The organism is Ketobacter sp. MCCC 1A13808 (assembly GCF_009746715.1).
Classification (GTDB): domain Bacteria; phylum Pseudomonadota; class Gammaproteobacteria; order Pseudomonadales; family Ketobacteraceae; genus Ketobacter.
In genome coordinates this window covers 115343-173013 of sequence record NZ_VRKW01000009.1, presented here as the reverse complement: position 1 = coordinate 173013, position 57671 = coordinate 115343, and the positions used below count along the sequence as shown (strand labels likewise).

Sequence of the window (57671 nt, the reverse complement as noted above, 5' to 3'; positions counted from 1 at the left end):
AACCATAAAACACGTCGCGGCATCATGAAGCTCAACATCTGGCAGAGACTCCAAATAACCCTCATGAAACCTACAGCGAGAAATATAGCCTTCTTTCTCTGCTCTTTGGCGGCATACATCAAGCATTGCAGTTGATGGCTCAACAGCAGTAAATCGCCATTTTGGAAATCTGCTCGCTAAATAGGAAAGCTCCGAACCAGTACCTAAACCAACACAAAGTATTTGGGCAGTCTGTGGCAACTCCGAAAAAATCCACTCTAGTTGAAAGTAAAGGCCATCATGAATAGGCGCTAATTTCATTTGCTGCTTTTCATAGCCAGAGGCTTGTTGATCAAAAACAGCTTTGAGCTCATCTTGATTTATGTAGCGCAATCTCCTGGGCCGCATAACAATTCAACATACTAAGTAAACAGTATATCCAGTTCCTACCCACACAGAAGCCCCAACATTACACAACTGATCAAATCATGAGTGCTGCATTTCCCAGATGTATAGCCAATATGCCAGCCTGACTATTCAAGCACAACTATGCTAACGTTCCAAAAAACCGTTCCTCTATTTACAGGGCCTCTCACCATGAATCAGCCACGAATTGAAATTCAATACTGCACCCAATGCGGTTGGCTTTTGCGTTCTGCCTGGATTGCACAAGAATTGCTGACGACCTTTGTCGAAGATCTGGGGGAGGTGGCGCTGATTCCCGGCACCGGCGGAGTGTTTGAAATACGCTGTGATGGTAAAACCCTATTTTCCCGCAAAGAGGAAGGGCGCTTTCCTGAAGCCAAAGAAGTAAAGCAGTTGGTACGTGATGAGATTGATCCGGCACGGGATCTTGGACACAGTGATCGTAAGTAGCCGATCTGAGCCGGCCCGTCATACCCTGAAATCCTTTCGGAAAAGCAGGGTGTGACGGTTAGCTATTTATAGGTGCTAAAGGTTCACTAAGCAGCAACGGCACTTTTTAAGGTTAACGCTTCCCGCACAGGTGCCGTAAAACTTGCCCGACGGCTGCGTTTTCGGTGCTCTTGTGGGGTCATATCCGTCCAGCGTTTGAACGCTTCGCGAAAGCTGGCGGCGTCTTTAAACCCACACTTATGCGCAACCGCAGTGGACTTCAGTTTAGGGTCAGCCAAATAGTGTAATGCCAGCTGCAGTTGATGCTCGTGGCAGATACGGCGATAGCTGGTGCCGGCTTCCTGTAACTTTCTGCGTAAGGTGCGTGGTGTAACGTGCAGACGGTCAGCAATCTCATCCAGGCTTGGCAAAGCCCCTTCTTTCTTGCTGATTTCGGAACGTAACATCCAGGTCAAATCCCCTTTCTGCACCTGAGCGACTCGCTCGGCTTCCATTTTACAAACCGAAATTGCCTGTTGTTCCGTGATCGGGTTGCCGGTTGGCAGCGGGCGGGTCATCAAGTGGTTCGGGATGATGATCATGCTCTTTTCGCGATTGAACGAATAAGGGCAATCGAAGTAACGCTGGTAATCTTCGTAGTGCGGTGGTGGTGCATAATTCAGATGCACTTCGGCAAAGACGTTGCGATCTTTAACCAGCGAGCGAACCATAGTTTGCATGGCGCAAATCAGCAGTTCATGGGAAAACGATGAGGTTAACGGAAAACTCATGCCATCTTCCCGCTCAATCACGATCTCTGTGTGATCTTTTTTGAACGTTGGTACCAGACTGAAGCGGCTGCGGACTATACTGCGAAAACGGTTTCCGGTTTCCAGAGCTGAGCCAAGGGTCTGGCTGCAGATCATGGCGATGGAAAGCACGCCCCAGCGGGAAAGGTTCAGGCTGCTGCCTAAAGCCAATGCAACGTCAGGCCGGTTAGTGATACGGAAGATATTATGGTAGATGATGTCAAATTGTCGTAAGGATACAAGTGTCTCAGGGTCCATAATGTGCTCTTCTCTGAGCCCGGTTCCCAGCAGCCATTGCTTTGGATGGAAACCTTCCCTTTTCATGAATTGTTTAATTAAAAACAATTCGGCACTTGGGTAAATTGCTTGATCTTCAAATGCGGTCATGTCGAACCCCCTAGTTTGTTGTTTTAGGCTAGTTAGGAGAGTGCAGTCTTAGTTGCTGCGAAATACATCTAGATTAATGTGGTTTATTGGCCACTGGATCTAATGTATTGGCCTATGATAAGAGCTAATTTTAGGATTTACGAGACATTTTTTGAGAATGACTCATCAAAGTTGCAAAATAAAAAATTATCTCAATCCCATCAAGAGGTTAGAAAGCCATGAATTTCAGAAAAAATTTGAAAAAAGACGATTTTAGTGCTCTCGAGTGGGAACAGAGGGTGAATTTGGCCGCTTGTTATCGCCTTGTGTCCCAATATGGTTGGGATGACCTGATTTTTACTCATATTTCCGCCCGGGTGCCCGGCCCGGAACATCACTTCCTTATAAATCCTTACGGGATGTTGTTCGAAGAAATTACAGCTTCAAGTCTGGTAAAAGTGGACTTGGAGGGCAAAAAAGTTGAACAAAATGAATACGATATAAACCCGGCGGGATTCACCATTCATAGCGCCATTCATGCAGGGCGTGAGGATGCCCAGTGCGTATTGCACGTGCACAGCGTGAACGGTGTTGCGGTGTCTGCGCAGCAAAAAGGGGTGCTGCCGTTGTCTCAGCAATCCATCTTTGTGTTGTCTTCTTTGGGTTACCATGATTACGAAGGCGTCGCTTTGCGGGACGAAGAAAAGCCGCGCCTGGTTGCCGATCTGGCGGATAATAATTTCCTGATGTTGCGTAATCACGGTTTGCTGACCGTAGCCGACAGCATCCCGGATGCCTTTTTATTTATGTATTTGTTCGAGGCCACCTGCATGATTCAGGTGCGGGCTCAGGCTGGGGGTGGTCCGTTGATTCCTATTGATGAGCGCATAATTGCCACTGCTCAAGCGCAAGCCGCGGCGGTTACGAAGCAGGCGGGAGGAAATCTGGCCTGGCCAGCCTTGCTACGCAAGCTGGATCGGAACAATCCGGGGTATGATCAGTGATCCAAGCGGTTTTTATTCTATTGCTGTAATAATCTGGCCTGCGGATCATCAAAGCCGGTAAGAGTCTGAATCCGGTCCGGGAGACCCGTCGTATGAATCGCTTAAAATCACTTTTTATATCAGCTTATCTCACCTTGATTACATTGGGTTCGGCGCGCGCTATCTGGATGAGCATAAGTGAACCGGGCTGGAGCTGGGTGGTGTTGGCTTTGTTACCGGCTGTTTTGTTTTTTGTGTGGGTGTTTTTGGGCAATGTGGCACGTACCGGTAAAAAATCCGCGGTGATGTGGATCGCACCGGTCATTTCAATGGTGGCAATGGCGGGGGGCGTCGGTATGGAGCGTACCGCAGACATTGAGCAATGGTTTTGGGCGGTGTGCGTTGGCCTGGGTGGTGGTCTGACATATATTCTGTGGTATTCACGCTTTGCCGAACGTAAGGTCTCTCATCTGGAAGTGGGCGCTACGTTACCGGTTCTGGAATTTGAGGCAGCGGACGGTAGCAGCGTATCCATCGCGGATTTGTCGGGCCCGTTGTTGTTGATGTTTTATCGCGGTAACTGGTGCCCTTTGTGTATGGCTCAAATAAAGGAAATCGCTGCAAGCTATCAAACCTTGGCGGAAAAGGGCGTTCAATTAATGATGATCAGTCCGCAGTCCCACAAAAATACAGCCGCGTTGGCGAAACGCTTCGACGTGCCGATGCATTTTCTGATAGATAACAATTTACGGGTAGCGAAGCAACTCAACATCGAAGCCCTATCGGGGTTGCCAGCGGGTTTAGAGTGGTTGGGCTACGATAGCGATACGGTTTTGCCGACGGTGATTATCACCGATGCAAATCGAAAAATTCTTTACGCAGACCAAACAGCAAATTACCGCATCCGCCCGGAGCCGGATGATTTTTTGAAGGTGCTGGCAGGAGCGCGTTAGCGCTCCCTGTTTTCACTTTACATGGGCGCGACGAATTCCAGCCGCCAAATGGAATTACTGGGGTTGTTGCCTGCCACATCAATATCCACTTCGCTATAGCTGTAGGAGCCTCGAACGGCAAAGTTACGGCTGATATCCCAGCGTAGTCCTACTCCGGCTTTATAGTTAAATCCGCCTTCTTCTTTGCTAGGCGTGTGGTAGTCGCAGTAGTAGCCCCACCAATCCCACCAGCACACCGGGTATCCAGGCCCGGTTGGAATATTGGAGTCTATTTCAGTCCAGCCGATGGACGCAGTAACGTACGGCGTGATGTGGTTATCCAGAAAATAATAAATAGCGTCGAAATTTATGCTGTATGAATCAAGTTGATTAAAATAAACAAAAGAAGGATCGCTGTCGGGTATGGCGGTCGCACGATAATCCGAGCTGCTGCCATCGAAACTGCCACCGAAAGCCCAATGCGCGTCCACGTTATACATAGCGCCGAAACCAAACCCCATTTCATCCTGAACTTCGATTTTGGTGCCCTCCGGTCCGGAGTAGGATTCTTCTTCAAGATAATTCAGACGCAGGGCGATGTCGGTGGAGCCAGCGCGGTCGCGGTGGTCGTAACTGGCGGCCTGAGCCGTGCTGATACAGGTGACTAACAGAAAGGAACAACTTAAAAAAGAACAGCTTGGAAGGGCTATACGGGTATCCATCATAGTGTTTTTTCCCTGTCAGATATTTAAGTGTGTAACGCAGTCGGGTCCAACAACAATATAGAGCGCGTTTATAATATAGCAATCTTGCGCATAGCAATCAGGCAAAATTCAAGCGCGGGTGTCGACCGGTGGAATCAAACCACTTGCTTTGAGAATCGTGTCGGGCTGTTCCACGCTGATGAAATGGTTGGTGCCTTCCGTATGTATGATTTTCACTTTTTCCCCTTTGGATGCACTGCGCAGCATGGCGGAGCGATTCAATACGGAGTCCCGCTCAGCAATGACGACGCGGATTTCCGTAAAATGATCGTACACATCGTAATCCGTATTGAGTTGCCACTCGCGGATATTGACCATATTTTTAATCGCGGTGCTGCCATGCTTAGGTAGTTTAAATGACGCCGATATGATTTCCCTTTTGCGGGGCGTCAGCGGGTAATTGGTTATTTCCGATAGCCAATATTTAGCGGGAATAACCCGCAGAAATTCCATGTAAATAGGGAAGAAATAGAGCCCGCCGATTTGTGCAAAGCGTTCCAAAATTGGGGATGCAGTCGCTTTTGGCAGAACCGGCGCCTCCAGTAGGGCGGTAGCCCCGGCGGTCAATTCGGGTTTTTGGTGACCGGCTTCCAGAATCACCGCCCCGCCACGAGAGTGCCCGTGCAGCAAAATCTTCTGATTGCCCGCGATATTTTCAATCACTTCACACAGCAGATAGGCATCGTGTTCGATGGTCCCGACCGGGTAGGGATTTTGCTTTCCCCATTCAGGAATAATGGGGTTATGACTGTAATATCCGGAATGGTAGTCTGCGTTATTAAGCGCGATAAAGGTGATATCCAGGCCTTGGTAAAGTTGCGTAAAATATTGCTGGTTCTCCAGGAATCCCGGGAAGCAAATGACCGTTACTGCGTTTGCATCATGGGCTTCATGAACAATAATGTCAGTTTCGCCAACCTGATAAAAAGTGCCGTCGAAAAGGTGTTTTTCTTTGAAACTGATGTCTCGTGAAATCAGATATTTACGAAATTGGTGAATACCGGTAGCAGCCAATACCAGAAAAACGAAGTTAAATAATAGCCATAAAACCATGCGGCGACGTCCCTGTATGTCTTTCAGCGGCCAGTATGATTGTGATAGAGATGAGAGGCAAGTTCAGAGCAGCGGGGTGGAATTTGCAAATTAAAAGCGGGGACCGAATTGACGGTCCCCGCTGGTGCAGGTATCGAAACATTACCTGTGTGTTGATTAAGAAAATGGACTATTGATTCATGGCTCTTAGCATCCAGGCCGTCTTCTCATGAATTCTCATGCGGTCTGATGCCAAAGAAGCAGACGATTCATCGTCGGAATCCTGTGCAATTTTCAGTACCTTTCGGCAGGTTTTTACAACCTGTTCGTGGCCCTTATTCAGGATGTCCACCATCTCGCTGCCCGAGGGGATGTCGTCGGTTTCCTGGATACTGGAGAGTTGTGCGAACTCTTTGTAGGTGCCGGGTGCGCTCACCCCCAATGTGCGGATGCGCTCGGCGATATCATCCACCGCCACAGCCAGCTCCTGGTAGTGTTCCTCGAACATCAAATGCAGCTCGCGGAATTGAGGGCCGGTAACGTTCCAGTGAAAATTGTGTGTTTGTAAGTAAAGCGTATAGCTGTCTGCCAATAGCTCCTTCAGTGCGTCTGCTGTGGCGACCCGATCGGACTCCTTGATGCCTATGTCGATAGAACTCATGAGATTACTCCTCCTTTTGTGGGTTTCGGTTTTTGCAGTGTTTTACACATGATGGTCAGTATACGAATTCATTTATTTATTCATAATCGTATAAATTAATGGCTTAAATAGCTCAAAACTTTCAACGTTGACCGGACTGTTATCTGTTTGCGACTATTTTGGTCACTGTTTTTTGTTTGTCTTCCTGGTAATTTTGCACGTTCATAACTAATCCAATCATAGGAATGTGACATGAACTGCGCGCTTAAGTTCGATGAACTGTTGAAACAGGAGCGTTTGACCACCGATCAGGCCATGGCTTTTTTCGATGAGCTGGAGCCGGTAAGCGTAGCGTTTGCGTATGACTGAATATCGGGGTGCAGTTAGTGCCACCATGGTGTATGACCAGCTCCCCATTAACGATGTCTTCCGCAAGATCAGCAATGACAAGGTATTGGGAGTGATGGACCTGAAGGACGCCACCAAACCGTTCTTTTTTGTGTTGACACGGGATTGATGGAAGCCCGTGGCCCAGGGGGGGAGTGCGGGATGACTGATCTGAGCACCGCAATAGCAACACCGTGCTCAGACCAAGTCAGCGGTTACCAGTTTTTAGATTTGGAATCGTATCCCTGACCGCAATATTTGCAATTTGCAGCCAGAAACTCGCTTCGAAGGCCGGTCTCACCCAGCAACTGCCAGCGTAACCAGGAGGTCATCATGTCAGTTGCCTGGAACGGAACATTGGTGTGACCTGCGCCATTGAGAACGGTCATAAACGCCGGCCCGCTGGCCAACTGGTAATCACCATGCATGGCGCTGGTAGCAAAATCGGCGGTGCCACCGATCAACAGGGTGGGCTTGGATAATCCTCTGCGTCCGCCGGGAAAGAAGGAGCCACCGGCTGCCAGAATCGCCGTTTTTACCCGTGGGTCGGCTGAGGCTGAAAAACTGGACATACCACCAAGGGAATGACCGCCAACGCCCACTTTACTGGTGTCGATTTTTTGGTACACGGGGCTTGATGGGTTTTTGTTCTGCTCAAACAACCAATCCAATGCGGCTTTCATTTCAGAGCCATTGCCGGATGACGTTTGTGAAAAGACAATCATGCCATTGGCTGCGAATTGACGAGTAATACTGCTGTAAAGCGAGGGGGTGGTGCCGATGCCGGGGCCCCAAATCATAACCGGATACTTTTTGTTAGCGGTTGCAATATCGCCAGGTAAGGTCAGTACACCGTTACCGTTGGGGCCTGTATTATTCAGGCTATCCGAACCCGAGCCGCCACCGCCGGTTCCCATATTAAAACTGTATGCGTTGGATAGAAATCCTAATGCCAGTAAAGCAATGCTGATTAAGCGAAGCGCTTTTTTCCCGATCTGTTTCCTTGTGTTAGAAAAAACGTATTCCATGGTAATTCCTGTTAACTACGTTGTGCCTATGGACACCATCGGAAGAGCTCCGATGGCACAAATGGTTTAGCACCAGGATTGGAACCAATTTTTCGGAATTTAAATATCGAATGCGTCTAATTTTTTCATCTGCTTTTTGAATTGTATTGTTATTGAAATCCGACGCTATGCAATGGCAATGTTAATAGGCCAAATAGGGCGGTGAAAAAACCAGTCGTGCCATCAGCTTGGCTGAACCATGGAATCTTCAATATTTTTTTTGGTTTCTGTTCTGGAAAATCGGGATTTCAATTTTAGAAATTTCGTTTCATAAAAGTGAAAACTGATGGCAGCAGCGAGGATGGTCAGTGATACGGAAACAGGATATCGAGCCCACTCGTTGTCGATATTGGCAAAATGCAGTAAGCGATAGGTAACGTTATAGGCAAGCATGTGCATCAGATACATGCCGTAGCTGATGGTGCCGACATAGGCCAGCGGGCGCCAGCGTAAGATCCCGCCCATGCTGTTATTTTCGTTAATAACGATGGACCCCACCATGAATAGCATAATGATCCAGACGCCTAGCCTTGGCATTGCGAATTCGAGTGCTGCTAAAAATAAAGTAAAATAAATCAACGACGCCCACTTTAGGCCTAGTATCGGGCGCAGCAATTCAAAGCTCGCTTTATTATGCAGCAAGTGGGCCAGGGCAACGCCGCCCAGAATGGGCGGGGGGATACAAATCAGTATTTTTATCCATAGAAGCTCGCTCAGTTCGGGGTCCTGGGCGATGAAAAGATAGGTAACGCCTTGTAAACCCAGTATCAATAACACGATATAAACAGGACGGAACCCCGATAAGAAACGTTCAACACTGGGCCAGATCATGTAAAACTGCTCTTCGGCTGCTAGGCTCCATGCAAAATAAAAAATAACAGCACCGGAATTTTCAACAAACAGGTTCGATGTGTAGGTCAGAAAGTAAGGTAGATTGGAAAAGAATTGATTTCCTTTGTCGGTGTTATTTTCAAGCAGCAACACCATCAGGGTGTAAATCGCGATTACGGTGTAATAAATGGGGAAAATACGAAGGGCGCGGCGTAGGTAAAACCCTTTCATGGAGATGAAACCGTATTTGTTTTTTTCGCGAATAAGCAGGGTGGTTATCAGAAAACCACTAATGGCAAAGAAGAGGTCAACGCCGATCTGCCCGCGTGTCAGGATATGCCATCCTGTCTCGTTGACTCCGGTATGAACCCAGATGACTGCGAGAATGGAAAACGCGCGCAGGCCATCAAGGCAGGAGAAAAACTGGGTATTTGAATAGTGTTCATGCGTTAATGGACTTTGATTCATCTGCTTAACCTATATCGAACGGCCACGCCCGGTAGGGGATTCTTTCAAATATGCACATTGTCTTCATGTGCCTGTTTTTTGAGGTGCGCGGCTGCCGGATTATACGGGTTAAGTAGTTTGAGGATGTGAAAAAGCCCGCATAACCAATGCGCTGATATGGTAATACAGCCGTCTAAATTGTGTACTTGTTTCTTGTGAGCAAACCCTCATAATTATGGCCGTTTCACCCTTGGTACGGGGCTAACACATCGAAATTATTATAAAAATAGTGATTGTATTATTTTCGTAAACGACAGAGGAATTTTCATGGGACCCTTAAGCGGATTCAGGATTATAGAGTTAGCAGGCATAGGCCCCGGGCCTTTTTGTGGAATGATGTTGGCGGATATGGGGGCCGAGGTCATCCGTGTCGACCGACTGGGAGGAAATCCTTCTTCGTCGGTTGGGCACGACATTTTGTTCCGCAACCGTAAAAGTATTGCGGTGAATTTAAAACATCCCGACGGCGTTGAAACCGTACTTAAGCTGTGCGAAAACGCGGACGCGATTTTCGAGGGCTATCGCCCCGGCGTAGCGGAACGGTTGGGGGTTGGCCCGGAACACTGCCAGCAACGCAACCCGAAACTGGTTTACGGCCGTATGACCGGCTGGGGACAGGACGGACCGTTAGCGTCCAGTGCCGGGCACGATATTAACTATATTTCCATTTCCGGCGCGTTGCACGCGGTCGGGCGGCGTGGCGAAAAACCACTGCCTCCATTGAATCTGTTCGGCGATTTCGGCGGTGGCGGTATGATGATGGCTTTTGGCTTAGTTTGCGCTCTGCTGGAAGCACAAAAATCCGGTCAGGGGCAAGTGATCGATAGCGCGATGCATGAAGGGTCAGCGGCTCTGATGGCGATGTTTTACGGTTTGAAGGGTCAGGGTATGTTTACCAGCGAGCGTGGTACCCATATGTTGGATAGTGGCGCCCATTTCTATGATGTGTATCAAACCCAAGACGGAAAATACATTTCTATCGGTTCCATTGAGCCGCAATTTTACGCGTTGCTGAAAGAAAAAGCCGGGCTGCCGGAAGAGGACTTTGGGATGCAAATGAATCCGGCGCAATGGCCGGAGCAAAAGCAGAAAATAGAAGCCATTTTTAAAGGTCGTACCCGGGATGAGTGGTGTGAAATCATGGAAGGCAGCGATGTTTGCTTTGCGCCGGTTTTGGATCTGGAGGAAGCACCGCATCATCCCCACAACCAGGCCCGCAATAGTTTTGTGACGGTGAACCAGGTAACGCAGCCTGCGCCGACCCCGCGATTCTCTCGCACCCCCAGTGAAACGCCCCGTCCGGCTCAAGCCCCGGGCACGGATACCCGTTCAACATTGCAGGCTGCCGGTTTCACGGTGGCTGAGATTGATGAGCTGTTGAAGGTGGGGGCGGTCGCCCAATTGTAATATAGCTGGATTCGCGCAGGTGCGAGCTATTTCGCCGCGCCTGCGTTACCCCTTAATTTGAATAGACTTTCGGCGCAACTGCCTTGTCTTGGGTATTTCACACACTATAGTTATTAGTACCATCCGCAAACTTCTGCAAAGTTTACGTCTATCCAGCCGTGATCGGCTTGGAACAATTTAACGCAGATACTGAGCCAGGTATTTCATATCCATGGAAGTCCAACGTCAATCCGCTGAACGTAAAGCGCTAGCCAGCTATAAAACACCTTGGTTTGGTGCGCTGGTTACGTTGTTCGTGGTGTTGATTCCCTCCCTGATGTTGGCTCAATACTTGATCGAAGAACGTGAAAAGGAAATTTTCCAGGAAACTCAATATCTTGCGAATGCCTTTGTGACCAAGTTAGAGGGCCGTCTGGAGGCGAATGTGGCTGTGGGCCGGGGTTTCAAAGTGCATATAGAAGCCCTGGGAGACCTCAACCAGGAAGAACTGGATGCGTTAGCCGCCCGGTTGATTGACGGCGACCTCAATATCCGTCACGTAGCTCTGGCACCGGATCTTGTCGTGAGGTCGGTTCATCCGTTACGCGGAAATGAAGCCGTTATCGGGTTCAATTATATGACCCACCCGGTTCAACGAGTAACCGCCCTGAGGGCGCTGCAAACGAAGACTATCACCTTGGCGGGGCCGGTGCCGCTGGTCCAGAATAATAAGGAGCAGCTGATAGCCCGTTTTCCCGTTTATCGCGAAAGGGGAGAGCCCTGGGGCTTGATCGGGCTGGTGATCAAGTACGATGAGCTGTTAAAGGATGCAGGATTGAATAATTTGAAGCGGTCACATCTGGTTGCAATCCGGGGTAAGGGCGGTACGGGGTCGAACGGGGCGACGTTTCTGGGGGACGAAGCGCTTTTTAAGGAACAGGTTCAGTTGCATAAAATTGATGTACCCGGCGGCACCTGGCAGCTTTCGATCAAGCCTCGGGGCGGGTGGAGCCTGCCGGTAATGAAAAAAATGCTGTTGCTGATCGCAGCAATCCTGATCAGTGTGTCTTTCGCTTATCTGGTTTATGTCTTGCGGCAAAATTTTCTGCAGCGTAAAGCCTACTTAAAGCACCTGAAATCCCTGTCTGCCATTGATCCGTTGACACAACTCCCCAGCCGTTACCAGTTCAATATCAGCTTGAACCAATTAGTGAGTGAAGCGCAACGCAACGGTGTCGGTTTTACCGTTTTGTTAGTTAACCTGGACCATTTTAAAGAAGTCAATGTCAGTCTTAGCCAGGCGGTCGGAGATCGCTTATTAATAGACGTTTCCGATCGCTTAAGGTTATCAGTGCGTGATTACGATTTATTGAGTCGCTTGGGGAGTGACGAATTTGTGGCTGTTTTTCGAGGCATTTACAATACCTCCGAGATAGAAGAGCGTGCGCGGGATATTTCAACCAGTTTAAGTGCCCCTTTCTCCATTATGGACCAGGAAGTATCCATCACTTGCAGCTTGGGTGTAGCGGTGTATCCGCAAGACGGTAGTGATGGTGAAACCCTGATTAAGCATGCCGACCGCGCCATGCATGAAAGTAAAAAATCCGGCCGGAATACCATGTACTTTTTTAATAGCTCCATGCGAAATGAAGCGGATAAGTATATGGAACTGACCAGTGCTATGCGCACGGGGTTGGCGGAAGGGCATTTTCAAGTGTATTACCAGCCTATCCTGGATGTTGCGTTGCAGCGCTTTACTCGTTGTGAGGCGTTGTGTCGCTGGATATCCCCAGACAGAGGGTTTATTTCGCCGGGTGAGTTTATTCCTGTTGCAGAGCAATCCGGTTTGATTCTTGAGTTAGGCAGTTGGCTATCAAAACAGGTGTTCGCCTGTTACCACACATTAAATTCCAATGGCTATGATATTAATTTTTCGCTGAACCGTTCACCTCTGGAATTTAATTCAATCCCCCACACTGAACAATTCATTCAATCCCGAATTCAATCGGGGATCCCCGCTGAAAAGATCACGTTGGAAATTACCGAATCGTTGTTAATGTCCGATAACAATATCAAATCCAGAAACTTCAACGCTTTGAAACAGGAGCAATTGAATTTCTCGATCGATGATTTTGGTACTGGCTATTCAGCCATTAATTATTTGCGCAAGTACCCGGTTGAAAGTTTAAAGATCGACAAAAGCTTTATTTCCGAAATGGGTGTATCCGGTCAAGCCGATACCTTGGTAAAAGTTATAATCCAGATGGCGAAAACGCTGGAAATATCCGTAGTAGCTGAGGGTGTTGAAACGCGGGAGCAATACGAAGCACTGAAGAAAATGGATTGCGATTATATTCAGGGCTTTTACTTTGCCAAGCCAATGCCAAAAGAGGATTTTTTGCAGTTTATTGCAGAGCATGAAAAAGAATTGCAAATCTGAAACCGGTTAGGACCGGTTGCTATTAGGCCTGACTTGTTCTCATTCTTTCCAACCTGACTATTGGGCTCTAACCGCTATTGCCCATGGTGCCCGCTACAACTTATCATTGTATATCGACACGCACCTCTTTATCCTTCCCTCTATTGTCACTACATCCGATACCACGTATTCCCGCAGCAATAATACCAAGAGGGCTACTCTTTTGAGCCAGGGCGCTTTTTCGTCATTAAAATTAAAACCCGAATTGTTAGAGAACCTGACTTCACTCGGGTATACCGCCATGACTGCGATTCAGGCGCAAAGCCTGCCGCCGATTTTGAACAACCAGGATGTGATTGCCCAGGGCAAGACCGGCTCGGGCAAAACCGCAGCGTTCAGCCTGGGGCTGTTGGAACGGCTGAACGTAAAACGCTTCCGGGTGCAGGCCTTGGTGCTGTGCCCGACGCGAGAGCTTGCAGATCAGGTGGCGAATGAAATTCGTAAGCTGGCGCGCACCATTCATAACATTAAAGTTTTGACCCTTTGCGGCGGTATGCCGATAGGTCCTCAGATCGGCTCTCTGGAGCATGGAGCGCATATCGTGGTCGGTACTCCCGGTCGCATCGAAGAGCATTTGCGCAAAGCCACGTTGAACCTGGAGGATGTGAATACCTTTGTGCTGGATGAAGCTGACCGCATGCTGGATATGGGGTTTCAACCGGCAGTGGATGCCATTGTGGACTATATGGAAGGTGAGCGGCAGACATTGCTATTCAGTGCTACCTTTCCCAAGCAGATTGAATCTATGGCGAAGCGGATCCTGGTGAATCCGGTGCGGATAAAAGTGGAGTCCACTCACGACGATGCCAGTATTCGGCAGATTTTTTATCGCCTGGAAAGCGATGAGCAACGCATGACGGCGTTGCGTCTGATATTGCAGCAGCATGAGCCGGAGTCCGCGGTGGTGTTCTGTAACACCAAAGCGGATACGCAGTCGGTAGCCGACGAACTTAATGCCTACGGCTATAGTGTTGCGGCTTTGCATGGTGACCTGGAACAAAAACACCGTGATCAAACTCTGGTTCGATTTGCCAATAAAAGTGCTGTGGTGTTAGTGGCAACGGATGTGGCGGCACGGGGCCTGGATATTGACGATGTGTCCATGGTTCTCAATTACGATATTGCCCGTGAAACAGAAGTGCATGTGCATCGTATCGGTCGCACCGGGCGGGCCGGAAGCACCGGATTGGCGTGTACTCTGTTCAGTGAAAAAGAAGCGCATCGGGTGGAACGCTTAGCGCATTTTCTGGATCAGGAGCTGATTATTAAAGCGCTGCCGTCGCTGAGCTTGCTGGATCAGCCCATAAAAACGTCCGTAATGGCAACGTTGCAGATCGACGGTGGAAAAAAGCAAAAAATCCGCCCCGGCGATATTCTGGGTGCGCTGACCGGAGAGCAGGGGATAGATGGCAAGCAAGTGGGGAAAATACAGATCTTCGATCAGCGTGCTTATGTCGCCGTGCATCGCAGCGTGGTGAAAGCGGCCCTGAAAAAAATCAGCGAAGGAAAATTAAAGGGCCGTTCGTTTAAAGTGCGCCAACTGCGTTAGGGTCATTTTTTCAGATTGGCATAGGGGCCTGCTTTGATAGTGGAAGCGGGTTTCCTACTGTTGTTGGGTTTTGCAGGCGGTTTGTTGCCTGGCTTTGCTGAGGGTTTGCCCCGTTTGCTAAACGGTTTGCCAGTGCCGTCGGCGGCAGCACCGCCAGTACTGTTACCACTAGCCTTGCGGCGCTGGTTATGTCGGTTGTTCTTCTGTTCTGCTGTGCCGGAATTTTTAGGCGCACGAGAGTTGCCTTGTTCCGCCAGCCTTTCCGTCGGTCTCGGCTTTTTTGGCTTTTTCGGTTTGTTGCTGCGGCCATGGGGGCGCAACGGGCGGGATTCGCCAATGTCGCGCACCGGTTCAAAGCCCTCCACCAATTTGCGGTCCAGATTGCGCTTGATTAGTCGCTCAATATCAAATAACAGGTCAGCTTCGTCGGCGCACACCAATGAAATAGCGTGCCCGGTCGCCCCGGCGCGCCCGGTACGGCCTATGCGATGAACGTAGTCTTCCGGTACGTTGGGTAATTCAAAATTGACTACCTGAGGCAATTGGTCGATATCCAGTCCGCGGGCAGCGATATCCGTAGCCACCAGAACACGGACTTTACCGTCTTTAAAATTCGCCAGTGCTTTGGTACGGGCGCCCTGGCTCTTGTTGCCATGAATCGCCAGGGCGGTGATACCTTCGGATTCCAGAAAGGTGGTCAGTTGGTTTGCGCCACGTTTGGTTTTGGTGAATACCAGCACCTGATCCCATCCGTTTTTGCGGGTCAGTTCTGCTAATAGGCCTGCTTTTTTCTTTTTATCGGTAGGGTATACCCACTGCTCCACGGAGTTTGCAGTCGTGTTGGCGGGGCTGACCGAAATTTCCGCAGGGTTATTAACAATGCCTTTGGCTAATTGGCGGATATCGTTGGAGAAAGTGGCAGAGAACATCAGGTTCTGGCGTTGTTTTGGCAGATAGTTGATGATCTTGCGGATATCGTGGATAAAGCCCATATCCAGCATGCGGTCAGCTTCGTCCAGCACCAGTACTTCCAAGTGATTGAATCGCACAGCATTTTGTTGATACAAATCGAGTAGGCGCCCAGGCGTGGCCACCAGGATATCCACGCCATTGCGCAGTTTCATCATTTGCGGATTGATCTTGACTCCCCCGAACACAACCGCTGAGCGCAGCGGTAAATATTCACCATAGGTGGCAACACTGGCGCCGACCTGGGCGGCCAATTCGCGGGTGGGTGTCAGTATCAGTGCTCTGGCCTGATTGGGCTTGGCGCGTTCCCCGCGTGCGAGGATTTCCAATATCGGCAGGGTAAAGCCGGCGGTCTTACCGGTACCGGTCTGGGCTGCAGCCATCACGTCACGACCTTCCAGCACGGCGGGTATGGCCTGAGCTTGGATCGGCGAAGGCTCTGAATAGCCTTGTTCGGCAACGGCTTGCAAAATGGGGGCGGATAAACCCAGGGTGGTAAAACTCATAAACTCGTCTCGATTCCTGCGGAAGTGATACAAACAGACTGAATGGCGGCGCTGCAGACTACAGGATATAAGCGTGATTCGCTAATGATAGTTGTGATTCCCTGCTGTGAGCGTGCTTATTCAAAACCGGTTTAGGTGCTGATTTTAATGTCGCGGAATGGGTTTTGATCGCATCATCCATTTGCGAACCGCAATATAGAAAACCGGCACAAACAAGATAGCCAGAAAGGTGGCGGCAATCATGCCACCGACGACGCCGGTACCGATGGCTTGCCTGCTGGCTGCTCCGGCACCGGAACTGATTGCCAGGGGTACGACGCCAAAGGTGAACGCCAGCGAGGTCATCAGGATCGGGCGCAGGCGCATGCGGCAGGCGTCGATGGTGGCGGTCATCATATCGACACCGCGCAATTCTTCATCTTTTGCGAACTCAATGATCAGAATGGCGTTTTTTGCTGCCAGTCCGATGATGGTGATCAGACCGATTTTGAAAAAAACATCGTTGGGCATGCCTCTGATATACACTGCGGCCAAACAGCCCAACACCCCGAGGGGAACGGCCAGGATGACCCCGACCGGTATGGACCAGCTTTCATATAATGCAGCCAGACACAAAAAGACCACCAGTAACGACAACATGAACAGTGCCGGAGCCTGAGCTTCGGAGACAATCTCTTCATAGGATTGCCCGGACCATTCGTAGGTGAAACCGGTCGGTAACTTACTCGCCAGTCGCGCCATTACGTCCATCGCTTCGCCGGAACTCACTCCCGCTGCAGCCTGTCCGCCGATTTTCATGGAGGGTGAGCCATTGTAGCGGGTTAACCGCGGCGAACCCATGATCCACTCCGCATCGGCAAAGGCCGAAAAGGGCACCATGTTGCCTTCGTTGTTGCGCACCCTGAGCTGCATGATGTTTTCCGGCAGCATACGGCCATAGGCGTCTGCCTGTACAATGACTTTCTGGACTTGTCCTTTATTTACAAAATCGTTGATGTAGCTAGAGCCAAGAGCTATGCCCAGGGTGGTATTGATTTCGTTGATGGAAATCCCCAGTGCTCCGGCTTTTTCGCGGTCGACATCGACGCGTAACTGTGAGGTGTCTTCCATGCCTTCCGGACGCACCCCAATCAGTTTTTTCTCCTGCATGGCCATACCCAGCAACATGTTGCGGGCGTCGGTCAGCGCAGCGTGGCCCTGCCCGCCAATTTCTTTGAGCTGGAACTCGAAGCCGGTGGCGGTGCCCAGTTCCGGTATGGAAGGGGGGTTAAGCGGGAAAATGACCGCATCGCGTACGCTGGACAAGGCGCCCCAGGCGCGGCCGATAACGGCTTCCACGTGCTGGTCCGGTCGCTTGCGTTCGCTCCAGTCTTTCAGTCGTACGAAGGCGATTCCGGCATTTTGCCCGGTGCCGAAAAAGCTAAAACCGGCGATGGACACAATCTTTTCGACATTGGGATCGTTCTTCAGATAATAATTTTCCATGGTGCGCAGAACCTTGATGGTTCGTTCCTGGGTGGCACCGGAAGGCAGCTGTACGATGGTAATAAAATAGCCCTGATCTTCTTGCGGCAAAAAGGATGTGGGTAAGCGGAACGCGAAGAAGGTGACACCCCCCACTATAATCAGATAGATCAGCATAAAGCGGCCAATCCGCTTCACCATGTAGGACACGCCTTTCTGATAGCCGTTATTGGAATGATCAAACATCCGGTTGAACCAGCCAAAGAAGCCTTTGTGATCCTCACCATGGGGTTTGAGCAAGGTAGCACAGAGCGCTGGTGTCAGGCTCAGAGCGAGAAATGCAGAAAACAAAATTGAGGTGATCAGTGCCAGGGAAAATTGACGGTAGATCGCCCCCACAGAGCCCGAGAAAAAGGCCATGGGAATGAAAACAGCCACCAATACGGTGGTGATACCGACGATAGCCCCGGTGATCTGGCGCATGGCCTTGCGGGTCGCTTCGAGTGGGGATAACCGTTCCTCGCGCATGATGCGTTCTACGTTTTCCACCACCACGATGGCATCGTCCACCAGAATACCAATGCCCAGTACCAGCCCGAACAGCGTCAGCACGTTGATGGAGAAACCGAATAAATTCAGGCCGATAAACGCCCCCATCAAGGCCACCGGCACCACAATAGTGGGTATCAGCGTGGCGCGCAGATTTTGCAGGAATAGCAGCATAACCAGAAACACCAGAAACACCGCTTCCAGCAGGGTGTGAATCACTTCGGTGATGGAAATACGTACGAAGGCGGTAGTGTCATAAGGACTGTCCCATACCATTCCCGCGGGAAAAAATTGTGCTAACTGTTGCATGCGTTCAACGATCAGGGCGTTGGTTTCGACGGCATTGCCGGTGGGCGATAGCTTGATGCCCATCGCGGCGGCCGGCTGGCCGTTGGCGAAGGCGGAGGAGGCATAGCTTTCACCGCCGAGTTCAACCCGTGCTACATCGCCCAGGCGCACGCTGGAACCGGTGGCGTTGACTTTTAACAGGACATTTTCAAAGTCCTTAACCGTGCTCAGCCGGCTGTCTGTGACCACGGTGGCGTTCAGCATTTGTCCGACGTTGGAGGGCAGACCGCCCAGTTCGCCCGCTGCAACCTGCACGTTTTGAGTTTGCACCGCACTGACAACGTCGCCGGGCGTAAGGGAAAAAGCGGTCAATTTAATCGGGTCCAGCCAGATGCGCATGGCGTACTGAGTGCCGAACACTTCTGCTTCGCCGACCCCTTTCACGCGCCGGATTTCGTCAATGATGTGGTTGTTCACGTAGTTGCCCAGCGCGATGGCATCCATGCTACCGTCGTTGGAGCTGAGGGTAATAATCATCATGTAATTGCGGGTGGCCTTATCCACTCGCAAGCCCTGGCGCCGCACTTGCTCCGGTAAGCGCGCTTCTACCCGTTTGACCCGGTTGTTCACTTCTACCTGTGCAATATTGGTATCGGTGCCGGAGGCGAAGGTGATGGTGATATTGGCTGAACCGCTGGCACTGCTGTCCGAGCTGATGGATTGCAGACCCTCAATGCCATTCATCTCTTGTTCGATGACCGCGGTGACGGTTTCTTCCAGGGTTTGTGCCGAAGCGCCGGGGTAACTAGCGGAAACCTTGATTGAAGGCGGCGCAATGTTCGGATACTGCGCCACTGGCAGGTTGCCGATGGACAACACGCCACCCAACAGGATAATGAGCGCAATAACACAGGCAAAACGCGGCCGGTCGATAAAAAATCGCGCCATGATTATTCTCCTGGAAGGGCCGCTGCATCGGGTTGTGCTTCGCTTTCTGCGGTAACGGTTCTGACTGTGGCACCGGGCTGCGCTTTTTGCAGGCCTTCGATAATAATCAGTTCACCCCCTTTTAATCCGCTACGGATGATCCAGCGATCGTCTTGTGCGATGCCGGTAATGACGGGGAGAGGCACCACCTTGCCATCCGGTAATACCGACATCACCATATCGCCTTTTACCGAACGCACCAACGCTTTCTGCGGTATGGTGAGGGCATGTTTGTATTCTGCCTGAGCCAGGATGACGCGAACAAACATGCCCGGCAGCAGCATGCGTTCGGGATTGGGCACCTCGGCACGAATCAGAATCTCACCGGTGCTGGGATCCACCGTCATTTCAGAGAACAATAATTTACCCGTATGGCTGTAAAGTGTGCCGGTTTCCAGCAACACCGATACGGTCGGGTCTTTCTGCATCATTTCCTGGCCGGCTTCCGATTGCCGGAAACGTAAAATTTGAGTGCTGGACTGCGTAAAGTTCACATAGAGCGGATCCAGTTGTTCAATCGTGGCCAGATGCGTGGCTTCGCTTTTTCCGACCAACGCGCCTTCAGTGACGAGGGCTCGTCCGATGCGACCGGTAATTGGAGCTTTCACCGTGGCGTACTCCAGGTCTATTTTGGCGCGGGCCATGGCTGCTTTGGTACCGGCGACATCGGCTTCCGCTTGTTTTAACAGGGCGTAGGCTTCATCGAACTGTTGCTGGCTGACGGCTTTTTTCTTCAACAAATCGCGAAACCGTCTTTCTTTTAATTTTGCTTGTGTCTGATCCGCTTCTGCCCGCGCCAGATTGGCTTTGGCGGCATCCAGATCGGCTTGTAACGTGGCGGGATCGATCTGGAATAATTTGGTGCCGGCTTTCACTTCACTGCCCTCAGTGAATAGTCGTTCCTGTATGATGCCTTCAACCCGCGCACGCACCTCGGCGGTTCGCAATGCCTGCACACGGCCAGGCAGTTCGGTTTTAACGACAATGCGCTTTGCCACGACCTCTTCCACTAGCACTTCAGGGGGTGGCATCTGCGCTTGGCCCGCCGCACCACTAGTGTCGTCTTTGCAAGCTGTGACAAGAATACAAAAAAGCGTAATGGAGATCAGCCGATGGGGTGACAAGTGAAATAACATCTGGATTGGCCTCAGAATCGTTTTAGCCCCTTACATCGGGCGCGGGATAAGCTTTCGGTCAGGTACGCGGGCAAAGATCTTTAAGTAATAGTTAGTAACGGTTTTACCGTCAACTAAACAGCCGGAAACAGCGTGTTGCGAAAAAGCGGCAGTAATCAGCGAAAAATAAAATGAGGGAGATAAAAGGGCATCGTGACGGTTGGGTCACGATGCCCTTTTATATTGCCGAGCTTATATAGCCAAGCGCAGCAGCGTTAGGGGTTCGGGTTTCGTAGCACCATCAAACGCAATTCCGTCATATCGTGCATTGCCCAGCGAATACCTTCGCGACCGAGACCGCTGTCTTTCACGCCACCATAAGGCATGTGATCAACTCGCCAGGAGGGAATATCACCGATTACGACTCCACCCACTTCCAATTCGTCCCAGGCTTTGTGTGCATGGTAAATGTCTTTGGTAAAGACACCTGCCTGCAAACCGAATTTGCTGTCATTAATGGACTTGATGACGTTGTCGAAATCATCGAATTTTTCCAACACCGCAACCGGTCCGAACGCTTCTTCGGCACAGACTTTCTGCGTTGAATTGACATTTTCAAGCAGGGTCGCTTGCAGCATGTTGCCTTCACAATCACCACCACATAATAACGTGGCACCATCGGCGATCGCTTCGTTGATCCAACCGTGTAAGCGGGACGCTTCACCCTCGCTGATCATCGGGCCGATGAAGGTTTGCGGGTCTTTCGGGTCACCGCTTTTTAATGCTTTTGCTTTTGCTACCAGCTTTTCTTTGAAGGTGTCATACACATCCGCATGAATATAAATGCGTTGAACGCCGATGCAGCTCTGTCCGGATTGATAAAAGGCACCAAAAATAATTCGGGCCACCGCATCGTCAATATCCCAGTCTTTGTCGACGACACACGCCGCATTGCCACCCAGTTCCAGAATGACCGGTTTTTTACCGGCACGGGCTTTTAGTGCCCAGCCCACATCCGGTGATCCGGTGAAGCTCAGTAATTTCAGACGGTCGTCTTCGGTCAGCATATCAGCACTGTCACGACGACAGGGCAGAATCGAAAACGCGCCTTTCGGTAAGTCGGTTTCGGCAAGAATTTCACCAATCAGAATGGCACCGATAGGCGTCAAACTTGCGGGCTTCAGAACAAACGGGCAACCGGCCGCAATCGCCGGTGCAACTTTGTGAGCTGCCAGGTTGAGCGGGAAATTAAACGGGCTGATAAAGGCGCAGGGTCCGATCGGCACTCGTTTAGTCATGCCGCTGTAGCCCTTGGCCCGGGCACTGATGTCCAGGGGAATGGTTTCACCGTATTGGCGGGACACTTCTTCTGCTGCGATTTTAAAGGTGTCAATTAAGCGGGTGACTTCACCTTTGGCATCATTGATTGGTTTGCCCGCTTCGACACACAGAGCGTAAGCCAGCTCATCAAAACGTTCCCGGAAACGGGTTACACAGTGTTCCAGTACCGCCTGTCGTTCGTACATTGCCATCTTTCGCATGGGCTCTGCTGCATCGCAGGCGGCAGCGATGGCCTGATCCAATACGTCCGGTGAGGCCAGCGGTACGGCCGTCGCCAGTTCGCCGCTGAATTTGTCGTACACTTTCAGATCCTGGTTAGCATAGACCGCTTCATTAGCCAGATAATAAGGATACTCTTGTTTTAACATGATCAATTCCTATTGCGTAATCAGTAGCTCTTGCAGCGCACTTCGAATCTGGTCAGGGATTGGCACCGATCGGTTCTCAGCACGGTTGACAAAAACATGTATAAAATCTCCGAATGCACAAGCGCTTTCTTCGCCCTCACGAAAAATCCCGACCCCATATGTGACGGAGCTGTTGCCCAGCTTAATCACCCGTAGTCCTGCCTCTATTTTTTCGGGATAAGCGATTCCGGATAAATAGTTACAACTGGAATTTACCACATAACCCACTACCGGTGCGTTATGTATATCCAGGCCGCCCCGTTCAATCAGGTATTGATTCACTGCGGAGTCAAAATAAGAGTAGTAAGTCACGTTGTTCACGTGACCATAAATATCGTTATCCATCCAGCGTGTACTGATGGGATAGAAGATTTTATAGTCGCTGCGGGAAATCGGTTTATGCTCAGTCATGATTTAGGTCAACAAAATGAAAAAAGGGTGAATTATGAATCAGAATGCAGCTTGATAGATAGCCAGTGCATCCTGCTCGGTTACCTGTTTCGGATTATTCACCAGTAAGCGTTGCTGCAACATAGCATCTGAGGCCAGGCGACCGATAAAGTCTTGCGGTACATTGCAATCCCGTAAGCGGTTGGGCAATGCGACCGTCTTGATGAGGGATTCAATATGCTGAATTAAACGGTCAGTGACTTCATCGTGCGGCCCCGCCTGAAATTGATCGCCCATGATGATAGGCGCTAATTCGGCATAATGAACGGATGCTTCCGATGCATTAAATCGCATCACATGGGGCAATACTAATGAATTGCTTAGTCCGTGGGGAATGTGGAAATGGCCACCCAAGGGGTAGGCCAGGGCGTGTACGGCAGCAACCGGTGCGTTTGCAAACGCTTGTCCGGCCAGCAGTGCACCTAGCAGCATATTGGCGCGGGCTTCGACATTTTTGCCATCCTCAACCACGGTCAGCAAATTGCGCGACAGTAGCTTCAGTGCCTGCAGCGCCAGCATGTCCGAGATCGGGTTCTTTTTATGCACGCTGGTGTACGCTTCAATCGCATGCACCATGGCATCGACGCCGGTGGCGGCAGTGACCTGTGGCGGCAGACCCAGGGTCAGCTCTGCATCGAGCAAGGCGATATCGGGTTGTAATACCGGGGAAACGACGCCGGCTTTTGTGGTTTCCCCGGTGGTTACGATGGCAATAGGCGTCACCTCGGAACCGGTGCCTGCTGTAGTGGGCACCTGAATCAGGGGCAGGCGAGGTTCTTTGGCATTGCCGACGCCGTACATATCCGGCAACGTCTGCGTACACCCGGGGTGAGACAAGATCGCGACCAGCTTGGCAACGTCCATAGAGCTGCCGCCGCCAAAGCCGATCACCAGGTCTGCTGCGTTGTCTTTTGCACTCTTGACGGCACTAAGAACAGTGGTATCGGACGGGTCAGGCTCGACTTCCGTGAACAGGGAGACTTGAACATCGGCGCTTTCAAAGCTGGGCAGCACTGTGTCCAGTAAGCCGACTTTTATGATGCCCGGGTCGGTGACGATAAGAACGGATTTTGCGCTGTATTGTTGGCACAGCTCGCCCAGCCGCTTGGCGCTGCCAGGTTCATTTATAATGGTTTTGGTGGTGCTGAAGGTGAATGCCTGCATGGAATGGGCACCTCTCTCTCTGGGTGGGCTTTATTAGAGCAACGGGTGGCAAAGATAATAACACGGCTGACGACCTTGTTTTGGCCATTAAAACCAGCTCTGTGGCCACCGATTTGCCAACCTTTGGCCGCTAGCCCGTGGTCCAAGGTTGGCAATCCAGGTCGGAAGAATGCGCAGTGAATATAGCAGGCAAGGTATGCAGAATCAGGCAGCCCGTTCGCTGAACACCTGATTGCGGCCCTTGTCTTTGGCTTGATACAGGGCTTTATCGGCGAAATTCAACGTCTGATCTATGCTCTTTTCCTCAGAGGGAACCAACGAATACACCCCGGCGCTGATAGTAATGGAAAGCGAATGTGAACGGGTGGTGACGGGGGTGGCCGCGACCAGGTTGCGGATTCGTTCTGCCACAATCAGTGCGCCCCTAAGGCCGGTTTCCGGCAGCAGAATACAAAATTCCTCGCCGCCGAAACGCGCTGCCAGATCCGATGGCCAGCGTACGCCTTCCTGAATCCGGCGCGCAACTTCCTGTAAACAATCATCACCGACCAGATGGCCATGGGTATCGTTGACGGTTTTAAAGTGATCTATGTCAATCATAATGACGGCAATGTCACGTTGATAACGTTTGGCTCGTTCCCATTCGTCATAAAACGAACTTTCCAGATGGCGTCGATTGCACAAGCCGGTGAGTTGATCGGTATTGCTCAGGTCACGTAGTTGTTGGGTTAGCGCTTCCAGTTCTTGTGTTCGCTCCTGAACCCGGGATTCCAGTTCTTCATTGATGCGGCGCGTGGTGATCAGGGTTTGTTCCTGCGCTTCGTATCGTAGCCGGCGCTCAATATTGATGCGTTCTGCTAACGCGAAGGACAACAAAACCACTTCCAAAGAAGAACCGATATGGGTTGCGTATTCGGTAAATAGGTTGGCAGGCAGAATATTGGCTTTATTCAGCGCCAGGACGAGGCCACCAAACAGCATGGCGGTCCAGGCGATGGTGTAATATTTTGCCGTGGACAGTCCGCCGCGCCAGCAGGCTGCGCCGGTAACGAGCGCCAGAATACAGGCCAGGCTGGCCCACACAATGATCGCAATGATGTTGTAATGATAAGGCAGGATGAAGGCACACAAAACCAGTGTTACACCGCCGTAAAAAGAGACCCTCAGCAGGTGATCGAGGCGGGGGGCGTAGTGCGAGACCAAGAGAAATTTGCGGGTGAAAGCGGCACCGAAAACGACCACTCCGGCCAGAAAAACAATAATAGCGCGATCATTCCACTCGGTGAGAGTCGGCCACAAGTATTTGAACGCATAGCCCCCTAAGCTGGCGAGAAACAGTGGCATACATAACACGTATCCCACGTACAGCAGGTAGGTGCGCTCACCGAGCACGAAAAAGATAAATAGGTTGTAGGTTGCCATCACCAGCATCGTGCCGAAGAATATGCCCTGTAGTATGGTGCGCGTCGTGTCAAAACCGTAAAACGTTTGCTCGTCCCACATCACCATCGGTGCCTGGACCGCACTGGATGATTTGATCCGCAAATAAATTTGCAATGATTGATGGGATTTCCAGTGCACCGGGATAATGAAAAACCGGTGATCGATAACGCGCTGATGATAGGCGTGCTTATCGCCGAGATGGTAGCTATCCTGCACCTTACCGTCGCTGACAATATAGACGTCTACATAATCCAGAACGGCGTAGCTGATTTCGATCAGACGTTTGATATCGCCCTGGTCCGGATTGGTGATGTGCAAACGCAGCCACCAGCTGGAATCGTTATAGCTTTTGTTGAAGGTTTGGTTGCTATTGGGCTGCCAATCCAGTGTGTTCTGCAATAACGCCTGAATCGTAAGAGTGCTGTTCTTATCCTCGATGTATTCGATATATTGATTTAGCTCCGCTCTGCCCTTGTCGAGGGGCAGGCTGAGCGGTTCCGCGTTTAAGTGCAGTGGCAGAATAAGGAAGAGAAGCGAGATCAAAACTAAATGCATTAGCGTGTAGCCCGGGTGACCTGGGGGTGCCTTTCATGTCGGTTCTTTGATAAGCGTAGCACTCGGGTGAAAGATAGGCTAAAAAACGGACAAGGGGTTAATTTTAGGCCGGCTGGGTGTACAATATTGTCCCTGGTTATAAGAATAACAACTAAATAGGTCGTCCTCTATGAACCTAGTGAAGTACGCGGTACTACTGGTCGGATTTGTGCTCCCAAGTATTAGCTTTGCACTGGCTCCCCCATTACGTCAGATTGACGCCTTCAAGGTCATCACCGTTGAAGGTGAAGACATGCCCTGGTTAGTGGGTTTGCCCATTGAGGAGCTCTCTCTGGCGGCCATGCTGGACGGCGTTATGGAGCCGATTCCCTTCCAGATTGATGAGTATAACCAGGGTGGTGCGGTGTATTTTGACGGCTGGCACGTACCGATGGCGGGCACGGCAAATTTGATGGACACCACCGACAAGCTGCTATTCCTCTTCAAAGATGCCGGAGAACGAAAAACCAAGCGTGATCAATATGATGGCGAATTGTTAGCGGAAATTATTACCCGCGATCGGGATGGCGTAGAGCGGTTTGTTTATTTGGTGCGCAACTCGCGCTTGCGCTCCGACGAACAATATGTCCGCTACAGCGCTGAGATCGGTTTGGTCGAGACTGACTTTTATAGCCTCCGTTACAATAACGAGAACCATCTTAAGTGGGATGATTTCAGATACAACAATTATGTGGGAGAACGGCCACTGGACTCCATGAAGCTGCGATTCGATACTGGGATTTTAACTCCTATGACGGACACAGAGCTTAATAATGATCAAATGATAGCGTTGCCAACGGGGGAAATCATTGGGCCTATCAGAACCACGACGCAATTGGACTTTAATATGTACCTGTTTGGCATGTCGATCATAGAGCTGAGCATGCAAATCTACCACTATCCCAAATACGTTATGTACGACGTACGCGGAGTTATTCCAGTGCTTAGGCGGAAAATGCTGGTTGACCCTTCTTTAACGATGTCATTGGATGCGAACCAACTACTGGGGGCGGCTATCCGCACCGCCACGGGACCGAAAGCGCCGGGCGTGGTGGATGGCAAAATCGATGAAAACGAACAGCTGATGATCGACACGCCTTTTGAGGGAGAATCCAATTGGATCTGGGTCAATAGTAAGCGCAATCTGGATGTCTTGGCCTTCGTCGATTATCTGGGGGACTTTAATGAGCCAATGGGGTTATTGCTGGAGGACGATCTGGATCGTGCGGATCCACCCGAGTATTTTCCCGGTCAGCAACCCAATATTGGCTACCATGTTCAGAGTTTTCCAATGAAGGGTTTTCTCGGTTTTGTGGTTAGTATATTTTTAACTGATGGTTTTGAAGGTGAAGGTGAGCCGGAAAAGTTTTCGGTCTATGCCCGTACATTACCCGAATTAGAAATCAGAGCCATGTGAACCCGGTATTTCCGAAACGGCAGGGACGGCACAACATGAACGGCAAATTTTCAACTGTACTGGCATCATTGGTAGTGTTACAAGCGTGTTCTACCGTGCAGCAAACCGAACTTGATAAACAGGTCTCGGCACTTAGCACCTGTGAAAAAATCGATGCCCTGGTAGCCGGGCACCCCAAGGGGTTTCCTAATCTGCGCACCGCTCAAACCACCTCAAAATATATGGACGTTTGGAAAGCCCGTTATCACCTGGTGGGCGATAGCTGCCAGGTATGGGGGTGGGGCAATGGCAAATTTAGCTATGTCTGTTCGCTGACGGAACCCAATAAAGCGGTGGCAATGGAGCATTTTGATCAGGCTAAAGAGGTGACTCAGCAATGTCTCGGCGAAAGCTGGAGCCTGAAGCAGGGCGAGCGGGATCAAGGGGAAGGCACGAAAGCAGAATACAGTGTGAGCGGACGCAATACGGTTGTCACCATCGTGGCCGCCTCTTCTCCCACGCTGTTTGCAACAGAATGGAAGACTTACTATTTTGTCGGAGACGCTGCGGACCTCAAATAAGGCTGGCAGACGCTGGCAGGTAGTTTACTCGGTCTCTCCTTCAAAAAGGTGCGCTTTTGCAAGAGAGAATTGGCAAGTGGGGCTCTCTGCATTGCGGTCTTTGCTGGTCAGCTGTAGGTTTGAACCGTCAGTGACGATTGAATAGCTGGAGTCCCTCTCAACCACTTTCAGTTCGACGTTATCATCTTTCATGATCAAGTTCTGAAATAGCACCTTTTTAAATGACTGGTGTGGATGATCGATATAAAACTCATTGTAAAAATCGGCACTGTCCACATTCATGGTGACGAAGGTAGTGTCGCCATTGGTGTAAAAATTGGCTTCGCAGGCTTTATTGTTAGGCGCCTTGCCGATCAATTCAACGCGGCCCACTCCCGACCGGAATTTGCTGATTGTATCATTAAGCAGGTTTTTAAATTCCTGATGCACTGCGCCGTTTTCTCGCGGTACCTTGACAATGGTGCTGTCTGCCAAAGCCGGATTTACCGCGCTCAAGGTGGTGATGAGTCCAAGGCCGATTATTGTTTTTTTCATAGCGACATCTCCCTAACCTAACGTAAATGCTGAACTAACAGTTTGGGTAAAACTTTGGCTTCTTCGGCAAGCAGCACGGCGTGTGCATTTTGGTTGCCGGAGAAAAATAAGCGGCGCTGGTCTGCCAGGGTGCCGTTTTCAATAGTGAACCGGCCTGATGCCGTTGGTACAGACACTTTATCGCCGGCTGCATTCAGACTGGTGATCTGGCGTTGAAAGTCAAATGGACCCTGAGCGTCTTTTTGCCAGCGGTTATAAAAGTACTTTATATTCGGCGTGATCTTGCGTTTGCTGGCTGTTCGGATGCAGGCCACGTATTCAGCGTTAGTGGTGACCTCACCCTCGGCGGGTTTAACACAACTACCTTTGGTGTCATAGACGATGTTGGCTCGTAATCCTCCATTGCCTATAGGGTCGAGCGCCGCCAGAAAATCGACAGTGCGCTTTTCCGAATAGGCAATTCTGGTCGCTGCGTCTATAGCGGTACCACCACCGAGGCCGTGCCCTATCAAGATGAGTTTCGCTTGCTTCGGGATTTGGCGGATGTATTCTCTGAACGCCTCCTGAAAACCCAGGTTATTCAGGGGCCCCTGTCCGTTTCCGAAGCCGTTCCAGTTGGCTTCAATGTATTTGGCGCCATAGGATTCCACCCAACTTTTCAGGTGCAGGGTGCTTTCGATATCGGGTTCCTGATCACCGGAAATGACAAAAACATAGGAAGTGTATTCGCCGGGATTGATATCCAGTTGGATGGCAGGGGACGACGATGGTGCAGCTTTGCTGTCGTTCGAAGACTCGCTGGGTTTAGTGGCTGCCGCTACTGAATTGGTGGGCTGCTGTTGCTTGAACTCTGCGACTAATTTATTAAAGCGTCGGGTTTCCGCTGCATGGGCACGTTGCTGCGACTTCTGAGTAGTACGCAAACTGGTAAGGCGGTTGGCAGTGGTGTTGCGCTTCTGATTCAATGCGGCGATCCGGGGGTCGGCGTCCAGGGCTTGATCGCTCACTTCATCCTTTTGTGTGTCCAGTTCGGATTGCAATTTTTGCAGCATATCCTGGGCGTTTTGCAGCTCGCCTAAAAGCGGCTTTTTTTTGTTCTTCAGGTGGGTAATCTGGGTGTTATATTCTTTCTGGCGCTGCAGATGATCGTTTTCTGCCAGGCGCTGTTTGAAGACATTCATCGCATCAAAGCGTTGCTGCTCACGGTTCATGTCCCGCTGTACGATTTCAATATCAAAATCCACTAAGGAAATGTCTTTTTCAATGCGCTCAATTTCAAAGGTCTGGCGTTTGAAATCGCGCTTTGCTTCATGAAAGCGTCTGCGGTTAGTGGTGCGCTCTATCCGGACTACTTTGCGTAGATCCAGAATCTGTTGATCAATACTCCACATGGATTTCTCGAGGGAGCTGATACTGGAACGGGTGCTGGCAAGGCTAGAGTTAAGTTTCTTGACTTTGGCGGAGCTGGAATTGATTTGCGCTTGTGTTGCGGCTATTCCCGGCAGGCAATACAACCCTGCCAACAGAATCAGCAACAACCTGATGGTGATCAGATTCAGCCGTCTGGGTCTTTGAATGTAATCGAATGTTTTCACGCTAGCCATTATTCATCGATGCTTTAATTATAGTTATTGTCTGTTCGAAACCGCTTGCGTGCATCTTCAGTTGAGTTTGAACAAAGGGTATATCTGGTGCTTTTTTGTCTGTAAATCGAGCCAAGTTGCCAACTGCCTAATGTTTGAAGGATATGACGCAACCCATTTTAGTGCAAGCAGCCTCTGAAGAGGTCAATCAGTATAGTGCCATAGGCCCCTGTTACATACTGTGGAGTGACTGTTTAGGTTTGTATGATAAGCAATCAATTTGGCGTTAAAAGGTTGCGCAATTTACAGGCACGAAAAAGGGGCGCTAAAAGCGCCCCTTAGGTTGGTAAATTCACCCGCGTTAACGAACACCCGCCCGGCGCAATGCTGCCGGCTGGAATTCCGTTTTCGAGAAGCGAACATCGTAGTTGGAGCCTTTGGATTCGTTGTTTTCGAAGCCCAGAGCCAAATAACGACCGGCGTTCAAGTCATACAACACTTCCAGCGCATAGGCTTGCACACCCGCATTATATGAAAAGAGCTGATGCGATTCCGCGATACGCCAAAGGTTGCCGCGACCATCGTAATGATCGATTACCGATGCCAGCCAGCTGTCTTCATCCAGGAACATGGTGCGTTTGGCGTAAATATGGCGAGTGCCTTTACGCAGATTGCCTTCCACTTCCCAAACCCGGTGCAATTCGTAACGGGCAAGATCCTGGTTGATGTGGCCGGGCTTGATCATCTCGTCGTAAGGCAGGCCTTTTTCATCCAACTTGTAAGAGTTATAGGGGATATAGATCTCTTTCTTGCCTTTCAGAGTCCACTCGTAACGATCCGGTGCACCGTTGAACATATCGAAGTTATCGGATGTACGCAGGCCGTCCGCAGCGGTACCCGGTCCGTCATAAGACACCTGGGGAGCGCGACGTACACGACGTTGGCCGGCATTGTAAATCCAGGCGCGACGGGGTTCGTTAACCTGATCGATTGTTTCGTGAACCAGCAGAACGTTACCGGCCAGCCGAGATGGCGCGGTTACCTGTTGTTTGAAGTAAAACATGACGTTGTCGTCTTCGCCGGGCTTATAGTCTTTCAACTGAGTCAGGACACCGAGCTGGTCGTTGAACATAACCATACTGTAGTTGCCGTTAACCTGGGGTGTCACCTGGCCGATGGTTCGCTCCAGCGAGTCACCGCGATAGCGCCCGATGTGGTTCCAGACTACTTCCAGGCCATTCTGTGGTATGGGGAACGGATAGCCTTGGAGTTCCAGGTTTTTCATTCCGGTGTTGCCAACAGTTTCCGTTTTTAGTGCGTTCGCTTTAGTCAGCTTGGCAATGCGCTCTGGCGCATTATATGGACGGCGAGACTGGTATACCGGCATGCGATAGGTATCAGGATATTTTTTGAACATGGCAGCTTGGCCAGGGGTCAATTTATCCTTGTATTTATCTACGTTCTGGGCAGTGATCGTGAACAGCGGCTTGTCATCGGCGTAAGGGTTGCATAAAAAATCACCGCCTTTGTAGCAAGCGGGTTTGCTTTTCATGCCACCATCCCAAGCCGGGATGGTGCCGTCTGCATTGCCTGCTACTTCTGCGCCGCTGATGGTTAACTCGCTACCGCCGAGCTTGTCTGCCTGGGCTTGGTCTACTTTTGCAAAGGCCGGAGCCGCCGCGATAGAAGAGGCCAACAGAGTACTGGCCAAGACTTTCAATTTAAATGAAGGTTTCATATTCATATCCTTATTATTTCCCCACAACTTAGAACGAGGCTGATGCGCTGATGGAATAGTAATCCCGGTCAGCTAATTGGTTGTATGGTTCTGCGCCATAGAAATCGGTATAGGAGACTTCCACAGTGTAAGTGTTTTGATAAACACCTTCTAATGAGAGGCCCAGCGCTTTTCTGTTTTCGAGGAAGTTGGTGACCGGGCCAGGGGTTGTACCGTACACATCGTGAGAAAAGCTGATGGTCGGTCTCAGGTTGATACCCGCAAAGACATTGTTGTAATCACCGGTGAACCGCATTTTGTATCCCCAGGCACCGCTGGTTGGATAATACTGGTCTTCAAATTCGGTTGACAGGGAGTCACTTCCGTTCAGGAATAGTGGGTAAGGCACACCTGTCGAAGTGCTTACAGTGGGTACGTATGGATGATTCAGGGTCGCGTTGTAGCTGCTGCTCAGGAGCGCTTCGTCTTGGTTCGGCATGTCAGTATAGGAGCCGGCTATGTCCAAAATAGCTGTCCAGCGTGCTGCACCGAGAATGCGGTCGAAAAAGTGGATGAAAGCCACTTCAGCCTGGTAGTAATCCAGGGCTACAAGCGAAGGAGCAAACTCGCCCGGCTCGTATTTGGCATAGCAATCGTAAGGAACGGGTGACTCCTTACAGCTCAATGAAGGCAAGCCCAGCAAGCCGCCGAGCGTATCGCCATCTTCAAGCTGGAAGGGTTGATCCTTCCGCATGCTGATTTCACCGGAAAATGCGGTGGCACCACCAGGTAAACCGAAATCGACACTGGTGTTAAAACTGACGCCGAAGAGCTGGATGTCTTCAGGATAATATATGGCCATATCCGCAGTCGGGAACAACGCCGCTGTATTGGTTTGGGTGGCAGGAGAACCGCCAGTCAAAATCCCGCGCACGGTGGACAAATCCAGACCGGCAAAACCAGGGTTGAATAGCTCAGGTCTGGGCAGATGGCCGGCCACGATAGGCAGACGAGAGTGATAGTTCATGTAATAGGCGGCGAACTCGGTTTCGATTGAATCCACGAAATAGCGGGCCGCCAAGCCGAATTGGCCTTGGTCGTCAGGTTCCATATCCTGGCTGCGGGGCAGAGTGGTAGCGGCTGCACCGGGCGCTCCGAATTCGTTACCGCTGGGCATGAATCCACCGTAGCAGTTTCCGCCTGCCAGATCCGTCGTAGAGAAATAGGTGCCGCAAGGCGGTAATTTGGTTTCTCTCCACTCAAGCAAATAAAAGGCTTCCACGGTCAGGTTTTCGGTGACACCGAGGGAGGCGTACAGCGCATTCAGTGGAATCAGTGCATCTTTTACTTCTGAGCCGGGTGCCAACAAGGCTTGTACGTCGACCGGGTTAACGGAGTTAATACCGTTAGGGAAAAATAAACCTTCGCCCCAGCTGATGACCTGTTTACCCACACGAACGTTTAAAGGGTGGTCTCCTAACCACCAGTCACCCCAGATGAAGGCATCCAGAATGTCTGCGCTGCGGCCGTCGCTTTGGTTGGGATCAAGATTTTGACCGTTGGCATTCTGACGGTAGTACACCGGTAAGTCCGTTACGCCATCGCCATTCACAATGCGATTGTCATAGAACGCTTTACCGCGAACAAAAGCACCGTAGTTTTTGTAGTTCAGCTCCACATCCATAACAATTTTGGCGAGTTCGGAAAAAGTAGAGCCTTTTTTCCAGAGCAGGTTGCTGTTGTCCTGCGAGCTGGTGCCGTGCAGGTGAACCATGCCCATGTCCAGTAACTGCTGCGGGGTGAAGCCCGGAGAGTTCGCCAATGCATTGACCTGTCCGACACCACGATAATCCCTGTCATCTGCTCGCCACGAAGCCCCAACAGATACCGTAGTATCCACCTGCATCGAAAAATCGCCGCTTTCGTAATTGAATGCTTGGGCGGGTACCACTGCACCGGCGGCAGCGATTGCCCCCGCTAATGCAGTGAGCTTAAAATAATTTTGATTTGCCATCAGAGTCGAACTCCATTCATCAATAATTGTTATTTGTATGGAAGACCAAACTGTGCGGAAGTCGAATAGGGAGGGATAACAAAACGAAGAAGACAGCTATTGGGATGTTTTTTTTGTTATCGTTAATCCGGTTCGAAAGGCGCACCTTCTCACTTTGGTTAGCAAAAATATATACGTAAAATTACAGAACGTGAAACTTTCTAGCGACATTTTTCACATATTGGCCGTATTTTGGCTGATTTTTGCCAGTCTTTCGGTCTTTTATAAAAAAACGGTCTAGATGCGGCAGTCTTTTGATTTGCTTTGGTACTTGTCCCTTGAAATCGGTAAAATGCGCCGATGAAAAATACTTCACTGATCCAATCTTTAAACCCTGCCCAAGCACAGGCGGTGCAATCCAGCGCAGATCGCTTGCTGGTGTTGGCCGGCGCCGGTAGCGGCAAAACCCGTGTACTCGTTCATCGTATTGCCTGGTTGATCCAGGAGCAGAATGTATCTCCCCACGGCATTTTATCTGTTACCTTTACAAATAAAGCGGCTGTGGAAATGCGACACCGTATTGAGGCGCTGTTGTTGTCGCCAACGTCTTCCATGTGGGTGGGGACGTTTCACGGTATTGCCCATCGTTTGTTGCGCATGCATTACCAGGACGCCAGGTTGCCACAGAATTTCCAGATTCTGGATGCGGATGACCAGCTCAGGTTGGTCAAGCGAATAATGCGTCAAATGGAGCTGGACGAGTCGCGCTGGCCTCCCAAGCAGGCGCAGGCGTTCATTAACAGCAATAAAGATGAAGGCTTGCGCGCAGCGCATATTGATGTTCACGGCGATGCTTTTCAGCAAACACTTGTTAATATTTATCAGCAGTATCAGGATGCCTGTGATCGAGGCGGCATGGTGGATTTTGCGGAACTGATCTTACGCAGTCATGAATTATGGCTAAACAATCCGGCCATTCTCGCCCATTACCAGCAGCGTTTCCGCCATTTACTCGTTGATGAGTTTCAGGATACCAATCGCATCCAATATGCCTGGCTGCGGGTGCTGGCGGGCAACCAGGTGCCGATTACCATCGTCGGCGATGACGATCAGTCAATCTATGGTTGGCGGGGGGCTCGCATAGAAAATATCCGTTCATTTGGTGATGATTTCGGGCGTACGGAAGTGGTCAGGCTGGAACAGAATTATCGTTCCACGGCCACCATTCTGAATGCCGCGAACGGAGTGATCGCCAATAACCGGGACCGTTTGGGTAAGCAGTTGTGGACTTCGGGTGACGAAGGCGAACCAATTTCCCTGTACGCCGGTTTTAATGAAGTGGACGAAGCCCGCTTTGTATCCGATCGTATTCAGCAAACGTTGCAGCAAGGTTTACGGCGCAGTGACATTGCCATTCTTTATCGCTCCAATGCCCAGTCCAGGGTGTTAGAAGAAGCATTGTTGCGCGCTGCAATCCCCTATCGCATTTATGGCGGTCATCGTTTTTTTGAGCGGGCGGAAATAAAAAACGCGTTAGCGTATTTGCGCTTGATGTCGCACCGGGATGACGATGCTGCATTTGAACGAGTAGTGAATACGCCAACACGGGGGCTGGGTGACAAATCCCTGCAAAAGATTCGCAACGCCGCGCGGGAATTGAAGATACCGTTGTGGCAGGCCAGCTTGAGTGTGTTGCAGCACAAGGCTTTGGCAACAAAGGCCGGTAACGCCTTGCACGGCTTTATGGGTCTGATCGAAATGCTGGACCAGGAAACCCGCGGTTTAGGGTTGTCGGAGCAAGTGGAGCGCATGATTGATGCGTCCGGGCTAATCGTCTATCACCAGAATGAGAAAGGCGAAAAAGGTGAAGCACGGGTAGAAAACCTGAAAGAATTAATCAGTGCCAGTCGCGAATACGAAACCAATGGCGACGAAGAATCCGCTACCCTGGCGGCGTTTCTGGATCACGCTGCGTTGGAGTCGGGTGAAACACAAGCTCGCGAAGACGAAGATTATGTGCAAATGATGACACTGCATTCCGCTAAGGGTTTGGAATTCCCGGTGGTCTTTATCACGGGGGTGGAAGAAGGATTGTTTCCCTCCATGCGGTCAGTAGAAGATTTACAGCGCATGGAAGAAGAACGGCGTCTGGCCTATGTCGGAATTACCCGGGCAATGAAGACGTTGTATCTGAGTTATGCAGAAAGCAGGCGCATTTACGGCAGCGAAAATATTCATACGCCGTCGCGTTTTCTGCGCGAGATTCCAGCCCATTGCCTGCAGGAAATTCGTGCCAGTGCCAATATCACCCGTCCGGTTACGGCGATCCGTGGGCGTGCACCTGCAGACAGCAGTTCGCCTTATCAATTAGGCCGTTCCGTCAGCCACCCCAAGTTTGGAGAAGGTGTCATAATTGGCTGCGAAGGGCAGGGTCCTAACGCTCGGGTTCATATTAATTTTACCGCGCCTACGGGGGAAAAATGGTTGGTGGCGCAGTACGCGCGGCTGGAGCTGCGCTGAAACCGGGCGCGTGTGAGGCGGATGCCGTGGCAACCGGCTGTCCGGCAAACCGCTGGGTGGAATAGGCTAGACAACAAAAACAACATAATCGGGAGTTTTCAGATGAAGTGGACGCATAGGGTTCTGCTGCTTGTATTCATGCCATTCGTTATGCTATCAGGCTGCGGTGAAGACACGCCTGCAACGCAAGCGGTAAGCGGTGAACCGCAAAAAACCTTTACCTGGAAAATGGTCACCACCTGGCCACGAAATTATCCCGGTTTGGGTATGGCGCCGGAAAATTTTGCCAAGGCGGTTGGTGAAATGAGTAATGGTCGACTGCAGGTTAAAGTGCATGGTGCGGGTGAGTTGGTACCTGCGCTGGGCGTGTTCGATTCGGTTGCTCGTGGCGCCGTGGAAATGGGGCACGGCGCGGCTTATTACTGGAAAGGGAAAACCCCATCCGCTCAATTTTTTACTGCAGTACCTTTCGGATTGAATGCCCAGGAAATGAATGGCTGGCTGCATTACGGCGGCGGTATGGAATTGTGGCGCGAAGTATACGAGCCGTTTAATCTGGTGCCGTTTGCCGGTGGCAGTACCGGAGTACAGATGGCTGGTTGGTTCAAGAAAGAAATTAACAGTGTGGATGACCTGGAAGGCTTGAAAATGCGGATTCCCGGCTTAGCGGGCGAAGTGTTTCAACGGCTGGGTGGGGTGCCGGTGACGTTGCCTGGTGGCGAGCTGTTTACTGCGTTGCAGACCGGTTCTATTGATGCGACCGAATGGGTCGGGCCCTATAACGATCTGACTTTTGGTCTATACAAAGTAGCGAAATACTATTACTACCCGGGTTGGCATGAGCCGGGAGCGATGCTCGAATTTATTATCAATAAAGAAGCCTGGGAAAGCTTGCCGCCGGATTTGCAGGCGATAGTGACCTACGCCACCCGCGCTATCAACCAGGACATGCTGGACGAATACACCGCACGGAATAACGCAGCACTCGAGGAACTGGTCAATAAACACGGGGTGCAATTGCGTAAACTGCCGGATGATGTGCTGAACGCCTTACGGGTAGCCTCTGAACAGGTGATCGAGGAAACCATTGCCGATGACGAAATGGCGAAGAAAGTATACCAATCATTTAAAGATTTTAAGGAGAGCGTCGTGCCGTACACCCGAATTTCAGAAGAGGCTTTTCTTAAGACCCGGGACCAGGAAGGTCGTGATTAACATTGCGGTATCGCAATAGCGGAAGGGAAAACAGGGTTGCTGTTTGTGTGTCCCTTTCCGCCATTGCTGCATGTATTCAGCTTGTGCGTGGCACTGGCCGGGTACGGCGGTTTTCATCAATAGCGACAAAGGTGAATTGCCCTTCGGTGACTTTACGGCATTCAGCGTCGCTGTAATGCTGTGCCCAAACCTCCACCACAATGGCCATTGAGCTGCGCCCGATGTCTTTCACGGTGGTGTAACAGCTGACGACCGAGCCCACCGCCACCGGGCGCAGAAAAACCATTGAATCAAGGGCTACTGTGGCTACCCGACCGCGGGCCAGTCGATTGGCGGTGACGGCACCGGCCAAATCCATCTGAGACACTAACCAACCGCCAAAAATATCCCCTTCGGCGTTCGCGTCTGAAGGCAGGGCGACGGTTTGCAAGGTGAGTTCACCTTGAGGCGTTGGGAAATTATCGTCTTCGCTTATATCGTTCATGTGCATCCTGTAGGGCTGGAGCAAGTGGTTAACGGTCTCTAGTGTAGCAAATTTTTAGAACTCTTAATTGTTATAGACTATATCCGGCAACCAGGTAGCAAGTGAAGGCCAAATTGCAATCAATGCGAGCGTAATCAACTGAATAATGATAAAAGGCACAACTCCACGATAGATTGTGGTGGTCGAGATGCTATCCGGGGTCACGCCGCGCAAATAAAACAGGGCAAATCCAAAAGGTGGGGTAAGGAACGAGGTTTGAAGATTAACGGCAATCATAACTCCGAACCAAACCGGATCCAGTCCCATGGCCAATAATACCGGACCTACAATCGGCACTACCACAAAGGTAATCTCAATAAAATCCAGAATAAAACCCAGCAGAAAGATTACCACCATCACCAACAGCATGGCACTGAAAGCGCCGCCGGGCATAGAATGGAAGAATTCGTGAACCAGCTCTTCGCCGTTGTAGCCCCAAAACACCAGTGAAAATACGGTAGCCCCGATGAGGATGGCGAAGACCATGCAGGTGACTTTGGTGGTGGAGAGCATGATGTCCTGCAGATTTTTCCGGTTTAATTGTCGTTGCAGGGCCGCCAGTAAGGTTGCCCCGGCAGCACCGACTGCAGCAGCCTCGGTGGGGGTGGCGAGCCCGGTTAAAATTGAACCCAGTACAGCGCCAATCAACAGTAGGGGGGGAGCCAGGCCTTTAATACACTGGATGAGTAGAGGCCCTGATTCTGTTTCAACCGGTGCTGGCGGCGCGTGGTCCGGATTGATCAGAGCCCGGCAAATGATGTAACCCATATATAAGAACACCATCACCAGGCCGGGGATAATTGCTCCGACAAACAAATCACCCACTGAAACGGTGTCGACACTGAAAATACCCTGGCTTAGTTGCGCTTGCTGGTAAGCGTTGGAAAGCACATCACCGAGTAGCACCAAAGCAATCGAGGGCGGAATTATCTGTCCCAGCGTGCCGGTTGCAGCGATGCTGCCGGTGGCCAATGCCGGGTCGTATCCGCGTTTGATCATGGTGGGCAGTGCCAGTAGCCCCATGGTTACCACGGTCGCGCCAACGATGCCGGTGCTGGCTGCCAGCAACATGCCCACCAGGGTTACCGATATACCCAGGCCACCGGGAAAGCGGCCGAACAGTTGGGCCATGGTATCCAACAGGTTCTCGGCAACTTTGGACTTTTCCAGGGTTATGCCCATCAACACGAACAGCGGCACCGCCAGCAGGGTTTCGTTGCTCATGATGCCGAAGATTCGGCCCGGCAAATTACTCAGAATGCTGGGGTCGAACAGGCCAAGCAGTGTTCCGCCACCCGCAAAGGCCAGTGCGACTCCAGCCAGGGTAAAGGCCACCGGATAGCCCATTAACAAGGTGAGGCAGACTGCGGCGAACATCAATAGCGGAATCATATCCGGCTCACCTCCCGGTCATCCGGTGCCACACCTTTCAGGACGATGAGGCTGCGCAGGGCTTCTGCAATGCCTTGCAAGAGTAACAGTACAGCCATAACGGGTATCAGGGTTTTCAGCAGGTAAACGTAAGCAAGTCCTTCGGACTCTCCGGAGCGTTCTTTCATGTTCCAGGCGAAATCCACGAAATCGAGGCTGATATAAAGAATAAAGCCACAAGCCGGAAACAGCAGCAGTAAGGTGCCTGATAAATCTACCAGGGCTTTAGCCCGGGGTGAGAATCGGCGGTAGAAGACGTCGACCCGCACATGGGCATCGTGTTTCAGGGTGTACGCGCTGGCCAGCATAAATAGCATGGCGTGCAGGTACATTACGCTTTCCTGCAGCGCAATGGAGCTGATACGCAGGCCGCCCAAGGTGATATGACCGCTCTGGAATCCATAACGAATTACCACCACCAGGACGGTAATGGCCATGATCCCCAAGGAGGCTTTGGATAGTATGTGACCCGTCCATTCCGACAGTCGGTCGAGTGCTTCAATTATTTTTGTCATCGGTTTCTGCTAGGGTTCCCTGCCTGCACGGGCCGGATTATAGCGGCTGTGACCGCTCGACAGCAAAAATTCTCTGGCCTCGGAGTTGATTGCTCGTTGTGAAGAATGTTTATATCAAGACCAGTTAGCAATGAATCTGTAATATAATTGTCACAAGCGAACCCTATAGTTCCGAGGTCATAGGGGGGCTGGTGACTCACGTTTCCCTGACACACGTCCATACACTCGGAGAGATCCCATGAATTTCAAGAAATTAGTTGCAACTGTAGCAATGACTGCCAGTGCAGCTCTTGTTGCTACGGCTGCTCAAGCGGAAGCCAAAGTTGATCCAAAACTGCCCTCCTACTCGAAAGTGGGCGGTGTATCCGGAAATATTTCAAGCGTTGGTTCAGATACCCTGGCTAACCTGATGACATTCTGGGCAGAAGAGTTTAAAAAACAGTATCCAAACGTAGCAGTACAGATCCAGGCAGCCGGATCTTCCACAGCGCCTCCGGCTCTGACCGAAGGGACTTCCAATCTGGGCCCCATGAGCCGAAAAATGAAGGACAAAGAAATCGAAGCCTTCGAGAAAAAATTCGGCTATAAGCCCACGGCTATTCCGGTTGCGATCGACGCACTGGCTGTGTTCGTAAACAAAGACAATCCGATTAAAGGCATGAGCATCGAGCAGGTAGACGCGGTGTTTTCTTCCACCCGCACCTGCGGCGGAAATAAAGACTTCAAAACCTGGAGTGATCTGGGGCTGACCGGTGATTGGGGTAAGCGCGACATTCAGTTGTACGGACGTAACTCAGTATCCGGCACTTATGGCTACTTCAAAGACGAAGCGCTGTGTAAAGGTGATTTCAAAAGCACTGTTAACGAACAGCCGGGTTCTGCTTCGGTCGTGCAATCCGTTGCTACTTCTTTGAATGGCATCGGTTACTCCGGTATCGGGTACAAAACTTCCAGCGTACGTGCGCTGCCGTTGTCTAAGAAAGGCGACAAGTATGTTGAAGCGACCAACGAAGCCGCGCTCGATGGATCTTATCCTTTATCCCGTGCACTTTATGTTTACGTAAACAAAGCGCCTGGCAAAGAGTTGTCTCCACTTGAACGTGAGTTCATCAAGCTGGTTATGTCCAAGCAAGGTCAACAGATTGTTGTAAAAGACGGATATATCCCGATGCCCGCCAGCTTGGTTGCTAAAACCATGTCTAAGTTGGGTATCAAAATGGAAATTGCTGGCAAATAAGATTCTCCCTGGGGAAAGTCTACGCGGCGGGGCTACATTTCATGTAGCCCCGCTTTGTCTCATTTAGTTATTGGGTTCCGTGTCCATGGCATCAACAAGCGAAGAATTATTTGGGGTTTCTGAGCAGCGTTTAACGCAGCTTCGCAGTCGTCGAAAATTAAAGGATCAGGTCGCCAGAATGGGGATCAGCGTCGGTGGTCTAGGCGTGATTCTGGCTATTTGCCTGATTTTCTTCTATTTGCTGTACGAGGTTATTCCACTCTTTTTGCCTGCGTCACTGGAAGAAAAAAGCACACTTAAGCAGTACAGCGTAGAAAGTACCTACTTTGTCGTTCTGGAAGAGCAAGGTCAGGTTGGTCTTTCCATCGACAAGAAAAAGGGGCCGGTTTTTTTCGATGCGCACACGGGAGAATCGTTGGCCACAGCGGATTTGCCGACGGACAGTAACATTACCGCATTTTCTAAGGATGCACCGGGTAAACGGGCTTATGCACTGGGTTTTGAGGACGGTACGGTATTGGTTCAGAAACCGGTATACGATATTGAATATGGAGAAAACAGCAAAACCGTCAACCCGCGGATGGATTACCCGCTCGGCGAAGAGCCGCTCCAAGTTTTGGACGGTTCACCCATAACCCACTTGGCGTATCGTGAATCAGATTCGTCACTGCGTATTATTGCGGCTGATAATGCCGGCCGTTTATTCTTAAAGGATTTTGAAAAAACAGAAAGTTTTTTGTCTGATGATGTGACATTGGAAGAGGTCGATACCATACAGTTGCCTTCACCCTCCAGTGCTGTGAGTAAAATGCTATTAAGCCTGGACCAACGTTGGCTGTTCCTGGTGGAAAAGGCCGGCAAAGTGGAAGTGCTGGATTTGCGCAAGGACGTGGCCGAGATGCGCGTCGATATTACCAGTGTCGGTTCCGAAGGCAGCAAGGTGACCGTAGCGGAATTTCTGCTGGGCGGTTGGTCTTTATTGTTGGGTGATGATCAGGGCAATATTTCGCAATGGTTTGTGACTTATAATGATCACCAAAAACCGTATTTGGCGAAAGTCCGTACCCTGACCCTGAATGAAGGGGTGGCAATTACTGCGATCCAAACCGAACACCGCCGCAAAGGCTTCATCGCTGGTGATGCGGAAGGCCATATCGGTCTATTCAATACCACGGCCGCTCGTGAAGTGGCCGACGTTAAAGTGGCGGATAAACCGATCGAGTGGATTGCTATGTCGCCGCGTGGCAATGGCGCGGTGTTCAACGTAAGCGGTGATGCTCCTTACAACTACGAAATTGACAACGAACACCCGGAAGTATCGTTTCAATCCCTGTGGCAGAAGGTGTGGTACGAACGATACGACGAGCCCACATATACTTGGCAGAGTTCTTCAGCAAGTAACGATTTTGAACCCAAATTCAGCTTGATGCCATTGACCTTCGGTACCATCAAAGCGGCGTTCTATGCCATGTTGATTGCAATGCCGCTGGCCATTTGCGGCGCCATTTACACAGCCTATTTTATGGCCCCGGCGTTGCGCACTAAGGTCAAACCTACCATCGAATTAATGGAAGCGCTGCCGACGGTTATTCTCGGCTTTCTGGCCGGGCTTTGGCTGGCGCCGTTGGTGGAGGCGAATCTGGCCGGGATCACCAGTATCCTGGTTTTAACACCCTTATTTATTATTTTGGCAGCGGTGATCTGGTCGCGCTTACCGGCTGATTGGCGCACCCGGGTACCGGATGGTTATGTGCCGGTCATATTGATACCCGTGGTGGTATTTGCCGGATGGTTATCAATGACTTTAAGTGCCCCCATCGAATTGGCATTTTTTGACGGCAGCATGCGGGTTTGGCTTTCCCACGATATGGGGATCGATTTTGATCAGCGAAATTCAATGGTGGTGGGAATGGCGATGGGTTTTGCGGTTATTCCTACCATTTTTTCGATAACCGAAGACGCTATTTTTGCTGTGCCGAAAGGCCTGACGCAGGGCTCTTTGGCGTTGGGTGCAACGCCCTGGCAAACCATGGTTCGGGTGGTGATGCCCACCGCCAGCCCCGGAATTTTCTCAGCATTAATGATCGGCTTGGGGCGGGCTGTGGGTGAAACCATGATCGTATTAATGGCGACGGGTAATACGCCGATTATGGATATGAATATATTTGAAGGACTGCGCACCCTGTCTGCCAATATCGCGGTGGAGATGCCTGAGGCGGAAGTGGCCAGCACGCACTTCCGCATTTTATTTTTATCTGCTTTGGTGCTGTTTGTGTTTACGTTCCTAGTTAATACCACCGCTGAGATTGTGCGTCAGCGACTTCGTGAAAAATACGGCTCGCTGTAAGGGGGAGGCATCGGTGAATAATTCGTTTAAACAATGGTTTCGAAAGGGTGAGCCCTGGGTTTGGCTGAACGCAGGCGCGGTGGCAATCTGTGTGGTCATGGTGGTTGGCCTATTGGGATTGGTCGCGGTTCGTGGTTTGGCTCACTTTTGGCCACACACCATTATCCAGGCTACTTATACCGAGAGTGACGGCAGTCAGTACAAATTGATTGGCGAAGTAGCCGACGAAGAGTGGGTTGCCGCTTCGCGGGTACGTGACAGCGGAGTTGAGATTCCGGAAGACGTGAAAGTCGTGAAACGGATGCAAATAAAAACCGGCAACCGGGATATTTCCGGCCTGGATTTCCGCTGGCTGATTGCAGAAAACCTGACTGATATCACCACACCGGAAGAGGTGATGCTGGTGGAGCGCCGGGAATGGGGTAATTTATACGGCTACTTGCGCCAGGTGAAAGAAAGCGGCAACGTGGTGGCGAGTGATGCAGAAGCTTTACCGGAATTTGAACAGCGTCTGGAGCGGGCGTTATCCGTTTTTGAACAAATTCGCGAAATCGAAAACGGCGAGATCGGAACCATCAACTACGAGGTGGAGCGTCTGCGTCTGCAGGAGCGCGGTCTTGCACTGAAAGGCGAACTCACTGAGCAGGCGAAAGCAGAGATTGAAGCGGCGAAGCAAGAGCAAGACGATTTATATCAGGCACTGAAAGGCAAGCTGGATGATCTCAATACGCAGATCAGTCGTGACAGTGTCGTGCTCGAAACCATGGAAGGTACGGAGAAAGAAGTCCCGCTCAAATTGATTGTGCAATATAAGCAGCCTAATGGTTTGTCCTGGTTCCAGAAGGTGGCGGATTACTTTCATCAGGTCTGGTTATTTCTGACTGAAGACCCCAGAGAAGCCAATACGGAAGGCGGGGTGTTCCCGGCTATATTCGGAACCGTACTCATGGTCATTATCATGTCCATTCTGGTGACCCCGTTCGGGGTTATAACCGCGGTGTATCTGCGGGAATACGCCAAGCAGGGCCTGCTCACCCGCACTATTCGCATCGCTGTGAACAATCTGGCGGGTGTGCCGTCTATTGTATACGGTGTTTTCGGTTTAGGGTTTTTCGTCTATTTCACCGGTGGTTCAATAGATGATATTTTTTACCCTGAGGCGGCTCCCGCTCCGGTGTTCGGTACGCCGGGTTTGATGTGGGCGTCAATTACGTTGGCTATCCTCACACTACCGGTGGTGATCGTGGCCACGGAAGAAGGGCTGACGCGGATTCCAAAGTCGTTGCGCGAGGGCTCGCTGGCGCTGGGCGCGACTAAGTTTGAAACCATATGGAAGGTGATATTGCCGATGTCCAGCCCCGCCATGATGACCGGATTGATCCTGGCAGTGGCCCGTGCCGCCGGTGAAGTGGCACCGCTGATGCTGGTGGGTGTCGTGAAGCTGGCGCCCACTTTACCACTGGATGGCAATTTTCCTTACTTGCATCTGGAGCGCAAATTTATGCATTTGGGTTTCCATATTTACGATGTAGGCTTCCAGAGCCCGAACGTAGAGGCAGCCAGGCCATTGGTTTATGCAACTGCATTTTTGCTGGTGCTGGTCATCGTGCTACTTAATTTAACGGCGATTATGATTCGTAATCGTTTGCGCGAAAAATACCGCGCCTTGGAAACCTAGGGCAGGAGGTTCAACATGACAGAATTGAATTCAAACTTAAACGAAGGTGATGCCATGACTGCTGCAGAAAGCCCGCGCAAAATGGAAGTAGGCCAGAAGACGACCGCTATGAACATGGTGCCGAATCAGTTGGAAAATGAAGAAATATGTTTGGAAGTTCGCGACTTTCGGCTGTATTACGGCGACAAACGTGCGCTACATAATGTGAATATGGTGATTCCGGAGAAAAAAGTAACGGCTTTCATAGGTCCGAGTGGGTGTGGTAAGTCCACCCTGTTGCGCAGTTTCAATCGCATGAACGATCTGGTGGATATCTGCCGTACGGAAGGACAGATCCTGTTTGAGGGCAGCAATATTTTTGATCGTAAGGTGGATGTTACTGATTTGCGTCGGCGGGTCGGCATGGTCTTCCAGAAGCCGAACCCTTTTCCCAAAACCATTTATGAAAATGTGGCCTATGGCCTGCGTATTCAGGGCATCAATAAGAAGCGCATCCTGGACGAGCGGGTGGAGTGGGCACTCAAAGGCGCGGCTTTGTGGGACGAAGTGAAAGATCGACTGCATGAAAATGCGCTGGGCATGTCCGGTGGTCAGCAGCAGCGTCTGGTTATTGCGCGCACCATCGCAGTGGAGCCGGAAGTACTGCTGCTGGATGAGCCCTGCTCGGCGTTGGATCCCATTTCAACGCTCAAGGTTGAAGAGTTGATTACAGAGCTGAAAGATCAATTCACTATCGTCATTGTGACTCATAATATGCAACAAGCAGCTCGGGTTTCTGACTATACTGCCTTTATGTACCTGGGCGATTTGATTGAATATAAAGACACCGACACCCTCTTTACCAATCCGGCGCAAAAGCAGACCGAAGATTACATCACGGGTCGTTACGGCTGATCGTTTAAAGTGCTTGATTTGATAACTAATTTTGAGTGAGACCACGGATGAAAAGCGAAGACTACACCCAACATATTTCCAAACAATTTAATGCAGACCTTGAAGAAGTGCGTAGCCATATTCTGGCTATGGGTGGCTTGGTAGAAAAGCAGGTGGTTGACGCAGTACAAGCACTGGTGGAAGCCGACAGCGCACTGGCCAGTGAAGTCATCAGCAACGAAAAAAAAGTCAACGGCATGGAACGCCGTATCGATGAGGAATGTACCCGTATTATTGCGTTGCGTCAGCCTGCGGCGAGTGACCTGCGCTTATTGGTCGCCGCCACTAAGGCCAACACAGATCTGGAGCGGATCGGTGACGAGGCCAATAAAATTGCCAAAATGGCGATTCGCCTTTCAGAAGACGGTGCGTTGCCCCGAGGCTATATAGAAACCCGCCATATCGGCCACCATGTTACCGCCATGTTGCGGCAATCACTGGATGCGTTTGCCCGCTTTGATGTGGACCAGGCCGTTGCGGTAGTGCGTGAGGATAAATCCGTTGATATCGAATACGAATCTGCAATGCGCTTGATGGTGACCTTTATGATGGAAGATCCCCGTTATATCAAACGTGGATTGAATGTGCTGTGGAGCTTGCGAGCTTTGGAACGCATCGGTGACCATGCGCGTAATATTTCCGAGCAGGTGATTTATCTCGTCAAGGGCAAGGACATACGCCATTTGCCGTTGTCCACTTTGCAGGATGATCACGTGTTAACAAGCGAAGAGAAGAAAAATCTAAAAACCGAATAGCGCTAAGGCAGGATGAGAGGGAAGCCATTATTTTGATCGCGGCTTCCTTTTTTTGAACGCTATAACCCCGCATCCATCTGTTTCATCCGCTCATTCATTATATTCTGTACGTCCTTCGCCTGTTCGATCAGTTTGGGGATCTCCGTGACCGGAATGGTCACTGGTACCGGCAGCGAACTGTCCAAATCCTGATTTTTGGCGAGCGGATTGTTTTCTACGATGGAATTCGTCGTCGCGACTGTTCTGACCCGTCCAAAGGCAACATCGATCTGTTCTTCAGAAAGCCCCTGCAAAAGGTTGGCTGTGGGGTCGGTACGCACGACCAGATTGAGGGTGTTTCGGTTCGGTTGCTGGCTGAATTGCCAGACCCCGTTTTCATCCTGCCAGCGATAAAAAATATTATCTTGTGGTTGGATATCCAATTGGGCCAACTGCTCTCGGGTGAGTTGATCCGGCCCGAGAGCGGGTACATTGTCGCTCCATTGAATCCATTGCTCCGCCACGGCATCGGTAACCGAGACCTGGTCATCGCCTTTCATGGAGGGCAATGATAGTGAGGGCATGGAAAACGACATGCGCGATAACGCCAGATCCTTGAATGCCAATAGTTTGCTCATCCCGCTGGGGCCCATCAGCAAATAAGGCCCTGCAACGGTTAAAATAACCAGGAATATCATAAGTTTAATAAATAATTTCATGGGACTTTGTCACCTTACCCCGCTGTCGCCTCAACCACCTTCGTTAATTGCAGTATAGCGGTTCCTGTGCACTACACAGCTTCGGTTTGATGCTATACCATGTGGCAAATTTAATAATTACGAGGTGCAGCATGCCCAGTTTTGATGTGGTTTCTGAAGTGAACATGCATGAAGTGGATAATGCCGTGGATCAGGCTAATCGTGAAGTGACCAACCGCTTTGATTTTAAAGGCACCAAGTGCCGTTTTGAACAGGATAAAAACGTAATCACTATGGTTGGAGATGCGGATTTTCATTTGCGTCAACTGCAGGATATCCTGGAGAGCAAGCTGATCAAACGAGGAATCGACATCGCCTGTCTTGACCTGGATGAGCCGGACGTCAACCTGGCGGAGGCAAAGCAAAAAGCGACTTTGCGTCAGGGACTGGATTCAGATCAGGCAAGAAAACTGGTCAAAATAATCAAGGAAAGCAAACTGAAGGTGCAGGCGTCCATTCAGGGCGAGAAACTGCGGGTGAACGGCAAGAAGCGTGATGATCTGCAGCAAGCGATTGCGATGCTGCGGGAAGCCAAATTTGAAATGCCATTACAATATGAAAATTTTCGTGATTAACAGTCCCTATCCCGCGAGCTAGGCGACGGATTGATTCTCTTTTTTTACCATTAAGCGAGTGGGAAAGCGGCAGGTGAACACGCTCCCTTCGCCGGGGTCGCTGACGATTTCCAGTTTGGCATCGTGGTGTAACAACACATGCTTTACAATGGCCAGACCTAATCCGGTGCCGCCTGATTTTGCGTGCCGGCTTTGGTCCGCGCGATAAAAACGCTCAGTCAGGCGTGGCAGGTGTTTCTCGTCAATGCCGATACCGTCGTCTTCTACTTCCAGATACACACCCTCTTCATCCGCCCACCAGCGCAATTCAATACGGCCGTTTTCAGGCGTGTATTTGATGGCATTCATCATCAGATTGGAAAAGGCGCTGCGTAATTCGTTCTCATCACCGTAAATTATCAAGTTAGTATCAATATCCAGGATGATTTTGTGCTGTTTACTTTCGTTGATGGCGAGGGCGTCGTTGTGAATCTGGCGCAATATTTTGGGGACGGAAACGGGCGTCATTGTGCGTTCTTTGTCGTCGGACTCCAGGCGGGCCAACAACAGCAGATCGTTAATGAGTAACTCCATGCGCTGGGTTTGCTGATGCATCTGACTCAAACCGCGTTTTAGGTGCGGTTGGTCTGAATTCAGGGTGTCGATAAAGGTCTCCAGATAACCTTTAATCACAGTCAGGGGAGTACGCAGTTCGTGGGAAACATTGGCGACGAAATCCTGACGCATTTTTTCAAGATGATGAATGCGGGAAACATCCCGGGTTACCATCAGGCGTTCACCATCGCCGAAAGCGGTAATCTGAAATTGCAGCACAACATTGGGGTTAAGGGTGGAGGGAAGGTCCAGTGGCTTATCAAAATTACCGGCTTCAAAGTATTGTATAAATCTCGGATCGCGCAACAGGTTGGTCAGTGATTGCCCGCGATCGGATTTTACTTTTAATCCGAGCAAACGGCCCCCTGCTTCGTTCCACCATTCCAGGTCGCCGTGCTTATTGACGACGACAACGGCGTCTTTAATCGCATCCGTGGACTGCTGGGCGCGGGTAATAATCTGATGCAGGTTATTGATGTCAGCCTTATAGCGGCGCTGCAATTGATAGAGCTGATCGAGCATGTTGCCCCAGACGCCAGTGCTTTCCGGGGGGTCACTTTCCGCACCGGATTCGAGCCAGCGACTCATATCCTTGATTCTGAACAACAGCCACAAGCAATAAGGTACAGAGATTAAGGCAATACCGACCCCCGGGTACCCCAGCATCCAGCCACCCCCACCGCCGATCGCCAGCAGTAGCAAAAACTGGTTGAACTCAATGCGCCATTCTCTAAGCACGTAAACTACCTTGGGTCTGTTGACGATACCTGACTGTTGATACTAGCCGATTCAAGTATCAAATCCATTTCTATCCTGCAACAGTTGTGTTGCAGCGACAGTGCCAACGGTGAGCATTCCGGGGTCAGAATTTGGTTGAAAAGCGATACCCTGTGCCGCGTACCGTTTGCACAAGGTGGTCGTACTTATGGGGTGCCAGTGCTTTGCGAAGCCGGCGGATATGAACGTCCACCGTGCGGTCTTCCACATACACATTGCCACCCCACACCTGATCCAGTAACTGTGCCCGGGAGTAGGCCCGATCCTGATGAGTCATGAAAAATTCCAGCAGGCGGTATTCGGTGGGGCCCATTTCCACGGGCCGCTCGTCAGCGGTGATGCGATGGCTTATAGGATCCAGTGCAAGCCCCTCCACCAGTATCGCTTTGCTCTTGTCGCCTTTGGTACGACGCAACACGGCATTGATGCGGGAGATCAGTTCGCGAGTGGAAAAAGGCTTGGTGATATAGTCGTCTGCGCCGGCGTCTAAGCCCTGGATTTTATTATCTTCTTCGCTTTTTGCGGTGAGCATAATGATGGGGATTTCACCCGTGGCCTCATCGCGTTTCAGCCGGCGGGCCAATTCGATTCCACTCACACCCGGAAGCATCCAATCCAGCAAAATTAAGTCGGGCCGATCATCGACAACGGCGCTATGGGCGGTTGATCCGTTCTCCGCTTCCATCCATTTGAAACCGGCCAGTTCGAGTGAAACGGAAATCATTTCGCGAATCGCTTCTTCATCATCTACGATCAGGATCTTTGCTTCAGCCATGCCGGTTAGCCCTATTTATTAATTCAGTACCGTCATTTAATGATGTCAATGTTACATAAAAATGACGTTTGTGGGTCAAGCCGTACTTTATTCTCAAGCATTATGACAAACTGTAATGCAAAAAGACGCCCACAAAGATCACCGCGCCGACCCAGTGATTATGCAAAAAAGCATTGAAACAGGCGTTGGTATCCCGGCTACGGCACTGCCAGAGCTGCCAAACCAGCAACAATGCCGCGGTTCCCAGCCCCAAGAAATACCAGACGGAGAACTCCAAACGGTTGCCTAACAGCCATAGGGAAAGCAGAGCCAGGGCATTCAGAATGCTGATCATGACCAGGTCGGCGTCACCGAACAATATGGCGGTGGACTTAATGCCGGCGCGCAGATCATCTTCCCGGTCCACCATGGCGTACAACGTGTCGTAGGCCATAGTCCAGGCCACGGTCGCGAGATAGATAAGCCAGGCATGCTCCGGTACCGATTCACCCACCGCTGCAAAGGCCATAGGGACCGACCAGGCGAACGCAGCGCCCAGCACCAGCTGCGGCAGATAAGTGTGGCGCTTCATATACGGATAGGTGCAGGCCAGCAGCAGACCGCCAACCGACAGCAAAATTGTGAAGCGATTAGTGTACAGCACCAGGGCAAATGCCAGCATTCCGATTAATGCAGCAATAGCGAGTGCTTCCTTACTGCTCACCCTGCCAGTGGCCAAGGGGCGGTTGGCGGTACGACTGACCTGACCATCCAGGTTACGGTCAGCGAAGTCATTGATGATGCAGCCCCCAGTGCGGGTCAGAAACACTCCGGTGATAAAGATAAAGATCAGTTTGAAGCTTGGATCGCCTTCTGCGGCGATCCACAAAGCCCAAAGTGTCGGCCAGAGTAACAAATAGATACCGATGGGACGGTCCAGTCGACCAAGGTAGATAAAATCGGGCAGGCGCCGCAACGGCGAATTCGACAGTTGCAATTCTTTCAGTGAGGCCACTGGTTTATCCTTTCCTTTGATCCAGCAAGTACATCGGACAGCGTTGCAGAAAGTATTCGCTGACCAACAGAGGTTTGTCGTACAGGTAGAATAGCGATTGTCTACCCCAGAGCAAACCTTGATGCGCGAACACCGTGCTCAGGCGACTCGCATTCAGGCGATAGACCGAGATCGGCCCGCGCCTTACATGGGGGTGATTAAACAGAACCGCACCCAGCGGCTTTGTGCCCAGACGAGTGAGCGCGCGTGCCGGGCCCATCAGTGTTGCCGTGGGAATCACCGTTCGGGCAAACACCCAAGGCTGATCGTGGCAGCGTAAGGTGACTTCTCTTAAAAAAGGCCATGTGCGCAATCCCAGCGCCAGTGCATCCCGTTCTTGTGCAGTGGTGCTCAGGTGCCCCTGGCGCAATAGCTCTACCCGGAATTCCCCGCCGGATTCCCTGATCAGCCTTTGTGTCAGTGAGTCTGGGTCGAGTAACCAGTCACGATAGCTGCGGGGAATTTGATACGGGGGGACACGACCGCCGCCGCCCTGATAGAGGGTCTGGTCGTGGAGTATCGCGGGCAGGAAGTGCTGGCTTGTCATTCTCGGGCCACTTTTAATTGACGCAGGAGGAAGGTTAACACCTTGATAGCATTGGAAGTATTGCCGTTCGTGGCAACGAAATCAACGGCAGGGTAACAGATACCTGGGCCCGCTGGCGAGAATTGGCAGGGAACCTTTGATTTTTACCAGCTGCAGTAATAGCAGCGAAACCATCCCGGCTATCGCATCTCGGTGTCAGCGGCTTATCCCGGGCTTGTGAAATGGGGTTAAGTAGGCAATCAGGTCAATAGCTCATCGAGACCGGTTTGTTTTCGACCGCCAGGTGCCGGATGGATACATTGTTATAAAAAGTACTTGCGGCTTGCATTTTTCAGTTTTCGCCAGTAATTTCCCCCTTCTTAAAACAGAGGCTGAGAATCAGAAGGTGTACCCATGAAGAAGTACGAATGCATAGTATGCGGCTATATTTATGACGAGGCGGAAGGCTGGCCGGAAGACGGTATCGCGCCCGGAACCAAGTGGGAAGACGTGCCGGACGATTGGGTTTGCCCGGATTGCGGCGTTTCAAAAGAAGATTTTGAGTTAATGGAAGAATGAGAGTTGGCATCACCAACCGAATAATAATAAGTGAAAAACGGGGTGACGTAGTTCCGCTACCCTTGCCCCCAAGCTTGAAAACGGTGGTTACCGGATTCAGACCGCACCAGCACTCGTGTCATTGGACCATTGCAGGTCAGAGCAAGGTCGCCTTTCACTGCCAGGGCTTACGGTATACAATCGGCCCTTTTCAAGGGACCGGATCATGCAGAAATCAGAAGTAGAATCGTTACTTGCCGAAAAACTGGGATTAACCAAAATAGCGGCGCGTGATCTGCTGAATGTCATTCTTGATCAAATGACATTGGAAATGAGTCGCGGCAACCGCATCAGTTTGCCCGGATTCGGTGTATTTGAAGTGCGGGCATTTGCGCCCAGAACCGGACGCAATCCACAAACCGGCGAGCCTATTGAAATTCCGGCGGGGCATAACGTCCAGTTCAAACCGGGCAAGGGCTTAAAAGACCTGGTAGCGCAATCATTAGCGCAGTAGTTATTTCGGGAATGTCATTATGAAGTTTTGGTTTTTATTGCTGGTGTTGGGTTGGCGTATGCGCTGGCTGGCAAAAAACAACGATGCTTTTAAAGAAAAGCTGGATAACAAAGATATCGTATTGCAGTTTCGCACTGAAAACGGCCGCGTAGCGCGATACTACCAAGTGCGGAACAACAGCGTGATCCCGTTCGGTGGTTTGCACCCCAAGCCGGATATGAGTATGGCGTTCAAAGACGCCGGATATGCCTATAAAACCATTATGAATGCCAGCAAAGACAAAATGGTCTTCATGAAAGGAATGGGCAGCAAAGACATCATTGTCACTGGGGATGCCCAGGAAATGATGTGGTTTATGAGTCTGATCAAGTTCTTTCCCCCCAAAAAGAAGAAGAAATAAACAAAGTAATTACGTTATCGGTACAACTGCACTTGTTTCGTTGCTCATTTGTGACGAAACTTAGCTCATGTCTGGCGTTTATTCCATTTGGTTGTTAGTCTTTGGTCAGGTTAAATATTGACCATATAAGGGCGTGCGTAGTTCGGAAAAGGGCTGTATTCAGATCGGAGCGAATGCCAGGATCAGAATGGGCACAGCAGTTACTAATGGGGAATCGGGGTGACGGAGACGCAAAATAAGGACGCAGCAAAAAAGGACACATTAACGATCCGGATTTTTCTGGGCTTGATCCTGGGCTTTGGAATCGGCGTGTTGATGTTTTACCTTAACCACCATTTTCCTGACACCACTTTTTCCCGCTTTAATGATACCTACCTGATTAACGGTGTGTTTCACGTTGTCGGCAAAATATTTGTCAACCTGCTTAAGTTGATGATCGTGCCCTTGGTTTTAGTTTCCCTGGTGTGCGGGGTTATCGCATCCGGCGAGAGCAAAAGTCTGGGCCGCTTGGGCACCAAACGTTTCTGTTGTATCTGCTCACCACCGCCATTGCAATTACTCTGGCGATCATCGTTGCGAGCGTTGTTGATCCCGGTGCCGGAATCAGCCTGGATACAAACTACGAACATTTTAAACTGGCCGAACGTCCGCCGTTGGTACAGGTGCTTATTGATATCTTCCCGTCTAATCCGTTCAGCGCAATGGCTGAAGGCAATATGCTGCAGGTAATCGTATTCGCAATTTTGGTGGGTATTGCGCTAAACAATACGGGTGAAAGCGGTAAGCGCATCGGCGCTATTTTTGAAGATATGAACATCATCGTAATGAAGCTGGTCGAGCTCATAATGCGGTTAGCGCCTTACGGTGTATTTTTCCTGGTGGCGAAAGTCTTTGCCGAGCAGGGATTGGATATTCTGAAAGGGCTAAGCGCCTATATGTTTTGCGTTGTGTTTGCGCTGTTTTTACATTTATGCGGCACTTATATGGGAATTTTGACGTTAGTAGCTAAACTCAATCCCATGATCTTCATGAAAAAAATGCGCGCCGCTCTGATTTTTGCCTTTAGTACTGCCAGCAGTGCGGCAACCATGCCGGTGACACTGGGTATCGTTGAAAAAAAATTAGGTGTAAAAAACTCGATTGCGTCTTTCACCATTCCTTTGGGCACCACCATTAACATGGATGGCACTGCCATCATGCAGGGAGTTGCCACCGTGTTTATAGCTGGCGCCTATGGTATTGATCTGACGGTTTCTCAATTCGTCATTGTTATTACGACTGCAACTTTAGCGTCCATCGGTACGGCTGCCGTGCCCAGCGCAGGCATGATTACGCTGGCCATGGTTCTAGGACAAGTCGGTTTACCGGCTGAAGCCATCGGTTTGATCCTGGGCGTTGACCGCATACTGGATATGATCCGCACGGCGGTCAATGTGACCGGTGATGCGGTGGTGACCTGCACTGTCGCGCGCTCGGAAGGCGAATTTGATAAAACCATATTTGATGATCCGGATGTGGAGGTGCAATCGGCATGAAGCCAACCGGGTCCCCCAGAATGAACGCCCAATTCACAGTATTGCTGCTCGCAGCGGTTCGCGTTCTTTCGTGTCTGGCGTTGTTCAGTGCAGCGGCCACGGCCTGGGCGCAGCCCTCTTCAACCGACCAAGACCAAATTTGGGAGAGCGCACTGGAAAAATCCGGTGTCAACGATGTGTTGGCGCAGGCCAACGTATTAATCGATCAGGAAATTACGAACCTGGGCAAAGCGCCCCTGGGTTTCACCCGTGTTCAACTTGAACAACTAAACCAACAGTTCAGACGGCGATTCGGTTCAGAGCAACTAAAACGGGAAATCATTGAGCATCTGGAACAATCTTTTTCACAACACGACAAGCAAGAACTGGACGGTATTTTACAGTCCCGTCAATTGCGTAACCTGCAGCAATTGCAGGAGCAACTGCAGGATGCCGATATACGCAAAGCAATGCGCAGCTATCGTTTGCGGGTTAAAGAATTACCCCCCAATTCCGAGCGCATGGCGCTGTTAGTTTCCCTGGATGAGGTGTTACAGCAATCGAATCTGGAGTCGCAATTGAAAGTGGAATTACGCAAGCAATTGCTGGCGGTGGTATCCCGTCTTAAAACCAATCAAAGTTATTCGGAAGAGTTACTCGATCAGCAGTTGGTAAACTACCGGCAGTCAGTAGAAGGGGAGATCAGTGAGAATGCGTTGTTTGCGTATTTATATCTGCTAAAACGGACCCCCACCCACAAACTGGAACAGTTGTTGACCTCTTTGGATCAACCTGTTTTCGATCGCTTTATGGCGGTGTGCTTGAAGACGGTCCAGAAATCCTTTCTGGAAGCACGTCAGCAGATTAGCGAAGACATCCGGTTAGCGGAACATTAATCCGCTATTATTCAGCGGCCTTTCAGCTCGCCATGGTCTTGGCAATTTTTAATAACTCATCTTGTTTTGAAACCAGGTTATTCAATACCGAATGGGCATCGTCCCGGTCCAGGTGAAGCGCCTGAAAATAGGCATCGGGAATGCTGTGCACGGGGCCGGGAGCCATGCCCGTGCTGCGTAAGAGCTGGTGGCTTATGTGAAGTAAGCGGGAATAAACCGAGTGCTCGCCGCTGAATTCCGGATGATGCTGCCAGCGCAATGCTACTATAATTTCTTCCGGCATATTCCAGCATTCCATCAGTTGGCTGGCGAGGGTTTCCCGGTCTACCCCCAAACTATTTTGCTCGATATAAAAACTATCAAGGTGCGGGTTGGCTTCAATATCCCGGTTAAGTTTGGAGAAGTAGGGTGGAAAAATATGAGCTAATACCAGATATCCGTAATTAGAAAGCAATCCACTCAGATACGCCAGGCCCATTTCCGGACGATAGTCACTGGAGATTGCTTTCACCAAGCCTTCCATCAATGTGGCGCTATAAACGGCTTGCCGCCAGTAGGAAAACGCACCATGTGGGCCACTCTCCGGCAGCGTCAGCGTTTTGCCTAAAGCCAGACCCAGTGACAAGTTAATCACCAGATCAAACCCTAACACGCGAATCACCGCATCGTGCACGGATTTTATGGCACCGGGAGCAGCGTAATAAGGTGAGCTGGCCCAGCTGACGACCTGAGCAGCCAGGCTCGGGTCTTGCTCCACCACTTCAGCAAGATCCCCGGCCCCGGCATCGGGGTTGATGCGCAGTTGAATAATGCGTTCGGCTGTGTTCGGTAGCGGCGGCATTTCCAGAGTTTCTTCCAGGCGTCGTTTCACTCTTAGTGAAGTGAATCGCTTGACTGAATCGACAACCGTTTGACGATCGTCCTGATTGACGTTGATTTTTGGCAGGGGAACGCAGCTATCACAGATATTCGCTTCGCAAACGAGTTTGGAAAATTCGGCCTGTTCCAGCTTCAGAAATTGTCCGCTGTCTCCCAGCTCCAAAAACAAACACGCCGGTTTCAGCAGGCGCTGATCGACCAGCAGGGGCAGTTTGTCACAGATTGGCAGGCCCGGCGTGAGGCCAACGTCCTGAATTCGGGCCAGCTCAGCAAAGCCGGAAGGGCTGATAGCTTGCCAATTGCGGTTGGTGGCGGTACACAGGTCCTGCAAATCCAGTAAGCAGTTGCTGGGCAGGAGCAATTGCACTTTGCCCACCGGGTCTTGCAATACGATCACCTGGACTATCTGGCTTTTGTCGATCTGCGGGCTGCTGCTCACCTGATGCAATGGCGCAATTTCCAGATCCTCCAGAATTTGATAGTCGATTCCTTTCTGTGCCAGTCGGTCCGCCACGTTGGGGGGTATGGACATGAAACTTACCTCTGAATGTTCATGACCTTAAGCATAGAGACCACTGCTCAATGCTGCAAAATAGTTAAGCCGGGAATGTTCCGGGAATGTGCGCTAGGTGACTGAATTGGCCTGGAAAGCTTGAGGTGTCGGGCATTCCAGTAACAAAAATAGTTTGTTTTTGGCCTTTTTCTGCTTCAGTACCTGCCAGTGGGAGGGCAGCCTGCCGGTCGAAAATTCCGCTTCAGCTTCAAGGTAAATCTTGCTGTTTTCGTGAAAAAACCCGCCATATTCAAGAAGATAGATGCAGGGCTGCAGAAGATTTTTGTTAAAGGGCGGATCCAGGAAAATCAGGTCGTAGGGCTTATCGGCTTGATGCAGTTTGAGCCAGGGCTCGGCCCCGCTTTGATACACGCTGGCACGCTCACAATCCAGCGTATTCAGGTGCTGCTTAATGTTGCGGGTGGCGGTGGCACTGGTGTCCACAAAGTCAACGTGTTGCGCGCCGCGAGAAAGCGCTTCCAGCCCCAGAGCCCCGCTACCGGCAAACAGGTCCAGGCAGCGCGCTCCCTCAACATCAA

Annotated in this window: 48 protein-coding genes and 2 pseudogenes (2 of these 50 running past the window's edge); 22 read left to right on the top strand and 28 right to left on the bottom strand. The window is 50.7% G+C overall.

Features of this window, described 5'->3' with window-relative positions; translation table 11 throughout:
• Nucleotides 1–372: the beginning of a class I SAM-dependent methyltransferase gene (locus FT643_RS16525; RefSeq protein WP_198043618.1), read on the bottom strand. The gene continues 411 nt to the left of window position 1, outside the view; 372 of the gene's 783 nt are visible here — the first part of the coding sequence; it begins with the start codon at nt 370–372; its stop codon lies beyond the left edge, outside the window.
• 204 nt (nt 373–576) lie between these two features.
• Here FT643_RS16525 and FT643_RS16520 point away from each other — a divergent pair, with 204 nt between their 5' ends.
• Nucleotides 577–855, top strand: coding sequence for an Rdx family protein (locus FT643_RS16520; RefSeq protein ID WP_156872524.1), 279 nt, complete (start codon nt 577–579; stop codon nt 853–855).
• 86 nt (nt 856–941) lie between these two features.
• On the opposite strand, the gene FT643_RS16515 is transcribed toward FT643_RS16520, so the two are convergent.
• Nucleotides 942–2030, bottom strand: coding sequence for an AraC family transcriptional regulator (locus tag FT643_RS16515; RefSeq protein ID WP_156872523.1), 1089 nt, complete (start codon nt 2028–2030; stop codon nt 942–944).
• A gap of 218 nt (nt 2031–2248) precedes the next feature.
• Here FT643_RS16515 and FT643_RS16510 point away from each other — a divergent pair, with 218 nt between their 5' ends.
• Nucleotides 2249–3013 (top strand): class II aldolase/adducin family protein, encoded by a 765-nt coding sequence (locus FT643_RS16510; protein ID WP_156872522.1) that lies wholly within the window; start codon nt 2249–2251, stop codon nt 3011–3013.
• A gap of 92 nt (nt 3014–3105) precedes the next feature.
• A complete protein-coding gene (locus FT643_RS16505) occupies nt 3106–3945 on the top strand; it encodes a peroxiredoxin family protein (protein WP_156872521.1) in 840 nt (279 codons plus the stop codon).
• A 17-nt stretch (nt 3946–3962) separates the two neighbouring features.
• On the opposite strand, the gene FT643_RS16500 is transcribed toward FT643_RS16505, so the two are convergent.
• The 3 genes from FT643_RS16500 to FT643_RS16490 form a co-directional block, all read right to left on the bottom strand.
• Complete coding sequence (locus FT643_RS16500; protein WP_156872520.1) at nt 3963–4649, bottom strand: outer membrane beta-barrel protein; 687 nt, start codon at nt 4647–4649, stop codon at nt 3963–3965.
• A gap of 108 nt (nt 4650–4757) precedes the next feature.
• The gene (locus FT643_RS16495; protein ID WP_156872519.1) at nt 4758–5741 is read right to left on the bottom strand and encodes an alpha/beta hydrolase; all 984 of its coding nucleotides are present in this window, start codon (nt 5739–5741) and stop codon (nt 4758–4760) included.
• Between the two features lie 169 nt (nt 5742–5910).
• Complete coding sequence (locus FT643_RS16490; protein ID WP_156872518.1) at nt 5911–6381, bottom strand: Dps family protein; 471 nt, start codon at nt 6379–6381, stop codon at nt 5911–5913.
• Nucleotides 6382–6721: 340 nt separating this feature from the next.
• On the opposite strand from FT643_RS16490, the gene FT643_RS16485 reads away from it, so the two are divergent.
• Complete coding sequence (locus FT643_RS16485; RefSeq protein WP_156872517.1) at nt 6722–6877, top strand: DUF4334 domain-containing protein; 156 nt, start codon at nt 6722–6724, stop codon at nt 6875–6877.
• 85 nt (nt 6878–6962) lie between these two features.
• Here FT643_RS16485 and FT643_RS16480 read toward each other — a convergent pair whose 3' ends face one another.
• Nucleotides 6963–7775 carry a poly(ethylene terephthalate) hydrolase family protein gene (locus FT643_RS16480; protein ID WP_156872516.1) on the bottom strand — a complete coding sequence of 271 codons (813 nt, stop codon included), beginning with the start codon at nt 7773–7775 and terminating at the stop codon, nt 6963–6965.
• Nucleotides 7776–7997: 222 nt separating this feature from the next.
• Complete coding sequence (locus FT643_RS16475) at nt 7998–9113, bottom strand: acyltransferase family protein (protein WP_156872515.1); 1116 nt, start codon at nt 9111–9113, stop codon at nt 7998–8000.
• A gap of 306 nt (nt 9114–9419) precedes the next feature.
• On the opposite strand from FT643_RS16475, the gene FT643_RS16470 reads away from it, so the two are divergent.
• From FT643_RS16470 to dbpA, 3 genes are all read left to right on the top strand, one after another.
• Nucleotides 9420–10559, top strand: coding sequence for a CaiB/BaiF CoA transferase family protein (locus FT643_RS16470; protein ID WP_156872514.1), 1140 nt, complete (start codon nt 9420–9422; stop codon nt 10557–10559).
• Between the two features lie 211 nt (nt 10560–10770).
• Entirely contained in the window at nt 10771–12978 is a 2208-nt protein-coding gene (locus FT643_RS16465; protein WP_156872513.1) for a putative bifunctional diguanylate cyclase/phosphodiesterase, read from the top strand.
• Between the two features lie 202 nt (nt 12979–13180).
• On the top strand, nt 13181–14566 hold the full coding sequence (gene dbpA, locus FT643_RS16460) for an ATP-dependent RNA helicase DbpA (RefSeq protein ID WP_156872512.1): 1386 nt from the start codon (nt 13181–13183) through the stop codon (nt 14564–14566).
• Nucleotides 14567–14568: 2 nt separating this feature from the next.
• On the opposite strand, the gene FT643_RS16455 is transcribed toward dbpA, so the two are convergent.
• From FT643_RS16455 to FT643_RS16425, 7 genes are all read right to left on the bottom strand, one after another.
• The gene (locus FT643_RS16455; protein ID WP_156872511.1) at nt 14569–16041 is read right to left on the bottom strand and encodes a DEAD/DEAH box helicase; all 1473 of its coding nucleotides are present in this window, start codon (nt 16039–16041) and stop codon (nt 14569–14571) included.
• Nucleotides 16042–16185: 144 nt separating this feature from the next.
• On the bottom strand, nt 16186–19290 hold the full coding sequence (locus tag FT643_RS16450) for an efflux RND transporter permease subunit (RefSeq protein WP_156872510.1): 3105 nt from the start codon (nt 19288–19290) through the stop codon (nt 16186–16188).
• Nucleotides 19291–19292: 2 nt separating this feature from the next.
• Nucleotides 19293–20360: an efflux RND transporter periplasmic adaptor subunit gene (locus FT643_RS16445; protein WP_156872509.1), complete on the bottom strand. Its 1068-nt coding sequence runs from the start codon at nt 20358–20360 to the stop codon at nt 19293–19295.
• Between the two features lie 359 nt (nt 20361–20719).
• The gene (locus FT643_RS16440) at nt 20720–22153 is read right to left on the bottom strand and encodes an aldehyde dehydrogenase family protein (protein WP_156872508.1); all 1434 of its coding nucleotides are present in this window, start codon (nt 22151–22153) and stop codon (nt 20720–20722) included.
• 9 nt (nt 22154–22162) lie between these two features.
• The gene (locus FT643_RS16435; protein WP_156872507.1) at nt 22163–22603 is read right to left on the bottom strand and encodes an acyl-CoA thioesterase; all 441 of its coding nucleotides are present in this window, start codon (nt 22601–22603) and stop codon (nt 22163–22165) included.
• A 39-nt stretch (nt 22604–22642) separates the two neighbouring features.
• A complete protein-coding gene (locus tag FT643_RS16430; RefSeq protein ID WP_156872506.1) occupies nt 22643–23806 on the bottom strand; it encodes an iron-containing alcohol dehydrogenase in 1164 nt (387 codons plus the stop codon).
• 204 nt (nt 23807–24010) lie between these two features.
• The gene (locus FT643_RS16425) at nt 24011–25804 is read right to left on the bottom strand and encodes a sensor domain-containing diguanylate cyclase (RefSeq protein ID WP_156872505.1); all 1794 of its coding nucleotides are present in this window, start codon (nt 25802–25804) and stop codon (nt 24011–24013) included.
• A gap of 169 nt (nt 25805–25973) precedes the next feature.
• Between FT643_RS16425 and FT643_RS16420 the strand changes: the two genes are divergently transcribed.
• Together FT643_RS16420 and FT643_RS16415 are read left to right on the top strand one after the other, a co-directional pair.
• Nucleotides 25974–27260, top strand: coding sequence for a hypothetical protein (locus FT643_RS16420; protein WP_156872504.1), 1287 nt, complete (start codon nt 25974–25976; stop codon nt 27258–27260).
• 35 nt (nt 27261–27295) lie between these two features.
• A complete protein-coding gene (locus FT643_RS16415; protein WP_156872503.1) occupies nt 27296–27820 on the top strand; it encodes a hypothetical protein in 525 nt (174 codons plus the stop codon).
• A gap of 24 nt (nt 27821–27844) precedes the next feature.
• Here the strand turns inward: FT643_RS16415 and FT643_RS16410 are convergent, their stop codons facing one another.
• The 4 genes from FT643_RS16410 to FT643_RS16395 all read right to left on the bottom strand — a co-directional run bounded on the left by FT643_RS16410 (nt 27845) and on the right by FT643_RS16395 (nt 33668).
• Entirely contained in the window at nt 27845–28354 is a 510-nt protein-coding gene (locus FT643_RS16410) for a hypothetical protein (protein ID WP_156872502.1), read from the bottom strand.
• 17 nt (nt 28355–28371) lie between these two features.
• Complete coding sequence (locus tag FT643_RS16405; protein ID WP_156872501.1) at nt 28372–29958, bottom strand: coiled-coil domain-containing protein; 1587 nt, start codon at nt 29956–29958, stop codon at nt 28372–28374.
• A 340-nt stretch (nt 29959–30298) separates the two neighbouring features.
• On the bottom strand, nt 30299–31681 hold the full coding sequence (locus FT643_RS16400) for a DUF1329 domain-containing protein (RefSeq protein WP_411267815.1): 1383 nt from the start codon (nt 31679–31681) through the stop codon (nt 30299–30301).
• Between the two features lie 22 nt (nt 31682–31703).
• The gene (locus tag FT643_RS16395; RefSeq protein WP_156872499.1) at nt 31704–33668 is read right to left on the bottom strand and encodes a DUF1302 domain-containing protein; all 1965 of its coding nucleotides are present in this window, start codon (nt 33666–33668) and stop codon (nt 31704–31706) included.
• 339 nt (nt 33669–34007) lie between these two features.
• Between FT643_RS16395 and uvrD the strand changes: the two genes are divergently transcribed.
• Nucleotides 34008–36167 carry a DNA helicase II gene (gene uvrD / locus FT643_RS16390; RefSeq protein WP_156872498.1) on the top strand — a complete coding sequence of 720 codons (2160 nt, stop codon included), beginning with the start codon at nt 34008–34010 and terminating at the stop codon, nt 36165–36167.
• Between the two features lie 102 nt (nt 36168–36269).
• Nucleotides 36270–37382 carry a TRAP transporter substrate-binding protein gene (locus FT643_RS16385; RefSeq protein WP_156872497.1) on the top strand — a complete coding sequence of 371 codons (1113 nt, stop codon included), beginning with the start codon at nt 36270–36272 and terminating at the stop codon, nt 37380–37382.
• A gap of 76 nt (nt 37383–37458) precedes the next feature.
• On the opposite strand, the gene FT643_RS16380 is transcribed toward FT643_RS16385, so the two are convergent.
• From FT643_RS16380 to FT643_RS16370, 3 genes are all read right to left on the bottom strand, one after another.
• Nucleotides 37459–37866 (bottom strand): acyl-CoA thioesterase, encoded by a 408-nt coding sequence (locus FT643_RS16380; protein WP_156872496.1) that lies wholly within the window; start codon nt 37864–37866, stop codon nt 37459–37461.
• Between the two features lie 63 nt (nt 37867–37929).
• Nucleotides 37930–39297: a TRAP transporter large permease gene (locus FT643_RS16375; RefSeq protein WP_156872495.1), complete on the bottom strand. Its 1368-nt coding sequence runs from the start codon at nt 39295–39297 to the stop codon at nt 37930–37932.
• Nucleotides 39294–39851: a TRAP transporter small permease subunit gene (locus FT643_RS16370; protein ID WP_156872494.1), complete on the bottom strand. Its 558-nt coding sequence runs from the start codon at nt 39849–39851 to the stop codon at nt 39294–39296. The genes FT643_RS16375 and FT643_RS16370 overlap by 4 nt, the downstream gene beginning before the upstream one ends.
• A 238-nt stretch (nt 39852–40089) precedes the next feature.
• Between FT643_RS16370 and FT643_RS16365 the strand changes: the two genes are divergently transcribed.
• The 5 genes and pseudogenes from FT643_RS16365 to phoU all read left to right on the top strand — a co-directional run bounded on the left by FT643_RS16365 (nt 40090) and on the right by phoU (nt 46801).
• Complete coding sequence (locus FT643_RS16365) at nt 40090–41088, top strand: PstS family phosphate ABC transporter substrate-binding protein (protein WP_156872493.1); 999 nt, start codon at nt 40090–40092, stop codon at nt 41086–41088.
• Between the two features lie 85 nt (nt 41089–41173).
• Nucleotides 41174–43435, top strand: coding sequence for an ABC transporter permease subunit (locus FT643_RS16360; protein ID WP_156872492.1), 2262 nt, complete (start codon nt 41174–41176; stop codon nt 43433–43435).
• 13 nt (nt 43436–43448) lie between these two features.
• On the top strand, nt 43449–45113 hold the full coding sequence (pstA, locus tag FT643_RS16355) for a phosphate ABC transporter permease PstA (protein ID WP_317622043.1): 1665 nt from the start codon (nt 43449–43451) through the stop codon (nt 45111–45113).
• A gap of 144 nt (nt 45114–45257) precedes the next feature.
• A pseudogene (pstB, locus tag FT643_RS16350) lies at nt 45258–46007 on the top strand (phosphate ABC transporter ATP-binding protein PstB); the annotation flags it as partial.
• Nucleotides 46008–46054: 47 nt separating this feature from the next.
• A complete protein-coding gene (gene phoU / locus FT643_RS16345) occupies nt 46055–46801 on the top strand; it encodes a phosphate signaling complex protein PhoU (protein WP_156872491.1) in 747 nt (248 codons plus the stop codon).
• A gap of 59 nt (nt 46802–46860) precedes the next feature.
• Here the strand turns inward: phoU and FT643_RS16340 are convergent, their stop codons facing one another.
• On the bottom strand, nt 46861–47499 hold the full coding sequence (locus tag FT643_RS16340) for a hypothetical protein (RefSeq protein ID WP_156872490.1): 639 nt from the start codon (nt 47497–47499) through the stop codon (nt 46861–46863).
• 131 nt (nt 47500–47630) lie between these two features.
• On the opposite strand from FT643_RS16340, the gene FT643_RS16335 reads away from it, so the two are divergent.
• Nucleotides 47631–48113 carry a YajQ family cyclic di-GMP-binding protein gene (locus FT643_RS16335; protein ID WP_156872489.1) on the top strand — a complete coding sequence of 161 codons (483 nt, stop codon included), beginning with the start codon at nt 47631–47633 and terminating at the stop codon, nt 48111–48113.
• Between the two features lie 18 nt (nt 48114–48131).
• Here FT643_RS16335 and phoR read toward each other — a convergent pair whose 3' ends face one another.
• From phoR to FT643_RS16315, 4 genes are all read right to left on the bottom strand, one after another.
• Nucleotides 48132–49445, bottom strand: coding sequence for a phosphate regulon sensor histidine kinase PhoR (phoR, locus tag FT643_RS16330; RefSeq protein ID WP_198043617.1), 1314 nt, complete (start codon nt 49443–49445; stop codon nt 48132–48134).
• Nucleotides 49446–49569: 124 nt separating this feature from the next.
• Complete coding sequence (phoB, locus tag FT643_RS16325; protein WP_156872488.1) at nt 49570–50259, bottom strand: phosphate regulon transcriptional regulator PhoB; 690 nt, start codon at nt 50257–50259, stop codon at nt 49570–49572.
• Between the two features lie 100 nt (nt 50260–50359).
• Nucleotides 50360–51244, bottom strand: coding sequence for a 4-hydroxybenzoate octaprenyltransferase (gene ubiA / locus FT643_RS16320; RefSeq protein WP_156872533.1), 885 nt, complete (start codon nt 51242–51244; stop codon nt 50360–50362).
• A 13-nt stretch (nt 51245–51257) separates the two neighbouring features.
• Nucleotides 51258–51839, bottom strand: a complete 582-nt coding sequence (locus tag FT643_RS16315) for a chorismate--pyruvate lyase family protein (protein WP_156872487.1) — start codon at nt 51837–51839, stop codon at nt 51258–51260.
• A 393-nt stretch (nt 51840–52232) separates the two neighbouring features.
• Between FT643_RS16315 and rubA the strand changes: the two genes are divergently transcribed.
• From rubA to FT643_RS16290, 5 genes and pseudogenes are all read left to right on the top strand, one after another.
• A complete protein-coding gene (rubA, locus tag FT643_RS16310) occupies nt 52233–52397 on the top strand; it encodes a rubredoxin RubA (RefSeq protein WP_156872486.1) in 165 nt (54 codons plus the stop codon).
• A gap of 205 nt (nt 52398–52602) precedes the next feature.
• The gene (locus FT643_RS16305) at nt 52603–52890 is read left to right on the top strand and encodes an HU family DNA-binding protein (protein ID WP_156872485.1); all 288 of its coding nucleotides are present in this window, start codon (nt 52603–52605) and stop codon (nt 52888–52890) included.
• 19 nt (nt 52891–52909) lie between these two features.
• On the top strand, nt 52910–53290 hold the full coding sequence (locus FT643_RS16300) for a hypothetical protein (RefSeq protein WP_156872484.1): 381 nt from the start codon (nt 52910–52912) through the stop codon (nt 53288–53290).
• A gap of 315 nt (nt 53291–53605) precedes the next feature.
• Nucleotides 53606–54825, top strand: a pseudogene (locus FT643_RS16295) (dicarboxylate/amino acid:cation symporter).
• Nucleotides 54822–55700, top strand: a complete 879-nt coding sequence (locus FT643_RS16290) for a hypothetical protein (RefSeq protein ID WP_156872483.1) — start codon at nt 54822–54824, stop codon at nt 55698–55700. Before FT643_RS16295 ends, FT643_RS16290 begins: the two are co-directional and overlap by 4 nt.
• A 22-nt stretch (nt 55701–55722) precedes the next feature.
• On the opposite strand, the gene FT643_RS16285 is transcribed toward FT643_RS16290, so the two are convergent.
• Both FT643_RS16285 and rsmD read right to left on the bottom strand, forming a co-directional pair.
• On the bottom strand, nt 55723–57111 hold the full coding sequence (locus FT643_RS16285; protein WP_156872482.1) for an aminoacyl-tRNA deacylase and HDOD domain-containing protein: 1389 nt from the start codon (nt 57109–57111) through the stop codon (nt 55723–55725).
• 93 nt (nt 57112–57204) lie between these two features.
• On the bottom strand, nt 57205–57671 hold the 3' portion of the coding sequence (gene rsmD / locus FT643_RS16280) for a 16S rRNA (guanine(966)-N(2))-methyltransferase RsmD (RefSeq protein WP_156872481.1). It continues 127 nt past the right edge of the window; the window shows 467 of its 594 coding nt (coding positions 128–594); its start codon lies beyond the right edge, outside the window; the stop codon is at nt 57205–57207.

Coding starts and splice junctions, on each gene's coding strand:
- FT643_RS16475 (WP_156872515.1), bottom strand. CDS start 9,113: ATGAATCAAAGTCCATTAACGCATGAACACTATTCAAATACCCAGTTT.
- FT643_RS16365 (WP_156872493.1), top strand. CDS start 40,090: ATGAATTTCAAGAAATTAGTTGCAACTGTAGCAATGACTGCCAGTGCA.
- FT643_RS16340 (WP_156872490.1), bottom strand. CDS start 47,499: ATGAAATTATTTATTAAACTTATGATATTCCTGGTTATTTTAACCGTT.
- FT643_RS16500 (WP_156872520.1), bottom strand. CDS start 4,649: ATGATGGATACCCGTATAGCCCTTCCAAGCTGTTCTTTTTTAAGTTGT.
- FT643_RS16515 (WP_156872523.1), bottom strand. CDS start 2,030: ATGACCGCATTTGAAGATCAAGCAATTTACCCAAGTGCCGAATTGTTT.
- FT643_RS16300 (WP_156872484.1), top strand. CDS start 52,910: ATGAAGTTTTGGTTTTTATTGCTGGTGTTGGGTTGGCGTATGCGCTGG.
- FT643_RS16440 (WP_156872508.1), bottom strand. CDS start 22,153: ATGTTAAAACAAGAGTATCCTTATTATCTGGCTAATGAAGCGGTCTAT.
- FT643_RS16490 (WP_156872518.1), bottom strand. CDS start 6,381: ATGAGTTCTATCGACATAGGCATCAAGGAGTCCGATCGGGTCGCCACA.
- FT643_RS16470 (WP_156872514.1), top strand. CDS start 9,420: ATGGGACCCTTAAGCGGATTCAGGATTATAGAGTTAGCAGGCATAGGC.
- FT643_RS16430 (WP_156872506.1), bottom strand. CDS start 23,806: ATGCAGGCATTCACCTTCAGCACCACCAAAACCATTATAAATGAACCT.
- FT643_RS16455 (WP_156872511.1), bottom strand. CDS start 16,041: ATGAGTTTTACCACCCTGGGTTTATCCGCCCCCATTTTGCAAGCCGTT.
- rubA (WP_156872486.1), top strand. CDS start 52,233: ATGAAGAAGTACGAATGCATAGTATGCGGCTATATTTATGACGAGGCG.
- FT643_RS16335 (WP_156872489.1), top strand. CDS start 47,631: ATGCCCAGTTTTGATGTGGTTTCTGAAGTGAACATGCATGAAGTGGAT.
- FT643_RS16315 (WP_156872487.1), bottom strand. CDS start 51,839: ATGACAAGCCAGCACTTCCTGCCCGCGATACTCCACGACCAGACCCTC.
- phoB (WP_156872488.1), bottom strand. CDS start 50,259: ATGGCTGAAGCAAAGATCCTGATCGTAGATGATGAAGAAGCGATTCGC.
- FT643_RS16385 (WP_156872497.1), top strand. CDS start 36,270: ATGAAGTGGACGCATAGGGTTCTGCTGCTTGTATTCATGCCATTCGTT.
- FT643_RS16510 (WP_156872522.1), top strand. CDS start 2,249: ATGAATTTCAGAAAAAATTTGAAAAAAGACGATTTTAGTGCTCTCGAG.
- FT643_RS16370 (WP_156872494.1), bottom strand. CDS start 39,851: ATGACAAAAATAATTGAAGCACTCGACCGACTGTCGGAATGGACGGGT.
- FT643_RS16420 (WP_156872504.1), top strand. CDS start 25,974: ATGAACCTAGTGAAGTACGCGGTACTACTGGTCGGATTTGTGCTCCCA.
- FT643_RS16400 (WP_411267815.1), bottom strand. CDS start 31,681: ATGAATATGAAACCTTCATTTAAATTGAAAGTCTTGGCCAGTACTCTG.
- FT643_RS16480 (WP_156872516.1), bottom strand. CDS start 7,775: ATGGAATACGTTTTTTCTAACACAAGGAAACAGATCGGGAAAAAAGCG.
- FT643_RS16450 (WP_156872510.1), bottom strand. CDS start 19,290: ATGGCGCGATTTTTTATCGACCGGCCGCGTTTTGCCTGTGTTATTGCG.
- FT643_RS16375 (WP_156872495.1), bottom strand. CDS start 39,297: ATGATTCCGCTATTGATGTTCGCCGCAGTCTGCCTCACCTTGTTAATG.
- FT643_RS16505 (WP_156872521.1), top strand. CDS start 3,106: ATGAATCGCTTAAAATCACTTTTTATATCAGCTTATCTCACCTTGATT.
- FT643_RS16445 (WP_156872509.1), bottom strand. CDS start 20,360: ATGCCACCCCCTGAAGTGCTAGTGGAAGAGGTCGTGGCAAAGCGCATT.
- FT643_RS16410 (WP_156872502.1), bottom strand. CDS start 28,354: ATGAAAAAAACAATAATCGGCCTTGGACTCATCACCACCTTGAGCGCG.
- FT643_RS16305 (WP_156872485.1), top strand. CDS start 52,603: ATGCAGAAATCAGAAGTAGAATCGTTACTTGCCGAAAAACTGGGATTA.
- FT643_RS16415 (WP_156872503.1), top strand. CDS start 27,296: ATGAACGGCAAATTTTCAACTGTACTGGCATCATTGGTAGTGTTACAA.
- FT643_RS16405 (WP_156872501.1), bottom strand. CDS start 29,958: ATGGCTAGCGTGAAAACATTCGATTACATTCAAAGACCCAGACGGCTG.
- FT643_RS16495 (WP_156872519.1), bottom strand. CDS start 5,741: ATGGTTTTATGGCTATTATTTAACTTCGTTTTTCTGGTATTGGCTGCT.
- FT643_RS16465 (WP_156872513.1), top strand. CDS start 10,771: ATGGAAGTCCAACGTCAATCCGCTGAACGTAAAGCGCTAGCCAGCTAT.
- phoU (WP_156872491.1), top strand. CDS start 46,055: ATGAAAAGCGAAGACTACACCCAACATATTTCCAAACAATTTAATGCA.
- FT643_RS16520 (WP_156872524.1), top strand. CDS start 577: ATGAATCAGCCACGAATTGAAATTCAATACTGCACCCAATGCGGTTGG.
- FT643_RS16290 (WP_156872483.1), top strand. CDS start 54,822: ATGAAGCCAACCGGGTCCCCCAGAATGAACGCCCAATTCACAGTATTG.
- FT643_RS16435 (WP_156872507.1), bottom strand. CDS start 22,603: ATGACTGAGCATAAACCGATTTCCCGCAGCGACTATAAAATCTTCTAT.
- FT643_RS16360 (WP_156872492.1), top strand. CDS start 41,174: ATGGCATCAACAAGCGAAGAATTATTTGGGGTTTCTGAGCAGCGTTTA.
- FT643_RS16285 (WP_156872482.1), bottom strand. CDS start 57,111: ATGTCCATACCCCCCAACGTGGCGGACCGACTGGCACAGAAAGGAATC.
- uvrD (WP_156872498.1), top strand. CDS start 34,008: ATGAAAAATACTTCACTGATCCAATCTTTAAACCCTGCCCAAGCACAG.
- FT643_RS16395 (WP_156872499.1), bottom strand. CDS start 33,668: ATGGCAAATCAAAATTATTTTAAGCTCACTGCATTAGCGGGGGCAATC.
- FT643_RS16425 (WP_156872505.1), bottom strand. CDS start 25,804: ATGCATTTAGTTTTGATCTCGCTTCTCTTCCTTATTCTGCCACTGCAC.
- FT643_RS16380 (WP_156872496.1), bottom strand. CDS start 37,866: ATGAACGATATAAGCGAAGACGATAATTTCCCAACGCCTCAAGGTGAA.
- FT643_RS16485 (WP_156872517.1), top strand. CDS start 6,722: ATGACTGAATATCGGGGTGCAGTTAGTGCCACCATGGTGTATGACCAG.